Source organism: Acinetobacter sp. SM34 (assembly GCF_022012365.1).
Taxonomy (GTDB): domain Bacteria; phylum Pseudomonadota; class Gammaproteobacteria; order Pseudomonadales; family Moraxellaceae; genus Acinetobacter.
The window spans coordinates 1-57,671 of record NZ_JAKLTP010000010.1 but is presented as its reverse complement, the minus strand read 5'-3'; the positions used below and the strand labels follow the sequence as shown (position 1 = coordinate 57,671).

Here is a 57,671-nt window from a genome sequence, read left to right as displayed (position 1 = left end):
CAAATTAAATTAATCGTTGCTTGCTGAATTTAGAGGGCTTCAAAAGCTTTAACCATTTCTGTAATGCTGAGACGTTGCCTATCTTGCTCTCGAATTGGATAAGGACTGTTTACCACCTGTTCAAGCTGTTTTGCTAAGGCAGAAAGATTATTTAAAGGTACTAATCCCTGGAGCAGCTCACCAGAGGACAGCTGAAACTCTACGCCTTCACAACAATTATAGGCGACTACAGGTGTGCCCAATATTAATGCTTCTGGAATAATCAGCGGTGAACCTTCTGTTCTGGAAGATAAAATTAAACTACGGCTTTGCTGAATAAATTGATTGGGCTGGTTTTGCCAACCTAAAAAATCAACGCGATTTTCAAGCTTTAACTCTTGAGCTAAAAGCTTTAATTCTTCCAGCATTGGGCCATCGCCAACAATTGCCATACGCCCATTCAGATTGGCTTGTGCAAATGCACGCAGCGCAACATCCGGTTGTTTTTCTTCAGACAAGCGCCCTACAAAAATGCTGTCCCATTTTTTTTCAATCGCAGTGTGTGGATCGATATTTTGCGTTAACCGTTCAACATCAATTCCATTATGAATTACTTTAACTGTGGCATTTTTGACATGCTTATTCAGTAAATTAGCAATGTCCTGATTAACCACGACCAGTTGTTTGTCCTGGAAAAGAAAGTTACATGCCCGCTTGCACTGGATGAATTTTTTCAGCGCTTCTAGATATTTAAAGAAGCCGAGGTTTTTCTTCATGACTAAACCTAAAGAATCACCATGTACCCAGTACCAAACATTGCCAGATAAAATAGGCGATAGCCAAAAGGCATGCGAATGCCCGGCAATAATCGTATCCGGATTCAGGTCAATTATGATCTGCTTTAGTTCATTTTGCTGATCTAGGCTGACACGTTTAAGCTTATTTTTTTTAATACTCCCTTGTAAAAACTCAGGGGTGATGTTGAATTTAATAACATCAAGGTCAGCGGGGTAGTGAGTGCGAATATGGGTTCCGTCTAACAGTAAAACTGTAACTTGATGACCATTATTTTTTAACCCCAACGCAGTATCAATACAAATCTGTTCTGCGCCGCCGCCATACAGGTGATCCTGAATAAAAAGGTATTTTTTCATGATTTTAGTCCTGCTTATGCTGGGAATTTAATGTTTGTAAAACATTTTTATTTTCAGCGATAAATGCAGACAAGCGAATAATTTTCTTAAATAAGAATAATGAGATAATGCGGGAAAAAACATCATTCTTAATTTTTCGGTAGTTCTTTTTAAAGCGGTTTGGCTTTTTCATGAAAATTTGCCGGTCTGGAGCAATGTTACTTTGCATATCATCATTATGTTCAAAACAATAATAAAATGGTGCCGTAGTTGAACCCTTGAGCAGGTAAGTCCAGTCATCTAAATAAGATAATTTTCTAATTTGCTTTTCAATGAATTTTTGCGCTGTAGCAGGGGTAATTGAGTAAGCAAACGCGCCTGTATATAAGTCTTTGGGACCAGACATATTGAAATACAAACCATCTTCACTGCTATAGCCGCGGATTCTGCGACGTGAAGGCTCAGTATGGCCGCTTAAAAATGCAAATTCTGGATTGGTCTGAATAAGTGATTTCAACTTTTCATTAATGTGATTAAGGTTCACCATCACATCATCTTCAAGAATGATGACACGGTCATAGGCAGCATAATCACCTTGAGAAAGTCTTTGCCAAATTTTCATATGGCTTAAGTAGCATCCAAACTCACTTGGACCTAAAGCGTGTTCACACTGACCTGCAAATTTTCGGCTTAAATCCAGAAAAACAATATATTCAGGCGGCAGTTTTTTACCATAGACCGCATCAAAAAACTGAAAATCTACTTGAATATCGGGAGTTGCTTGTTTTAAGGCCGTAATCTGTTGAGTAATATTTTGTTGTCTTTCAATGCTGTCTTTAAGGGTGATGCATAAAATTAAGATTTTTGCCATATTGATATTCAAATATAAATTGTTGCTAGCGCTATTCTATATTTTTTAGTCGTTAAATTAAACCAATAATAAAATATATAACATATTGATTTTATTTGTTGATTTTATTGAGTAAGTCTTGAGAAGAACAAGGTTTTATTTGGCGAAAGTATTTCGCTTGAGTAGAGTTAATAATGAAAATTAACAGGATTATTCGTATAAAAAAATTATAAAAAGTAATAAAATGACCAGCCAAACTTCACAAAGTTATGATGATCATAAAGTGTCAGGATGAGAAACGAATGAAATATTTAATTACTGGCGGAGCAGGTTTTATTGGCTCAGCAGTTATTCGCTATATTATCAATCATACTCAAGATGAAGTTTTAAATATTGATAAACTTACTTATGCAGGCAATTTAGAGTCTTTAATAGAAGTAGAAAATAATACGCGCTATTCATTTCAACAAATCGACATTTGTGATACAGCAGCATTAGAACAAGCCATTGCAAGCTTTCAGCCAGATATCGTCATGCATTTAGCGGCAGAATCACACGTAGACCGTTCAATTGATGGTCCTGCTGCATTTATTCAAACCAATATTGTGGGTACCTATACCTTACTCGAAGTGATACGCAAATATTGGATGGCTTTAGATTCGGACAAAAAAGCAGATTTCCGTTTTCATCATATTTCTACAGATGAAGTTTATGGAGACTTGGAAGGAACAACCGATCTATTTACAGAAACCACACCTTACGCACCAAGTTCTCCGTATTCTGCGAGCAAGGCAAGCTCTGATCATCTGGTTCGTGCCTGGTATCGAACCTATGGTTTACCTACGATTGTGACCAATTGCTCGAATAATTATGGTCCTTACCATTTCCCGGAAAAACTGATTCCGCTGGTCATTTTGAATGCCCTAGAAGGTAAAGCATTGCCTGTGTATGGCAATGGTCAGCAAATTCGGGACTGGCTCTACGTGGAAGATCATGCCCGTGCTTTATATAAAGTCGCTTCAACAGGCAAGATTGGTGAAACTTATAACATTGGCGGTCATAACGAAAAGCAAAATATTGAAGTGGTGAAAACCATTTGTTCATTACTGGATGAATTAAGACCACGAGCAGATCAAACGACTTACGCATCTTTAATTACTTATGTGACAGATCGTCCTGGGCATGATTTGCGTTACGCGATTGATGCTGCAAAAATTGCCAATGAGCTTCACTGGAAGCCAGAGGAAACCTTTGAAACAGGTATCCGTAAAACAGTTGAATGGTATTTAAATAATTTACAGTGGTGCCGTCGAGTTCAAGATGGTAGCTATCAACGTGAAAGATTAGGTGTGCAATCATAATGTCTATAACTACAAAAGGGATTATTCTCGCTGGCGGTTCAGGTACGCGTTTATATCCTATTACCAAGGGTGTATCGAAACAGCTTCTGCCAATTTATGATAAACCGATGATCTATTATCCACTTTCTGTTCTTATGTTGGCGGGAATACAGGATGTATTAATCATTACCACACCAGAAGATAAAGGCAGTTTTGAGCGTTTATTGGGCGATGGTTCACAATTTGGTATTCGTCTGCAATATGCAGTTCAGCCAAGCCCGGATGGTTTGGCACAAGCATTTATTATTGGTGAAGATTTTATTGGCGACAGCAATATTTGCCTGGTCCTTGGCGATAATATTTTTTATGGTCAAGGTTTTACGCCAATGTTGAGACAGGCGGTTGCACGTGGTCAAGGGGCAACTGTCTTTGGTTATCAGGTGAAAGATCCTGAGCGTTTTGGCGTGGTTGAGTTTGATGAACAGCGACGTGCCGTATCTCTAGAAGAGAAGCCGAAGCATCCCAAATCTAATTTTGCCGTAACGGGACTATATTTTTATGACAATGATGTCATTCAAATTGCCAAGCAGGTTAAACCTTCAGATCGGGGTGAGCTGGAAATTACCACAGTGAACCAAATGTATTTAGAGCGTGGCGATTTAAATGTTGAATTGCTGGGCCGTGGTTTTGCCTGGCTGGATACCGGTACGCATAGCAGTTTGCTTGAAGCCGCTCAATTTGTAGAAACTTTGGAAAAACGCCAAGGTTATAAAGTGGCATGTTTGGAAGAAATTGCATTTAATCAAGGCTGGTTAAGCAAAGAACAGGTTTTAGAAATTGGCCAAAGCATGAGTAAAAATGATTATGGTCAGTATTTAATTTCTTTGGTAGAACATGGAGCTGGCCATGAATTTAATTGAGTGGGTTGAATTGCCAGATCTGGGAGATCAGAGAGGCTCTCTGGTAGTCGTTGAGTCAAATAAAAATATCCCTTTCGAAGTAAAAAGGCTCTATTACATTTTTGACACTCAGTCGGATGTTCCTCGTGGCTTTCATGCGCATAAAGAACTTCATCAAATTGCTTTCTGCTTAAAAGGAAAGTGCAAAATGGTGATGGATAATGGTAAACACAAAGAGGAAGTATGGCTGGAAGGTGCCAATAAAGGACTACGAATTCCTCCTCTTGTCTGGCATGAAATGCATGACTTTTCAGAGGATTGTTTATTATTGGTTTTGGCCAGTGATTATTATGATGAGTCTGATTATATTCGCAGTTATGATGATTTCTTAAAAGAAGTCCATAGACCTTTTATTCATCCCTTAGCGGATGTAAAGACCCAAAATATTGGCTTGGATACACGCATTTGGCAATATAGCGTGATTCTAGCGCAAGCTGAAATTGGGTCAAATTGTAATATTTGTGCACACACCCTGATTGAAAATGATGTGGTAATTGGCGATAACGTTACCGTGAAATCAGGTGTATTTATTTGGGATGGCATTACCATTGAAGATGATGCCTTTATTGGTCCATGTGTGACTTTTACCAATGATAAGCATCCGCGTTCAAAACAATATCCTGAAGAGTTTTTAAGAACTGTGGTAGAAACAGGTGCGAGTATTGGGGCAAATGCCACAATTTTGCCTGGCATAAAAATTGGCAAAAATGCAATGGTGGGTGCAGGAGCCGTAGTCACCAAGGATGTGCCTGAAAATGCAATTGTTATAGGTAATCCGGCAACCATTAAGGGTTTTGTTGAAAAATGATAAAACCGCTTACTTCACTTAGGTTTTTTTTTGCATTATTTGTTTTATTTAGTCATCTTTCACTTTTAAAAGGTTATGAACATTATAAGCAGATTTTTGAGAGTATTTTTACTGAAGGGTTTCTAGGGGTCAGTTTCTTTTTTATTTTAAGCGGTTTTATTTTGGCCTATAACTATGAACATAAATTTATAGACAAAAAAATTACTAAAAAGGAATTTTTTGTTGCCCGAATCGCAAAAATTTATCCCATGCATTTTGTAACCATGCTGGCAGCTTTGATTTTAGGCAGTCTGATAGGTGGAAGTGGCAAATATGTTGCACAAAATGTGCTATTGATACAAAGCTTTTTCCCGAGCGAGAAAATTTTCTTCTCATTGAATGCGCCCTCATGGAGTATTTCAGATGAAATGTTCTTCTATTTATTGTTCCCATTTATCCTGTTGCTAAGACAAAAAGCAAAACTTGTAATATTAGTGTCTTTGTTTGTACTCATATTGGCGATGAATATGGTTCTGTCTGATGAGCAAAAGCATTACTGGCTTTATATTTCGCCACTGTTCAGATTTTCAGATTTCCTTTTGGGAATGATGCTGTTTCATGTGTATTTGAAATTGAAAGAACTGTTCAAAGTTAAGGCTTGGTCATCAAAATATATTGAATTTGCTTCATTGACACTTTTTGCTGTCTTTTTTGGATTGCATCAATTTGCTGATATTGGCTTAAGATATTCAGTATATTACTGGATACCTATGGTTTTGATCATACTTTCCTTTGCTCTGTCCAGCGAGGAGAAACAGCCTACCTACCTGAATAGATTCCTATCCAATAAGCACATGGTTTGGCTAGGCGAGATCAGTTTCTGTTTCTATTTAATTCACTTGCTGGTTATCCGGACGGCTGAATATGCAGTCATGCAGTACGCTGTAAAACTGGATGGTTTATTGCTATCGCTGATCATTATTCTTATTACCATTTTACTGAGTGCAGCGGCATTCAAATATATTGAAAAACCTTTAAATAGAAAGTTGAAAGAGCGGTTTTTATGATTCCTTTTTTAGATTTAAAAACGATAAACCAACAGTATAGAGCGGAGTTGATAGAGGCATGTACTCGTGTGCTTGATTCTGGCTGGTATATTGGTGGTCAAGAACTGGAAAAATTTGAACAGCATTTTGCTCAGTATTGCGGCGCTGAATTTGCTATTGGCGTTGCCAATGGTTTGGACGCATTAATTTTAACACTGCGTGCCTGGAAAGAGCTGGGTAAACTGCAAGATGGCGATGAGGTGATTGTTCCTGCCAATACCTATATTGCAAGTATATTGGCAATTACTGCAAACAACTTAACTCCTGTGCTGGTTGAACCGGATGAGCAAAGTCTCAACATTTCTCCAACGGCTATTCAGGCTGCAATTACAGCGAAAACCAAAGTCATCTTGCCTGTACATTTATATGGTCAATTGGCGGATATGCCAAAAATCATGCAAATAGCTCAGCAGCATCATTTATTGGTGCTGGAAGACTCCGCGCAAGCACATGGTGCCGAAATTGATGGGAAGAAAGCAGGGAATTGGGGCGATGCTTCAGGATTCAGTTTTTATCCGGGAAAAAACCTGGGTGCATTGGGTGATGCCGGGGCTATTACCACTAATGATTCTGAACTTGCACAGACTTTAAAAGCTTTGCGTAATTATGGTTCACACGAAAAATATAAAAATTTATTCTCTGGAGTGAATAGCCGTTTAGATGAAATTCAGGCAGCAATACTGGATGTCAAACTCAAATATCTAGATCAAGAAATGGAAAAACGACGTCAAATTGCATCAATATATCTAAATCAAATAAAAAATCCATATATCGTATTGCCGCTTACTCAGGTTGATGCCAGTGCTAATCTGCAACACGTATGGCATTTATTTGTCATTCAATCTGAATATAGAGAGGAACTACAAAACTATCTCAAAGATAACGCTGTACAAACTCTGATTCATTATCCAATTCCACCACATAAGCAACAGGCTTATAAAGAGTGGAATGAATTAAGCTTCCCTTTAACTGAGCGTATTCATGCGCAAGTTTTAAGTTTGCCTATGGGGCCAACGCAAACTGAAGAAGAAACTCAAAAGGTCATTGAATTATGTAATGCTTTTGTACCGGAAGGGAGTGCTTAAATGCAGCCTTTAGTTTCGATCGTTATCCCTTGCTATAATCATGAAAATTATATTGAAGACAGTATCCAAAGCGTTATAGACCAGACTTACCCTCGTATTGAACTCATTATTATTGATGATGGTTCTAAGGATCTATCCGTTGAAAAAATACAGGCAATGCTTCCTGCCTGTGAACAGCGTTTTGAGCGTGTTTATTTTAATACACGCCCGAATAAAGGATTATGTGCGACTTTGAATGAAGCATTGACGCATTGTCAGGGCAAGTATCTCAGTATTATTGCTTCTGATGACATGATGTTGCTGAATAAAACGCAGTTGCAAGTTGATTATTTAGAGCAGCATCCTGAAGTGACAGGTGTGTTTGCAGGTATTGAATTAATTGATTCTAATAATAGGGTTGTAGATCGAAGAGTATCGACTCGTACTGAATATAGTTTTGATGATATTTTATTAAATCTGCATGATTTGCCCACTTTAACTCAAATGTTTCATTTAAAAGACATTGTTGAGGTTGGTGGATATGATGAAAGCATTAAAGTCGAAGACTGGTATATGTTGCTCAAGTTAACCAAGCAACAGAAAATCTTAAAATATATACCTGAAGTGGTTTGTCAGTACCGAATTCATGATGAGAGTTTTTCACAGAATGGATTACAAATGGCGGTAGAAATGATGAAAGTCATTCAGCCATATCGTCAAGAAAAAAGTTTTTTGGATGCCGAATTCAAGATTAACCGTTCAATCTTAAAGTATTATTACAAGAAAAAAGGTGCTTTTGTTTATTATCCAGTTAAATATGCAGTGTATTTAAAATACTGGTTCAATAGAATATTTGCTTAAATTTAAGGCTGCCTATAACGGGCATAGTCACACTAGTCCAATGAGGTATTTGTGGGGCTATGCCGGATGTCCTTGGGTTAGATGATTTGATTATTCCTTATCCGGATTACCCTTCAATACCATATAAATCAAGCCAACAAAAATAAGTAAGGCCCCACCTAAACTACTTACACAAAAATAAAGAATGCGTTCATTGGTATCCATGTTAAATAAGCCATTGGCCAAAATGTAACGCATGAAAAGCCATTGTGCGATAGAGAACACAATCAACATGATGCCACGATTACGAACAGCAGGACGCATAGCCATAGCTTGCTTAACTCAATAATGGAAAAACAGGGCTATTATGCCATTAGCAAGCATCAATCTCAATTCATTCCATTTGAGTGTTCTGCTGACCTAATTCAAGATGTGAAGGGAAATCCAGGTTTAAACGCTATAGGGGTTAACGTTTCCATAACAATTTCTAAAACGTTTATAAGACCAAATATACTGCTCTGGCATTTTTGTAATCATGAGTTCCATTTCCTGGTTTAAGCATTCCACACTTTTTTGCAGATCTTTTGATAAAATCTCATTTGATAGTGGAACACATTGAACAGTAAAACTGGAAGTATCAGGATTTCTTATACAGCTTAAACCAATTACATTACACTGAGTTTTATATGCCAATTTAGAAACAATGGTGGTGGATAAGGTATTTTGCTGAAAAAAATGAGCATAAATTCCTCCCGAAGGTTTAGGCAAATGATCGGGAAGAATGACGGTAAGCCCACCTTGCTTTAAGTGTTTGAAGATAGCACGTACACCAGTTTCATCGGCTGGCACCAATACTGCATTGGTCTTTTGACGCGATTCTAAAATATAGCGGTTAATGCCTTTTATCTTATTCGGCTTATACATAATCATTGGCTGAGTATGAGTGCAGAGCCAGGCATTTAAGAGTTCCCAGTTACCAAAATGTGGTACAACGACAATAACGCCTTTTTGATTGCTCAAAGCTTCTGTTAAATAGTTTGCGCCATGAATTTTATTTAAAAGTTTTAAACTGTATTGAGGTGACATACCCCAGCATTTAATGCATTCTACATAACTTAAGCATTGGCTTCGAATACTGTCATGGAGCAGTTTTGATCTTTGTGCCGCTGTCAATTCTGGATAAGCAAGCTTTAAATTAATACAAGTTATGCGTTTAAAGGATGAATTTCTTATACACAGTAACCATGTTGCAAAGCAGGCCAGATTTTGCAACATGCGTAAAGGTAGCAAGGCTAAAACTTTTAGAATGAAATACATGATTTGTTAGAATAGACTCTTAAGATATGAGGCTGGATTAGAATTTTGGCAAGAGTCTAAAAGTCTAAGATAGAACTGATCAAAAAAGAAGAGAGTCTTAAGAACAAAATATAAGCAATTAAATCAATGTAATATTGTACACATGGGTTTGATTCTTAAATAGGATAGCATATAGTGTTTAAGAAACTATTATCAAAAATCATCAAAATTTTAATCATTGTGTATTCTATTTTTGAAGCAATAAAAAAACCCTGCATAAAGCAGGGTTTTTATTGCTAGCTAAAGAAGAATTAAGCTTCTGCTTTAGTTTCAGCTTTAGGTTTTTCGCGTAAACGAATACCCAAATCACGCAATTGGTTACCTTCAACTGGAGCAGGTGCTTGAGTAAGCGGACATTCAGCAGTCTTGGTTTTTGGGAATGCAATCACGTCACGAATTGAAGATGAACCAGTCATCAACATTACAAGACGGTCAAGACCGAATGCCAAACCACCGTGCGGAGGCGCACCAAATTTCAAGGCATTTAACAAGAAGCTGAATTTCTCTTCTGCCTCTTCTTCACCAATGCCTAAAGCTTCAAAGATGGCTTTTTGCATTTCAAGGTTGAAGATACGTAGAGAACCACCACCAATTTCAGTACCGTTCAATACCATGTCGTAAGCAACAGAAAGCGCAGCACCTGGGTTGTTTTTCACTTCTTCAACGCTTGATTTAGGCAGTGTGAATGGGTGATGCACAGAAGTCCATTTGCCATCATCAGTTTCTTCGAACATAGGGAAGTCAACAACCCAAAGTGGAGCCCACTCGCAAGTTGCCAATTTCATGTCGTGACCGACTTTGATACGTAAAGCACCCATTGCATCATTTACAACTTTTGCTTTGTCCGCACCAAAGAAGACGATGTCGCCATTTTCAGCACCAACACGTTTCAACAAATCAAGCACGATTGGCTCGATGAATTTAACGATTGGAGATTGAAGACCTTCAATCCCTTTTTCAAGTTCATTGACTTTAATGTAAGCCAAGCCTTTCGCGCCATAGATGCCCACGAATTTCGTGTATTCATCAATTTGGCTGCGTGGAAGTGCACCAGCACCCGGAACGCGAAGCGCAACGATACGACCTTTAGGGTCTTTAGCAGGGCCTGCGAATACTTTGAACTCAACGTCTTGCATCATGTCTGCAACGTCAACAAGTTTCAAAGGAATACGCATATCCGGTTTGTCAGATGCATAGTCACGCATTGCATCTGCATAAGTCATACGCGGGAATTTATCGAATTCAACGTTTAGAAGTTCTTTGAACATCTTAACTGTTAAACGTTCCATTAAATCCATGATGTCATCGTCACTCATGAACGATGTTTCAACGTCGATTTGGGTGAATTCAGGCTGACGGTCAGCACGTAAGTCTTCATCACGGAAACATTTAGCGATTTGGTAGTAACGATCAATACCGCCAACCATCAACAACTGTTTGAACAACTGTGGAGATTGTGGAAGTGCGTAGAAACTACCGTTAGAAACACGACTTGGAACTAGATAGTCACGCGCACCTTCAGGCGTTGCACGCGTCAAGATAGGAGTTTCAACGTCTAAGAAACCATTTTCTTCGAAGTAGTTACGAATCAGGTTGGTTAATTTAGAACGGAAACGTAGGCGATCTAACATTTCTGGACGACGGATGTCCAAGAAACGGTATTTCAAACGTACTTCTTCAGAAATATTTGTGTTTTCGTCATTCAATGGGAATGGCGGAGTTTCAGAAGCAGCAAGAACTTCGATCTCTTTACCAAGAACTTCGATTTGACCGCTAGTGATATTCGCGTTTTCAGTACCTGCATAACGACGACGTACACGGCCTGTAATTTTTAATACGAATTCTGAACGTGATTTGTCCGCAGTTGCGAATGCTTCAGGAGTATCTGGATCGATAACCACTTGAACTAGACCGTCACGGTCGCGCATGTCAAGGAAGATTACACCACCGTGGTCACGGCGACGGTGTACCCAACCGCATAATGTTACGGTTTGGTCAATTTGAGCTTCGGTTAAAGAACCGCAGTAATGAGTTCGCATCATAGCGTTAGAAATCCAACTATATGGGTTAAGGAAAGCACATACGTAAACAGCGTACTGCTTTTATTCGAATGTTGAATTATGCCTCTTTGAAGCATAGGTCACAAGAACTACTACTAAAAACACCATGATTTTGACTTGGGAGCGATTAAAGTATCGGTTCGAGAATTATCCCAGGCGATGATCTCTGTCAAAAAATAAAAATAGAATGCAGCCTAATGTGAATGTTATTAACGCAGTTTGGCTAAATTCATTGATGGCTCGACCAGTAAAATAATAGAGATCCGATTGCCAAACTTCTGATGGAATATACCGTGCATAATCCCAAACCGAAATATTGCCCATTATCAAAGAGAGGCTGACTAAACCGATTGCAAAGGTTTTAATCTTACGGCTGATTTTAAAATGTTGCTGATACTTCTTATAATAGTGCAGATTCATCCAAGCTAAAAATGGCAAAGCCAAGGCAGATGTCCCGATTTGTAATACCCGATGCATCGGGTAGGTCTGTCCGAGTAAATTGACCGATTGTGCTAAAAAATCCCGAAAGGCAAACGTACGAAAATCAATATGCGTCAGTCCATCCCAAATCAGATGTGTCGCTGTACCGATGATTAATGCAACACAAACAGTGATGATAAATTTAATCACTGATCCAAAACTATGTAGATTTAAATCGTGTTGAATACCCACAAAACGATACATTGCAGGGCGATAAATCCCATACCACAAGGCGCAAAATCCGAGTCCAATCCATAAGTTGGGATGAATCAGAGACGTCCAAAGGTGTGTCACATTGGATTGTTCTTGGGTAAATAAACGATAGAGGTCTGGTACCATACAACCAATCGCAAGCGCTGCAACGGGAAGCATATGTCCAGTAAGTTTGGAAATAGGAGGGGCAAGTACCGCGTGAGATAAGGTAAAAGGCATCTAAAATTATTTAAGAATCAATCGTTATGGAATAAAACTTGAAATAGTTTAACTCAAGCATCAGAAATGAAATGTTTTTTATTGCAAAAAAAATGAAATGTTATAATATAACGTAATTCAAAAATCGCAGCTTTGAGCCAGTTCCATGTTTTTCCATAAGAATTTAATTACCCTGTCTATTTTTGCCGTCATCGCACCTGCTGTTTTTGCCGATGAAAGCCCTCAAAGCCAACAATTAGAAACAATCAAATTGCAGGCACATCCTTTAGTCCAGTCGGCTGCAGATTTTGCAGTGGCCGATCAGTTGATTGATCACAAAAAGCTTGCTGAAGGTGGCACGACCATTGGTGATGCTTTGGCTGGTGAGCTTGGGGTGACTTCGAACCAATATGGTTCAGGTTCAAGCCGTCCGGTGATTCGCGGACAGGATGGCGCGCGGGTCAAAATCTTGCAACATGCCTCTGAAACAGCAGATGTATCCACGCTTTCACCAGACCATGCAGTAACCGTGGATCCTGTTTTAGCGAAACAGGTCGAGATTATTCGTGGACCATCAACTTTACTCTATAGCGCAGGGACAGTGGGTGGACTGGTTAATGTGACAGATAATAAGATTCCCACCCAAATACCGGAAAAGGGTTATCAAGGACAGCTGGGCTTACGTTATAACAGTGGTAGTGATGAAAAACTGGCCAGTGCAGGGGCGACCGTTGCTTTAACTGATCAAGTGGCATTACGTGTTGAAGGGTCAAAACGGGATGCCAACAGTTATATTGCGCCAGATTATGTTCATGAGGGTGAAAAAGAACGTCGTGTAGGCAATACCTTTGCTGAAGGTGAGACAGTCAATCTTGGATTGTCCTGGATTCATGACCGGGGCTTTAGCGGGATTTCATATAGCAACCGTCAGGACCAGTATGGTTTACCGGGCCATAGCCATGAATATGAAGATTGTGCGGTATCAGGGAATTCATTAATTGGTTGTGGCCAGCAGCCAGGACATACGCATGAGGAAGAACATGCTGCTGGACCGTGGGTCAATCTAAAAACAGAGCGCTATGATTTTCGCACTGAATTAAGTGATCCTTTTGCCGGTTTTCAAAAACTTCGTGCTCATGCCAGCTACACGGACTACAAGCATGATGAAATTGAAGAAGACAATATTGCCACGACTTTCAAGAGTCAAGGCTATGATGCACGTTTAGAACTGCTGCATCATCCTATTGCCAACTGGGAAGGGGTAATCGGTGGGCAGTATAATCAGCAAAAGCTTGATATTGATGGTGAAGAAGCTTTACTGGATCCGACCAAAACCCAAAAGTGGAGTCTGTTTGCCTTAGAGCATAAACAGTTTGATGATGTACATGTTGAACTTGGCGCACGTCTAGATCAGCAAAAAATTGAGATTGATTCCAATAAAAAAGATTTTGATGATTATGGTTTTTCTTACTCGGGCGCCGTGAACTGGGAATTTGCACCGAGCTATAAATTGTCTCTGGTCGGCTCTCATCAAGAGCGTCTGCCTCTGGCGCAAGAACTGTATGCCAATGGTAAGCATTTCGCGACCAACACTTATGAACGGGGTAATGAAAATTTAAGCGCAGAAAAATCCAATAATCTGGAACTTGGTCTGCATTATGAGCAGGATAAGTTTGATTACCATGTGCATGTCTATCACAACTGGTTTGATAACTATATTTATGCCCAGACCTTGGATAACTATAAAGATTTCCGTCTGGTTGAATATACCCAGGACAAGGCCAAGTTCTATGGCGCTGAAGCAGAAGCTTCTTATGCTTTAACCGACACTTATAAACTGGGTGTATTTGGCGATTATGTACGTGGCAAAATTGAGGGAGAAAATGCACCGCGTGTTCCAGCAGGCCGCCTCGGTACAAAAGTAGATGCAAGTTTTGATGATCACTGGTCAGGTTTGGCTGAGTATTACCATGTTTTTAATCAGGACAAGATTGCCAGCTATGAGTCTGAAACAGATGGCTATAACATGCTGAATCTGGGACTGTCTTATGCTGGTCAATTGAAAGATCGCAATGATTACCGTGTCTATTTCAAAGCCAATAACCTGCTGGATGAACAGGTCTATTCGCATGCATCGTTCCTGTCCAATATTCCGCAAGTGGGGCGTAATTTTACCCTCGGTTTAGAATTGGGTTTTTAATCTGGAGCTGGGCAGGACATGCCAGTTGAAACAGGCATCACAGAAATCCTCTTGATAAATCAAGCAATAAAACCTAGTCTGATGCCATTGGACTAGGTTTTTTGTTATGCGTATTTTTCAACGAATTCATCAGCAATTGAATTGGTCACGCCGTCGTTATGTCAGCGTAATTGTCAGTTTACTAGCTTTGGGATATCTCTCATCGGCCATTTATCATACCTATAAACCCTTGCCTGAAGGCCTGGATTTTACCGGTAAGTTGCGGCATGCCGAGGTGAAATTTATTGCAGACCAAACCTATCTGGATGCGAGTGGAAAACAGCAGCAAAATCATCATATTTTTAATGAAATGTTAAAAATGATTGATGAAGCACAAAGTACGATTGTACTGGACATGTTTTTATTCAATAGCGAAGTCGGGGAATCCACACTACCCCACCGGGCACTGGCGCAACAACTCACCGATGCCTTGATTTTAAAACGCGGTGTGCAGCCAAATATTGAAATTAAGGTGATTACCGACCCGATTAATTCTGTCTATGGTGGTATTGCACCCAAGCATTATCGTCAGTTGCGTAATGCAGGTATTGACGTGATTGAAACGGATTTAAGACCGCTACATGCATCCAATCCATTGTGGTCTGGTTTCTGGTATATCTGTTGTCAGGATGCCGGCAATAATCCTGAAAAAGGCTGGTTAAGCAATCCGTTTGGGAAGGAAAAAATTACCCTGCGCAGTTATTTTAATCTGTTTAATTTTAGGGCCAATCACCGTAAAACTCTGGTGGTGGATACGGCTCAGGGCTGGAAAGCTTTGGTGACTTCAGCCAATCCGCATGATGGCAGTTCCCGCCATTCCAATGTTGCCTTGCTGGTAACGGGCAATACAGCCATTGATGTATTGAAGACCGAGCAGGCTGTGGGCCGGATGTCCAAAGGCGATATTCCGATGGTGATTGTAGGTGAATTTGAAGCTGAAAAATCTTTGCCGCAAGTTCAGGTACTGACTGAAAAGGCGATTTATGATGAAACGATTAAACTGATTGAAACCGCCAAACCCAAAGAGCAGATTGATCTGGCGATGTTCTACTTGTCAGAACGGTATATTGTTAAAGCCTTGATTGCTGCACATGAACGTGGGGTTAAAGTCCGAGTACTGCTGGATCCGAATAAGGATGCGTTTGGGCGGAAAAAAAATGGCATTCCCAACCGGCAAGTCGCCTCTGAATTGAATGATGTGGGTGTGCCTGTACGTTGGTGCAATACCCAAGGTGAACAATGCCATAGCAAGATGATTATTAAATCAAATGCTCAGCAGTCTGAACTAATTTTAGGTTCTGCCAATTTCACTGCACGGAATATCAAAAACTATAATCTGGAAACCAATTTACGCGTGGTTGGTTCATCACAGGCAGTAGTGTTTAGCGATGCTCAAGCTTATTTTGATACTGCCTGGTCGAATCTGGATGGTAAAAATATGAGTGTCGATTACGGTCAATATGCAGATGAATCGACATTGAAATATGGAATTTACCGTTTTATGGAGTGGAGCGGATTGTCTACCTTCTAATACTCCTCCCTTTGATAAAGGGTGAGAAACATTGTTTCGCAAGGGAGGGATTTCTACTTTGCTTTGCTGAGTAGTGCTTGTAATGGATAAATAAAATCTTCCTAAGTCCCTCTTTTTCAAAGAGAGACTTTCCTCCCTTTTTTAAAGGGAGGTCAGGAGGGATTCAAGCGCGTTCTTAATTCTTAGGTTCAGGATTCGGTGGAACGAGTTTATCCAAATCGGCATCTTTCATTTTATCCAGTTCTTTTAAATCCGTTTTAATTTTCCACTGGTTTTCATCTTCAACCGGCTGAGGTAAACGTGCTTCTAACCAGTCACAAACGACATCGGGTGGAAAATCTGGATGGTTGCATTGAATCACCCAAGCCAAAAATTCTTTGGCTTCACCATTCATATAAGGTGGCGGAGATACGGGTAAAAACTGTGTCGGTAAACGTTCATTCTTGGAAATGTAATTCAATACATGACCCAGTTCCTGTACGGTTTGCCATGCCAGAGGATGTTCAACATTGATTTGAAATTTAAACCACCATGCATGTTGACCATCTGAACCATAAGCATTAATTAAAGATTCTTGAATACTTGGAACCTTGCAAAAGAATTGATGTAGGCGGTCAAAACTTAAATCAGACACTTTGTTTGATCCCATAATAAAAAACAGTATTTTAGCATATTCATAATTTGAGCCGAGATGTGTCTCAAGAGAAAATCAGCGAAATATTTAATTTACAAAACTTTGCATTTGCTGTTTTTTTATTCATTTTTTATCCTAAACTAGGAATTAAAATAAGTTTTATATCGTATGTTTGGTGGCTCTTATGAAATTAGCAGTTCTTTGTGCTTTGAGTGGCATGGTGCTCTTGGGAGCTTCTGCAACAACGCAGGCGGAAAATCGCTGGTCAAATTATCGCGGGGTAGATACCACTCGCTACCAACCTCGTCCTTATTATCCACAAAACAGTTATCCTCAAAATAACTATCCTCATCAGCAGCAACATTATCCACAGCACTATCCGAATGATCCGCAGCATCCACCGCATCATCAGAATTATCCGACCATTCAGAATGGCATCAGTATTCAATATCAGGCGCCAACCACCATTACACAAAATTCTCAAAGCTATAGCTGGGTGAATGGCGATCCGAGAACGGCCCGCATTGAAAGTTCAAGCACGACCTTTATCAGTGATTGGCAACGTTTGGGTTTACCTGCACCACCGAATGGCACTTATTGGATTTTTGAAAATGGGCGTTATATGTTAGTGCCGAATCGCTGAAAATCCCCCTTTATCAAGGGGAACTTTTTAATAAGGAGTTTCTAAGCCAGCTCGTCATCTTGTGGTCGTGGGGTCTTACCTTCAGGCAGGGGCTTTTCTGAATGTTTGTCACGAATTACAGAAGGAAAAGTCCAGGAAGCATATCGGACAATTAAAATAGCAAAAGCCAGAATCAGGATTGAACCGGTAATAATGATCAAATCCATATCCGCCTTATGGTCGTGTTGGATATCTGAGATCAATAAGCGAGTGAGTGCTGTAATGGCGATATAAATCAGAAAGCGAACCGGCATGTGGTTGGTCTTAAAATAGATTCCGACCATTGCACCCAGTTCTAGATAAATAAACAATAAGAGAATGTCATCAATCGTGGCGAATTGATTTACCGCCAAAATTTCAAATACGGTATGTCCGGCAGACCAGATCACCATACAGCCAATAATAAATAGCGCAATATAGTGAAAGCCTTCTACTGCAATATTGCCAAAACGGTCGAGGAGGGCTTCTATCTTTTCTACTTTAGAATCACGGTTTGTCATCTCTACCTCCTATACTTATCAATTGATATTTCACTAAATAACAAGCAAATTTCATGCACATATCAACCACTAAACAAAAAACATAATTTTTTTTGTATTTTTTTTATGCGAAATTCATGTAATGTAGAGAGTGTTGTTTTAAATCTTAGGGAAAAAGAAAATGATAGAAAAAATTCAAACAAAAATTAATGAATTGCAAGCTGGAAAAAAACTCATATTGGGTTCAGGGATTGAAATTAGCCATATGCAAAATATTGTCGATCTATGTGAATCATTGGCGACTACAGGTGTGATTAAAATTGTAAAGATTAATCATCCAGAGCAAAGCGGTAAAAAAACCGCAGATTCAATTATTATTGAAAAAGTTTAAGCCCTTCTGGGATTATAAAAAACGCCTGCAATTGCAGGCGTTTTTTTATCGCTTATTTTTGTTCAGGATTAAGCCTGGCTAGTAAAGTAGTCTTCAGAGAAGTTCATGACCACTTCAGAACCTGCTTTGATTTTCGCAATGCGTACTGCAAGTTCAGGCAAAATGCGTTGTACGAAGTAAAGTGCAAGTGAAACTTTATTGCTGTAGAAATCACCTTCTTTCGCACTTGCAGCTTTGGCAATTTTCGCAAACATATAAGAGAAGCTGAGCAAGCCGACTGCATGTAGATAGTCAACCGCCGCTGCATTCGGGAAGTCGATGCTTTCTTTTGCAGCTTCAATAATGTACTGCGTTACCGATTGAATTTCTGCTGCTGCATCTAAAGTGGCATCTTTGATGAAGTTTAGGTCAGCATCAAGGTCGTTGGCAAAGTCACGGATTTCTTGAATATATTCTTCAATAAATGCGCCGCCACATTTAATGGTTTTACGACCGATTAAATCCTGAGACTGAACGCCGTTGGTACCTTCGTAGATTTGTGAGATACGCAGGTCACGGATACATTGCTCCATACCCCATTCACGGATAAAGCCATGACCACCAAACACCATTTGCGCATCTAAAGTTGCGTTAAATGCTGTGTCAGTCAGGTAAGCTTTTGCGATTGGTGTTAATAGGGCAACGCGGTCATTGGCTTTCTTCACTGCTTCTGCATCGATCGAGAATTTGGTGATGTCGAGCTGTTGGCCTACATATACTGCAAAGGCACGAGATGCTTCGTTGTTGGCACGTGCATTAAGCAACATGCGACGTACATCGCCATGGACAAGAATGCTGTCAGCAGGTTTTTCTGGAGATTTCACACCTGCTGCACTACGACCTTGTAGGCGGTCAGTCGCGTACTGTGCAGCGTTCTGGTAAGCAAACTCAGAAGCACCTAAGCCTTGGATACCCATAGACAGACGTTCGTAGTTCATCATTACGAACATCGCAGCCAAACCTTCATTTTCTTTACCAACCAGGTAACCTTTGGCGCCGTCAAAGTTCATCACGCAAGTTGCAGATGCCTTGATCCCCATCTTGTGTTCAATCGAACCCGGGCCTGCTGAATTGCGCTCACCCAAAGAACCATCGGCATTCACAATGAATTTCGGCACAATGAATAGTGAAATACCACGTGAACCGGCAGGTGCATCCGGAGTTTTTGCCAATACCAAGTGAATGATGTTTTCCGCTAAGTCGTGGTCACCGCCAGTAATAAAGATTTTGGTACCAGTAATGTTGTAAGTACCGTCTTCGTTACGTTCAGCTTTGGTTTTAATAATCCCTAGGTCAGTCCCTGCATGCGGTTCGGTTAAGCACATGGTACCTGACCATTCGCCAGAGTAAATTTTAGGAAGATAGGTTTCTTTTTGTTCTTGAGATGCATAGCTGTTCAATGCCATGCCAGCACCGACTGAAAGAAGCGGGTAGAGCATGAATGAGGGGTTAGTAGCGAACAGCATTTCATCAGACAGTACAGTCAGCATTTTAGGCATTTCCTGACCGCCCCATTCCGCGTCAGCACCTAAGCCAATCCAGCCACCTTCAGCATATTGCTTGAATGCTTGTTTAAAGCCTGCAGGGGTAGTCACATTGCCATTTTCAATTTTAGCGCCTTCTTCATCACCTGTACGGTTCAATGGAAGGGTCACGTTTTGCGCAAATTTCGCCATTTCCTCAAGAATAGCTTCCGCAGTCGCAGCATCAATATGAGCAAGGTTTTCATTGGCTTGCCAGAATTGTTCTGCATTAAAAACATCATTAAGGATGAATTTCATATCCGCAAGAGGCGCATTATAGATTGGCATAGTGAGTCACCTGTTTATTGTTTGAGTCAGTTCGGTTTGATCAGTCTAATAGATGAAAATTCATGTTGTTAGACGACTAAAGGTTAATTTTTTGTTGATTTGATAAAGAAAAAGGACTGCCAAAACCATGACCGTCCTTTTTCTCACATCAGTTTAAAATGTCATGCACTTAGAATGCGAAGTGTTCAGCATCTAAAGACAACAATGGCTCTACACCACCTGCGATCACGTCAACGTGTGAGCGAACGCGTGGAAGAATTTTCTTGAAGTAGAAACGGGCAGTGGTCACTTTCGCGTTGTAGAAATCTACATCAGTTGTGCCAGCCGCTAATGTTTCTTGAGCAACAAGTGCCATACGAGCCCATAAATAAGCAAGCGTTACATAACCCGAGAAGTATAGGTAGTCAACCGCAGCTGCACCAACTTCATCCGGATTTTGCATTGCACGCACACCAATCTGCATGGTCAAATCACCCCACTCTTTGTTAAGAGCGGCAAGCGGTTCAACAAATTCTTTCATTGCAGCATTGTCTTTGTTTGCTTCAGCAAATTTATGGATGATCTTGGTGAAGTCTTTCAACATTGCACCTTGAGTACCCAAAACTTTACGGCCTAATAAATCCAGTGCCTGGATTTCAGTAGTACCTTCGTACAAGCAGGCAATACGGGTATCACGAACAATTTGTTCCATGCCGTGTTCAGAGATGAAACCATGACCACCGAACACTTGAACCCCGTGTTTTGCAGATTCAGAACCAGTTTCAGTCAAGAAGGCTTTGGCAATTGGAGTCAATAAAGACAGCATGTTGTCTGCAGATTTACGTTCTTCTTCAGTTGTACCGTGTTCAACTACATCAGCGTATTGAGCCAATAAGTACACCAGCGCACGACCAGCTTCTGCATATGATTTTTGAGTTAAAAGCATATTACGTACAGCAGGGTGAACAATAATCGGATCGGCTTCTTTTTCTGGCGCTTTAACACCTGAAAGTGAACGCATTGCCAAACGGTCTTTGGCATAGGCAAGTGCACCCTGGAAAGATGCTTCAGAAGCTGAAAGGCCTTGTACAGCAGTACCGATACGTGCAGTGTTCATGAAAGTGAACATGCAGTTCAGACCACGGTTTTCAGGGCCAATCAGGAAACCTTTTGCGTTATCGAAGTTGATGACACAGGTTGCATTACCGTGAATACCCATTTTGTGTTCAATTGAACCACAACGTACAGCATTGCGTTCGCCCACTGAACCATCTTCGTTCAGGTTGAACTTAGGCACGATGAATAGTGAAATCCCTTTAGTACCTTTAGGTGCACCAGGAAGACGAGCAAGTACGATGTGAACAATGTTCTCAGCCATGTCGTGTTCACCAGCAGAGATAAAGATTTTCTCGCCAGAGATTGCATAGCTACCGTCAGCATTTGGTTCAGCTTTGGTACGGATGATACCCAAGTCAGAACCTGCATGAGATTCAGTCAAGCACATGGTACCTGTCCAAACACCTGAAACCAGATTTGGCAGGTAAGCATCTTTTTGTTCTTGAGAACCGTGGTGTTCTAAAGTACGGACTGCACCGTGAGAAAGACCAGGGTACATACCCCACGCCCAGTTCGCAGTACCGACCATTTCAGAAATAGTGATACCTAAAGAGTTAGGCAAGCCTTGACCGCCATATTGCTCTTCAGCAGAAAGAGAAGGGAAACCAAGTTCGATATATTTTTGGTACGCTTCTTTAAAACCAGTCGGAGTTGTAACAACACCGTCGTTCCAAGTACAACCTTCACGGTCACCAACTTGGTTAAGAGGAGAAAGTTCGTTTTCACAGAAGTCTGCAGCAGCTTCCAGATATTGGTCAACCAACTCACGGCTTACGCTTTCCTGGAATGCAGGTAATTTTCCGTAATGTTCTTCTGCATTTAAAAGTTCATGCAGAACGAATTGCATATCACGTAAGGGCGCTTTGTATTGTGGCATATCGTTTTCCTCAATACTGGTTTGTACCAGCGTTAATAATTCTAAATAAACATTGGAACGTATCTTCAATGACACGTATTTCTATGGCTCAATCGTGCAACATCTTCTTAGTTGGTACAAGCTTTAGGGGCTTTTTCTTGGTGACTGTAAAGTCAAAGATTTCTTACTTGAAATTGCTAAGTATCTTGAGTGTAAATGCTTTTATGGTTTTGTTAGTGGCATAAATAGTCAAATTGTTCACTTTTTGACAGGCAAGAAAAAAGGCGCAGAGTTGCGCCTTTTTTAATTTTGGGTAAATTTTATGATGCCGGTTTTGCAGTTGCGGGAGCCATCGGGGCTTTAGGCTGAAAGCGGACTTCACATTTACCATTGATGGTATGTGTGCCCATTTTGACTTGAACAGCCTTACCGTTGGGCTGACCTTGGCAAGCCTTTAACATGGCTTGCTGATGTGCCTGATGTTGAGCCAGGCGCTGATCAAATTGCCTGGTCAGTTCTGCGCGTTTGGCATCAGTAAGCGGTTCTGCCGATTGCATTGGCATGCCTTTCATGTGCATACCCTTCATTTCACCGCGCATTCGCTGATGCTCACCTTGCATATGCATACTTTCCATCTCACCATGCATGCCCATCATCTCTTTATGCATGCGCTTCATCTCTTGACGGTCCGCTTTAAAGCCCATGCTACAGGTACCATCAATGGTTTTTTCACCGGCTTTAATTTGTACTGCAGCACCGACCGCTTTACCGTCACAGGCTTTCTGGAACTGCTGCATCATTTGTCGACGTTCAGCACGTGACTGCTGGAACTGTTCATGCTGTTCGGGTGTCATTTTACGATCGTGTTGGCCATGATGCTGTTTCATCATTGGCTTGTGGTCGCTATCTGGAACCGTATTGGCTGATTGGCAAGCGCTCAAAGCACTCACGCTTAGCACGCTGGCAGCAATTAAAGCCATTTTTTTCATGGAATTCATTGTTGTTATCTCCAAGAGAAATACAGTAAATTTTATCAGTTAAAGATTAAATAATAATGATGAAGAAACAATGGAGAGTTTTTTGAGATCGGGTTGGTTACAATAACAAGTTGAGAACAAATATTGAGACTTCACTTTTGAAAATTCGCCGTGTTCCGATTGCCTTACGCCTGTTTTTGACGGTATTACTCACCACTTTGGTGATTACGACCGTCAGCCTAGGGGTATTGCACTGGACCATGCAAAAGAATTTCACCCGCTATGTGGCGGATGTCGAAATGCAGAAGCTGGATCACGTGATCAGCAATCTGGCCGGAGTATATTCAGTCTATCATGACTGGGGCAATGCCATTCAGGCTCAAATCCTGCAAATTGAAGGAACTGCTGCGCCCGATGATTATGACAGGTTGTCACGTTGGTGGTTACGTCGTCAATATGATATTGCCTTGCAGCAGCGTTATTTTCAGGAAAATACCTTGCTCAGTGTTACACCGAGCTTAAATCAGGCGGAACACAGCAAACCAGTCCTGGATGCGGAAGAACTCCGTATGATGAAGCTAAATTTACCTTCTGAATATCAGCCCTTTGAAGGACTCAAGTTTCCTTTAAGTGCCAATCAGAATGTATTCCGTCCAGACCGAAAAACTGATGCGCGACCAACAGATCCAGTATCTAATCCAAACAAAAAAAAGCAGTTTATTTCCATGCCTGACCGTCTGGGACTCAGTTCGCGTTTGTCCTTGTATGATGCCAATAAACAGTTTGTGGTGGGTGAGCCTTCAGACAGTCCAGTGTCGTATCGTCCGATTATGGTGAACGACAAAGTGGTGGGTTATTTGGGATTGAAGCCGGTACTGGATCAGGATGATGCCATAAGTATCAATTTCTTTAGTAATCAAAAACGCTATTTACTATTGGTTTATGGCTTAACTTTTCTGACCAGTTTAATTGCGGCTTTATTGTTGGCTACTTATTTCAAAAAGCCGATTCAGCGTTTGCTGCAAGGTACCCGTGAACTGACCAAAGGCAATTTTCAGCATCAGGTGACCGTTAACCGAAATGATGAACTTGGTGATTTATCCACAGAATTGAACCATCTTGCGGTGATTCTGGATCAACATGAACAATCACGCCGTCAGTGGGTGGCAGATACTTCACATGAATTAAAAACACCACTTGCAGTGCTGCAAGCACAAATTGAAGCCATGCAGGACGGGATTCGAAAACCGACACCGGAACATTTTGCATCAATGCTGCGTCAGGTGACCAGTCTGAAAAAATTGACTCAGGATTTGGCTGATCTGGCTCAGGCAGAAGCCCAACAATTGAAATGCTATATAGCAGAAGTAAACCCGTGGAATGTGGTATTACAAGAAGTTGAAAACTTCAAACCTAAATTTGCACAGGCCGATTTATCTGTTTCAGTGCAAGGTGAAGGTGCGAATTTACAATTAGATATAGATCGTTTTAAACAAATTATGGTCAACTTACTCGGCAACAGTATTCGTTATACCGAAGCAGGCGGAGAAGTTCGTGTGCATACTGAACAGTCTGAAACGGAGTGGAGCGTGATTGTTGATGACAGTCCGCTTGGGCTAAGTGATGAACAGTTGTCACGTCTAGGTGAGCGTTTCTATCGTGTTGATGATTCACGGACACGCAGTACCGGGGGAACAGGCTTAGGTCTGGCATTATCTGGTAAGATTGCCCAGGCATTGGGCGGGAAATTGAGTTTTGAGCACTCTCCATTAGGTGGTTTGCGTTGCAAACTGACTTTTCCAAAACAGTTAAACAAATAAAGGGATAACATTCATGAAACATGTCATGCTGGTTGAAGATGAAGTTGAACTTGCACAGTTGGTGCGGGACTATTTGGAAGCTGCAGGTTTTGAAGTCAGCATGTTTCATGATGGTCAGGAAGCATATGACAGCTTTCTGCAACGCAAACCCAGTTTGATGATTTTGGACCTGATGGTTCCACGTATGGATGGTTTGACCATTTGCCGTAAAGTGCGTGAACAGTCTGATTTGCCGATTATTATGGTGACTGCGCGTACTGAAGAAATTGACCGGGTATTGGGCTTGAACATGGGTGCAGATGACTACATTTGTAAGCCTTTTAGCCCCAAAGAGCTGGTCGCGCGTGTACAAGCAGTGTTGCGTCGTTTAGACCGTCAAGTCGAGCCGGAACAAAACAGCCTGTTCCGTATGGATAAGGCACAGCAACGCATTTGGTATCAACAAAAAACCTTGAACCTGACCCCGACTGAATTCCGTTTATTAGAGTTATTCCTGGAACATGTAGGACAGGTGTATTCACGTGCGCAATTGCTGGATCATATTAACCCGGACAGTTTTGATGTGGCAGACCGGGTGATTGATAGTCATATTAAAAACCTGCGCCGTAAAATTTCTGATGCGGCTGAAACCGGTAACCGTCATGAGTGGATTCAGGCGGTGTATGGTGTGGGCTATCGTTTTGAATATCCTGAGGATTGAATAAATAAATATTTTTTTAGCATTGTAAAGCTCCTTTAAAATGATTATTTTTTAGGGGCTTTTTTTATTTATAATTTTTAGAGGGTAGGGGTAAAATGATTTTAAAAAAAACATTACTAGTACTAAGTTGCTCTGTGTTTTTAGTGGCTTGTGGTGGAGGTGGAGGTGGGTCTTCTTCATCTGATGGAACAGATAGTGGACAGGTAACGACACCTGCTTTAGATTTAGAAAAAGCAAAACAACTTGTCAAAACGACCAATGCTATTGTTTCTTATTATGATGGTTTTCAAAATATTGCTGATCAATATAAAGTCCCTGCACAAGTCATAAATGACACATCTTCAGATTTGAGCCGTGCAACGAATTTATTGTTATTAATTGCAGAGGTTGTTAGTCAGGATGCGCAGGGGCAGACCAAAACTTATACAGCACAACAAATCCAGGATTTAATTAATCAGGATGATGCGTATAATTTAAAATTTAAGAGCAATCATTTAAGCGCTAAGGTGGTTGGTGATTCCATTACCATTTCAGGTGATGCCAGTGTCCAATATTGGCAAGCGTTTAATTGGGATAAAGTTACAGCGGACAATGCATGGAATAATACAAATTGGTATAATGATCCTGCATACTCAATTTATGGTGATGATGCTGAAGTTACGGTATCGAATTTGGTCTTAGAAGCGCCGTTTATTGATACCGCTCGCACAACTTATAATTATAAGATTCAGAATAATGGAAAAATTTCTACCAAGAATCTTAAAAATCAAACTGCGAGTTTTAGTTTCACTGCCGATAGTACAGCATCTATGGTTTATGCTACCGCAGATACAATGGAAAATCGTAAAGATATTCCGAATCAAGCAACAATGAGTTTAAAAGGACTTTTGTTTGAAAGTGCAGATGTGAAAGCCAATTTAGCAGAAGTTTCTTTAATTGCACGCAAAGCTATATTTAATAATGGTGTTGGAATTCAAGAACAATTGATTCCATCTGAATTAGTGCTGAAAGGTCTTGTAAGTTATCAGCAGGAATCCTTGAATTTAGAAGCCAAATTTAATTTGAATAATGATTTATCTAAAACTATTGATGTTAGTGCTGGACAGGAAACATCGACTAATTTCATCAATGCGAATTTAAATGTCAAATTAAGTGGTAACTTAAAAGGTGCCAATGCAGTACCTACACCATTTAGCATTGATATTGCCGCAAAACGTGCTGAATTTACCAAAGGTACAGCGACTGTTGCCGTTGTCGTTGATAAAAATGCATTGGATATTGAGTTAACTGCAAAAGACTTAGATCAAGACCATCAAATTATTGCGGGTGTGATTAAGCATAAAAATGGAGCATCCATCAGTATTGCAGATGTACAGAATTTTACCTCAGCGAATATTATGGTTGCAGGAAAAAGTTACGGCACACTCACTAAAAATTCATCTGGGCAATATGTGGTGAAATTTAGTGATGACACAATAACTTATATCGCTCCTTAATCTAAAACTTAACTTTGAGAAGAAGGCAGCATTTGCTGTCTTCTTTTATATCTAATGAAAAAATATTTATTCATATTGGCTGTAAGTTTGCCATACTCTGCTTATGCGGAAAAAACGATTCAATACAGTATAAATGCAGATATTTATAGTGAGCCTGTTAGTGTACATGCCTTTTTAAATGGTTGGGAAACCCCTGATTTTAAAAAAGGCAATAATGCCTTTGCGCATGGGAAAATGAAATTAGAAACCAAACAGGATAATTGGACTGTAGGTTGGGTTTGGGCTTATGACTATCAGATTCATTTTAGTGATGATATGGTAAAGCTATATTATCAAATTGAAAATGATCAGTTAATTGATGCAAATAAACATAATCAATTGGAATTAGAAGCTCAGCATGTCGAAACAGTGGGAACTCGTTTTGCCTATGATTGGAAAGTTCATCCTGATTGGACAATTGTGACAGGGGCAACGGCGCTTATCGGCCGTCATTATGTGGATGGTAACTTTCAAGCAACAGGCCAAACAACCAGTATGACTGAGTTGATGGATAGAGTAGCTTGGTTAAATGGTTCATTGGATTATAGTTATGACCATCCTGCATTAAAAGAAGAGGAATTAGGCTGGGATGGAAGAACTAATAAAGGTTATGGCTATGCCCTAGATTTTGGTTTAAATGGACAAATCAAAAGAGATTGGAATATTACTCTTCAGGTCGATGATTTATTCAGTTACTTATATTGGGATAATGCTCCATTTACACGCTACAATCTTTATTACGATCAAAATCAGCGTCCTCGAATAGATTTAAGTGGACAATTAAGTAAGAGTAAACAGTATCGTCAAAAACTGCCTGTGAAATTAAGTTCGGAAATTAGCTATGAGGCTCAAACTAAGCCTTGGAGTGCAAGCATCAGTAGTTTTTCAAATGAATATATAACATTAGCTCAACTCAATGCCTTTTGGAAAACGGAACAATTAAAATATGGACTGCATATAGAGCCACAAACACATGCTTGGGGGTTATCAATACAGCATAAAAATTTTGGTGCTAAATATATGACTGACGATTTAGAGAGCAATCAGGCACATCGTTTTAGTGCCTCTTTATATGCCCAATATCACTGGTAAAACCTTTCAATATTAAAATGTCCTAACAAAAAAACGGAGCATATCGCTCCGTTTTCTTGTTAGGAAGAACAGCTCACCATCACTTCCGGAACATCACTCGGCAAGGGGCCTAAATCCTCAAGCTGCTCTAAATCAGGTTGTTTAAGATAAGGCTGACTCAACAACTTAAACAACCGATCAACTTCAGAAAAATCATCCCGTTCTGCCAGTTCAATCGCTTTCTGCGCCATATGGTTGCGCAGAATATATTGTGGATTGGCTTTGGTCATTTCAGCATCCAGTGCATCGGTGTCCTGATTTGCCCGAATACTTTCATATTGAGCCAGAAAGCTTTCAAACTGGCGTCGGTCCAGACAGTCATCTTTAATCGTCTCAAACTGTTTGTTCCGAAGTCGAATAAAGCTTTCGGTGTAGTCCAGTTGCTCCGTTTGTAAAATTCGTAAGAATGCCATGCCGCAATCAAAACTGTCTTTATGGAAACTTGGCAGTCCCATTTTCTGACACAGACCAAGGGTGTAATGTTCCAAGAAGGTCGGCTCAAAATGTTCTAAACATTGTGCCAAATCTTCTTTGAACTGTTCTTTTTCAGCAGGATCTTTTTTTAGCCGAATCAGGTTATTCAGCCACATCCATAAATTCCAGTGCCCAATACTTGGCTGCTGCTGGTAGGTGTAACGACCTTGGTAATCCGAGTGGTTATTGATCCAGTTCGGACGGAAACGTTCCATAAATCCATAAGGACCAAAGTCAAGTGTAGAACCGGTGATATTCAGGTTGTCGGTATTCATGACTCCATGGGCAAAACCCACCAGCTGCCATTTGGCAATCATCACCGCAGTACGTTGGATGACTTTAGTTGCGAAAGCCAAAACAGGCTGTTCAGCTTCCAGACATTCTGGATAATGCCATTCCATACATTTCTGTACAAAGTCTTCTAAAAGCTCGGGCTGATACTGGTTAATCCATTCAAAATGGCCGAAGCGGATATGACAGTCTGAAGTACGCAGCATCATCGCACCAGGTTCCAGTTTTTCCCGTTGTATGCCTTGGGTCGAAGAAGTAAAACCAACTGCATTACTGGAAGCAATCCCTAAAGCATTCAGAGCATGACCGGCCAGATATTCGCGAATCACTGAGCGTAATACGGCACGTCCATCACCCATACGCGAGTAGGGGGTTGAACCGGCACCTTTTAAATGCAAGTCGATGGTTCGATTGTTCTTATCCAGAATTTGCCCGATCAGCAAGCCGCGACCATCCCCCAGTTGTCCTGCCCATTGTCCAAACTGATGTCCTGCGTAGACCATGGCAAGTGGTTCAAACTCGGCAAAGGTTTTTTGTCCACTACAGATTTCCATCCATTGGGCTTTATCTGCATCCGACCACTGTAATTCATCAGCCAGTGCTGAATTGAAATGACCAGCTTTTGCTCCTTTTAACGGAACAGGCATTTGATGATGAAAAAGCTGGGGATTGAGCGAGGGGTAACGCGGATTAAATTGCATGGTAACAATCTATAAAAATCGGGGGAGACCAGATCACTATAGCAAATTTAAACGGCTAAAATGAATAAAGCCCCAATAATGGGGCTTTATATTGACTCCGGTCTTATTCAGACACAGGGTTCTTTTTAATATTGCGCATTAAAATTTTCAAGCTATTACGATGATGAGCAAGGCGCTGTTCCACCAGTTGGAAATCCACTTTTAATTTGTTATCCATCTGATGAATTTTTTCAGCTACCGAAGCTTTTTTCACCTGAATCTCTTGTTCTTTCAGTTTGGCCCAGTCATTTAGGGTTTGGGTAAATGCTTCATATTCCTGAGCAATACGAAGTTTAGCCGTAGCCATATCTTCATTAACGTTGTGACCATAAACTGCCAAATCTTGTTCAGCATATTTAAAACGCATCGCCAGTTCCGCTTTTTTGATATTAAAGCTTGGAATACGGCGCAAGTTTTTGGCTAAACCGAGTTTTGAGCAGGACCAGATCAACCATTTGGTTGGGTCATATTGCCACCATTTCACTCCATTACGGTAGTCATACTGGAAGATGTGGTGGTAGTTATGATAACCCTCACCCCAAGTGGCAATAGCTAAAATGAAATTGTCGCGAGCCGTGTTTTCGTCAGTATAGGGACGTTTGCCCCACATGTGACAAAGTGAGTTAATAAAGAAGGTCACGTGATGGCTAAGGATTAGACGCAGTAAACCGCCTAATAACAATACGCCCCACATATCCCCCACAGCCCAGCCTACAGTCGTAAGAATGACGGCATGTACAGCAATCACGAGTGGAATATAGTATTTGTCCTGAAACATCACCACTTTGTCATTTAACAAATCGGGTGCATTTTTATAGTTTTTTTCTGCTGCCGGATAGTTGCGTAGCATCCATCCCATATGCGCATACCAAAAGCCGTTATTAATTGAATAGGGATCTTGATCGACATCATCTACATGGCGGTGATGGGTACGGTGACCTGAAGCCCAGAACAAAATACTGTTCTGAACAGCAAAAGTACCCATAATCATTAAAATAATTTTTAATGGAAGAGTCGCTTCATAAGCACGGTGTGCCCATAAGCGGTGGTAACCCGCAGTAATCCCTAAACTACTCACACCGAGTAGTACAAATAAGCTGATCCATGCGCCTAAGCTAAAATCATGATGATAAGCATATAAAGGGATAGCGATTACAGCCACAATTGGTAAAAAAACCAATGCAAACACTGCAATCCAGTTAATTGGGGCTTTGGGTAAGGGAGCATTCATCTCCAACAGCACTCCTAGAACCGTATAAGGGTAAGGTATAAATGAATTCTTAATTCAATACAGTTTATAAGGATTAAGACGTGTCATCTTAACATGAGCACATAAATCTTCACTAGCATTATTCTACAGGTGTATTGTACTAAACAGTAACAGAATACGGGGAAGGGTTGATTGATTTTATCGAAGGTCAAAGCAGCTTCCGTGAACAGCAGCGATGTGAGTCATTTTTGAATAAATAAATAGCGGATTGGGTCACAAAAATGGAGATAGAAACTTTTGTTAAAGTTGTTCGAGCATCATTTTGGGAAAGTCGGTAATTAATCCGTCTATTCCCAAACTTTGCAGATGCTTGGCACGCTCAACATCATTGACGGTCCAAACACTGATTTTTAAATGGGCTTGCTGGGTGGCCTGAATCATCTCATCGCTTGCCAGCTGGTTCATCCAGCCAATTTGGCAGCAACTCAGTTCTAAAGCCTGTTCAATGGCTTGGTGTTTGATGTCATCTTCAATCAGTAAGCCGCGTTTGAAGATGGAGTACTGCTGTTTTAAGGCCTGATGAATTTTTAAATCAAAACTGGTGATGACCGCCGTTTGTTCAAAACCGTGTAACTGTTTTTGTAATTCTAAAACCAGTTTTTCAGCGTCGAACATCGTTGCAACTGCTTTGACTTCAACTTCAATATGCTCAAAGTCATGAATAATGCTCAGGGTCTGGCAAAGGGTCGGGGTAAGCTGCTTTTCCCAGTCCATCCAGATATGGGCCTGGTTATAGGCGTCAAGCTGCTGGCTGTTTAATTCGTAAAGTTTTTGATCGGCACCCGTAGTTCTTAGGAAATTGTCATCGTGCATGATGATCAGCTCATTGTCTTTGAGCTGACGGACATCAAATTCGACTGCACGGATGCCCAAGTCATGAATATATTGAAAGCCACCGAGTGTGTTTTCAGGGGCCTCACCACGTGCACCACGATGTCCGATGATTCGCATTCAATATTCTCGATATATTTTCTTTTAAACACAGATATTACAGCGGAGTCTTACCGTTTGTAATAGTAAGGAAGGAGCTCATATGTTACTTTTCTTTTGGGAAAAGTAACCAAAACCATTGTCATCCGCAAAACTCGACAACTACCATCTTTTATTATAATCATCGCAGAAACAATTATTTTTTTAATGGAGTCTTGCCTCAAACACTTGCGGATGACATTTCCGCGTATCAGATTTAGCTCTAAGTCTTATTTTTGAATATTAATTTATCTTTAAATCGTCTCATTAATATTTTTTTGCCAAAGTACCTCACTGCCACCTTCAGCACGTTGCAGGGTACGAGATGCCACAAATAGCCAGTCGGAAAGGCGGTTGAGGAGTTGCAGTGAAGGAGCTTGAATATTCTGATCTCGAGTATGCACCGACATTAAGCTGCGTTCAGCACGGCGGCATACTGAACGTGCTTGATGTGCATAGCTACATGAAAGTGTGCCTGCAGGTAAAATGAAGTCTTTCAGCATGGGTAGTGCTTCATTCATTTGGTCAATTTCTTTTTCCAGAAATTCAATTGCAACCGGTAAAACCATGTTGTAGTTGGGAATACAGACTTCACCGCCCAGATCAAAGAGCCAGTGTTGAATCAGGCTAAGCGATTTATCCCAAGGGGCTTTGTCTTCAATTGAACTGATGGCAATTTGCGCACGCAAAATCCCAATGCAAGAGTTGAGTTCATCCACATCACCTAAGGCCACAATACGCAAGTCGTCTTTGGCGACACGTGAACCATCACCAAGACCAGTGGTGCCTGAGTCGCCTGTACGGGTGTAAATTTTACTTAAACGGTGGCCCATGTTTATCTATCCATGCATATATATAAGAAAAGGTATAAGAGGAATAAATAAAATTATCCCTCGGAAAATAAGTTGGCTTTTAGATCAATATTTTACAGTTAATCCAACCGAGGCCAATCGTCCACCATTTACATAATGCACGCCATAGCCGTTGTAGGAGGTTTTGTATTTCACATCACCAATATTTTCAATGTTGGTAAAAGCTTTTAGATGAGGGTTAATATTCCAATAAGCATTTAAATCAGTTGTGACATAACCAGGCGTTGAATTAAGTGTTGTATCAGGCCAGTCGGCAAAATCTTTTGATCTGGATTTGGCAGAAACAGAAGTGCTGATCCCAAATTGTTCATCCTGCCAGCCCGCAGTTAGGGTTGCACTTTGACGCGGACGACGGGTTAAATCGGTATTGTCTTCAGCATTTTTGGCTTGCACATAGGCATAACCTAGATTAAGGAAAAGCTCATTTTGCTGCCAGTTGAGGCTAACTTCACCACCGGTAAACTTGGCTTTATCTACATTATTGAGTTGGTTTGTATAAACGATCAGATCATCTACTTCATTACGATACAGGGACAATCCCAGACTCAGCTGGTCATTAATATGTTGATCAACACCAAGCTCATAAGAAATACTTTTCTCCGGATTTAAATTCGGATTGGCTCCCCATGCGATGGCATATAAGTCGTTATTGGTTGGAGCACGAAATGCCGTTCCAATGTTGCTATAAATGCTGGTAGCAGGGAAAAGTTGATAACGCGCAGCAATTTGTCCTACGGTGTGTGTACCAAAGTTTTCATAATCCTCGAGGCGAATACCAACTTGAGTATTGAGATTATCTGTCTGATATTGATGCTGAGCATAGTAACCGGTTGAATGGATATCTTGTTTGTAAAGGACATCTTCACCGGGATAATAAATGCCTTCCCATTCATAGCCTTCACCTATGGCATAAATGTTACTTTTTATATTTTGATGCGATATACCCACAAGAAGGTTTTGTGCAGGAGCAAATTGCCATTTGCTAAAAAGTTCTGCTTCTTGTGTCGTGTTATACACATAATCAGGTTTATTATTTTGAATAAGATTATCTTTAAATTGTGAGAGGCGGGCATTGACTGAGAGTGTATCTGTAAAATTGACACGACCTTTGAGATTTAATATTTCATTTTCAAAATTTTGTGAAAGTAAGTTGCCATAATTATCATAAGCAACACCACCTTGATTGGTGCTGTAGTCAATTGATGTTGCAAAGCGTTCTTTATCTATACCAAATTTTGCACTGTAACCTTTTTGATCATAGTCCGCTTTTTTACTATTCGCTGCATTCGTTAGAGCAGTGCCATCGGTTTCTAAACGTTGAGCACGAATCTGTGCATAAAAATCATTTTCTTTGGCATCTGCACCTAAAACCGCCTTATAAGTATGATTTTCTCCAACTTCTGTAGTTACAAAGGCTGCATTCTTTTCAGGTGTTTTTGTTACCATTTGTACCACGCCACCAATGGCATCTGTGCCATAAAGTACAGATGCAGGGCCTTTGAGTATTTCGATTTGTTTAATATCAGTGGTATCTAAAAATGATAATGGAGGCATGCCTGCAGATGCGCCATTTAAACGAACGCCATCACGTAAAACTAATGTATGGGTTGAGTTCGTGCCACGAGTAAAAATAGAGGCTAATTGTCCGAAACCACCACTTTGTACCATGTTGATAGAAGCATCACTCATCAGTAAATGAGGTAATTCACGAATGGGTGATTGCTCTAAAATTTGCGGTTCAATGACGGAAATGCGAGCTGGAACATGCTCAATGTTTTCTTCAGAACGTGTCGCTGTAAAAACCAATGTTTTTAAAGTAGAGGGTAAGGCAGATGTAAAATCATTATTTGATTGCGCATAAGTGTTTGTAACACCCATAGCGAATGCAATTGCACCGACCAAAGATGTGCGGTGAAAGCGTAGAGACATGGCTTAAGCTCCTAGCATTCACCCCACCGTGAATGTTTGAGAGAAAGAACGTAACAGCAAGGTTCCGGACTGTTATACACAGGGGATTAAAACTATGTGTAAGCACCGTTGCGGGGGCAGCGTGTTTTTCAACTTCCCTCACTGTCACAACTATTCAGAAGTATAAAGAGAGCTAAACCACTAAACAATAAAGAGGTCTTGGATTAAAGACAAAAGGTGTTAAAAGAACGAAATATATCCATAAAGGGAAATTGAATGACAATTCAATATCCTATTTCGTGGATTGACTGCTAAAAGCAGATTTCAGCTTGACTTAGACCAGTTCAGAAACTAATCTGCGACCGCTTCAGGTGCTTCCATAGAGAAGTGAAACTGGGAAGTTAGTTAAATTTATGAATTTAAAGCTAACACTGCCCCCGCAACGGTGAATAGTTATGTGCATATAACTTAAGTCCGGAGACCGGCCTGCTGCAAACCTAATTTAATGCGGTGGGCGTTATAACTGGGATTGCATGGCTTTTCTTATTATTAAAGCTGTGCTTACCCCACATCCGCCTCTGCATTATTCATATATTTAATTCGCACGGGCGGTGCGGTGGGGAAAAGATTCATGCATCTCATCCATAAAACCATTCTTGGTTCTTTCTTTGTTTTATCTCCACTTTCTTTAGCTATGGCTGCGGAGAAAGAAGTTTCATTACCAACGATTAATACTGTTGCTAACTTGGTGGAGCAAGAAAATAGTAAAACACTTGCAGCGGTTACAGTGATTGATCGTGAAGAAATTGAGCGTAAGCAATTTAATTCTCTTCAAGACTTACTTAGAACAATACCAGGCGTAACTTATAGTAATACTGGCGGTTTAGGTAAAGTAACCAGTATTTCTATTCGGGGCACAAGTAATCGACATGCACTGGTTTTGGTTGATGGCCAAAAAGTAGGTTCCGCGACTTTGGGTGAAACTGCTTTCGAACATTTTCCAATTGATCAGATTGAACGTGTTGAAGTTGTACGTGGTCCTCGCTCAAGCATTTATGGTTCAGAAGCCATTGGTGGTGTAATCCAGATTTATACCCGTAAAGGTACACAAAATGGTGTAAAACCCTTTGCAGCACTGACTTATGGTTCTCATGAAACCTATCAAGGTAATGTGGGTTTAAATATTCGACAAAATGATACTTGGGCAACATTAAATGTTGCTGGAACGAAAACCCAAGGTTTTGATGCGACGAATATTACAGAAGCAAATGATTTAGACCGTGATGGTTATGAAAATAAATCAGCTTCACTGCGTTTGGGACATAAATTTAATGACCAATTTGCAGTAGATGCCAGTATTTTACGTGTTGATGCAACGAATGAGTACGACAGTAAAGATGATTGGGGATTTGGTCCATTTACCGATGCAGAAAATGTGCACAGTAAAATTGAACAAAATGTATATAGCGTTGGTGCCACTTATAAACCTTTTGATCTATGGACTACGCAACTCAAATTGGGCCGTTCTGAAGATAAACTGAATAGCCGCGATGCAAATCCATCGGTGATTAATACACAACGTGATAGTTTATCTTGGTTAAATACTTTGCATATCAATCCTAATAATAACCTGATGTTAGGATTTGACTATCTGCAAGATGAAGTTTCGGGTACACAGGCATATGCAGTAAAAGAACGTGATAATAAGGGCTATTTTGCTCAATACCTGGGTTCATTTGGCGCATTTGATGTACAGGGTGCTATCCGCCAAGATGACAATGAGCAATTTGGTGACCACACAACGGGTAGTGCAACTTTAGGCTATCGTTTTAATGAAGCAGTGCAAACTTATGTAAGTTATGGCACAGCATTTAAAGCCCCAACATTTAATGATTTGTACTGGCCGGGAAGTGAAAATCCTACTTTGGTTCCAGAAGAGTCAGACAACTATGAACTTGGTTTTAAAGGACAAGTCAAAAATATTAATTGGGAGCTAAATGGCTTCTATAATGAAATTGAAAATATGATTGTTTGGGCACCTAATGCATTAGGACGTTGGATTCCAAGTAATGTAGATGATGCCAAAATCAAAGGGGTTGAATTATCTTTAACCCAACAGTTAAATAATTTTCTTTGGAATGTGAACTACACTTACCAAGAACCTGAAAATGAGACAGTAGCGAATAAAGGAAAACAACTTTTATTAAAGCCTAAGCAAATTTTTAATGTTTCAGCTGACTATACGATTGATAAGTGGACTGTGGGTGCTTCTGTACACGCAGAGGATAAGCGTTTTGCTAATGCTGAAAACACTGTTTATTTAGGTTCTTTTGCAACAGCGGATGCTCGTGTTACCTATCAAGCAACACCAGAGTTTTCTATTCAAGCAAAACTTGCCAATATGTTTGATAAAGAATATTCAACTAACTACAGTAACAGTACCTTATTTAATCAAGACGGTCGTACTGCTTGGGTAACGCTTCGTTATGCCATGAAGTAATATTGATTTGATGAAAAAGCCCTTATTTAAATAAGGGTTTTTTGTTTTATAAGGTTTCTGTGGAAAGCCTGCTGAATTTGCACGCAACTCAGCAAAATTGCATTACAATGATTCGCCCCCATCTTTATAGAATGACTATAGATTGGCAAAGTTTAGATTAAAAAATTAGAGCGAATTGTATGCGAACCCGTGCCAAAATTTGCGGAATAACACGAATAGAAGATATACATTCTGCTGTGAATGCAGGGGCTGATGCGATTGGATTTGTATTCTATGCACCCAGCCCAAGAAGTGTGACCATTGAGCAAGCTCAAGAATTAGCAAAGCATGTCCCTGCTTATGTACAAATCGTGGGTTTATTCGTGAATGCAACAGCCGATGAAATTGCTCAAGTGCTTGAGGTTGTACCCTTGGATATGCTGCAGTTTCATGGTGATGAAACTGCAGAGCAATGTCAGCAGATTGCAGCACAAACCAAACGCCGTTGGTATAAAGCCATTCAGGTTAAACCTGAGTTAGATGTCATCAATACTATAAAAAGCTACCAAAATGTAGGGGCAAGCGCAGTATTATTGGATGCTTGGCATCCTGAGCTTAAAGGCGGAACAGGGCATAGCTTTGACTGGTCACAGTTCCCCAAACTGGATATTCCTTTACTTTTGGCAGGCGGCTTAAAACCTGACAATGTTGAAGACGCTATAAAGACGACCAATGCTTATGCAGTGGATGTCAGCGGAGGCGTAGAGTCCGCAAAAGGTATTAAAGACCAACAACTCATTGAACAGTTTATGCAAGGAGTCCATCGTGGATCAGCAAAATACTAGCCAGAAAAGTCAGGCAATTGACTATACCCAATTTCCCGATGCACGCGGGCATTTCGGTATTCATGGCGGACGTTTTGTGTCAGAAACGCTCATGGCAGCATTAGAAGACTTAGAAAAACTTTATTTCCGAATGAAGGATGATCCTAAGTTTCTGGCAGAATTCGACCGTGATTTAGCCTACTATGTAGGTCGTCCTAGTCCTTTATATTATGCTGAGCGATGGTCTAAAGAGTTGGGGGGAGCGCAGATTTACTTAAAACGTGAAGACTTGAACCATACTGGCTCACATAAAATCAACAACACCATTGGTCAGGCACTGCTTGCAAAACTTTCTGGTAAAAAACGCATTATTGCAGAAACCGGTGCCGGTCAGCACGGTGTAGCCACTGCAACCATCGCAGCACGTCTGGGTCTTGAATGTGTGGTGTTCATGGGCGCGGAAGACGTGAAACGTCAAGCCATGAACGTCTATCGTATGCGTCTGTTGGGTGCAACTGTTGTGCCAGTCGAAAGCGGTTCAAAAACATTGAAAGATGCTATGAACGAAGCCATGCGTGACTGGGTCACTAACGTTGATTCAACCTATTATGTGATTGGTACGGTTGCAGGTCCACATCCATACCCGCAACTGGTTCGCGATTTCCAGTCGATTATTGGCCGTGAAGCGCGCCGTCAAATTCAGGAACAGGCAGGTCGTTTACCGGATGCCTTAGTAGCTTGTGTCGGTGGTGGTTCAAATGCGATGGGCTTGTTCTATCCATTCTTGAATGATTCAGATGTGAAAATGTATGGTGTTGAAGCCGCAGGTTATGGCATTGAAACCGGTAAACACTCTGCGCCATTGAATGCGGGTCATGTGGGTGTATTACACGGTAACCGTACCTACTTGATGTCTGATGACCAAGGCCAGATTATTGAAACGCATTCAATTTCTGCCGGTCTGGATTATCCAGGTGTTGGTCCTGAACACAGTTTCTTGAAAGATATGCACCGTGTTGAATATGTACCAATCAAGGACACAGAAGCATTGCAAGGTTTCCGTGATTTAACCCAAATTGAAGGGATTATTCCTGCGCTTGAAAGTTCACATGCAATGGCTTATGTCACTAAACTTGCTCCAACGATGGACAAGGATCAAATCATTATTGCGACAGTTTCAGGTCGTGGTGATAAAGACTTGATGACTGTTGCTCGTATTGATGGCGTGGAAATGGTTGAGATGTAACTTCTTCTAAAAAGCCTCTCCCTTTGGGATGAGAAGCATAGCTTCGCAAGGGGGAGGGAGATTTAGAAATCGTGTTGAGTAAACTCAGCACGATTTTTTTATTGCTTAAATTCGCTTCAACTTTGTGGTTATGAATATATCTACATTTTGACAGAGTCTTATTGTTTATCATTCAAATGTAAGGAGCTCGTAATGTTACTTTGGATAAGCCCAAAGTAACCAAAGGCTTTTTGTTAAACTGACGGCACCTCCTTGTGCCGCAGTTTAACGGGCGACATCCCTGTCGCCAGCGCGTATCATATTGAAGATAAATATTTACCGTCCTGAGTTTCTATTTTTAAAGAGAAATTCCCCTCCTTAGAAAAAGGAGGGGCTAGGGGAGGATTCTAAAAGGAGTAAGCAATGCCCAGCCTATTTATCGTCATGCTTGGTGGTCGTCATGCACGTGCCAATACAGAAGTCCATGATGTCGTGTTAGCCGTAGGCGATTCATTGCAAGAGGTCTATCCTCAACTTAAAAATGCATGGTTTGGTGAGCAAAAAGGCTTGCACATCGATGCCTGGGCACAAATCAATGGCGTGGAATTTGAAGGTATTCAATATCAAATTCACTTTAGCAATGCTCAGCCGAATTCATCTGAACAAAAGCTGTTTTTAATTAACTTGGGTGGTTACGATGCCCGTGAGTTTGGCGAGTTACACCGTTATATTCTGGTCGTGGCACAAAATGCCATGCTGGCTAAGCAACGCGGTAAAGCCTACTTTGCACAGCATTGGCAAAAACAGCATACCGATCGCATATTAGATGTGGATGATTGTATTGCGATTGATCAGGTGCATGGTCGTTATGTGCAACTGATTGATGGTGAATTCAGCGCTAACCGCTGGGGAAATACCTATTTAATGTTATCGGAGCACTAATTCATATCTATCTGATTAATAAATTGTATTTATTAGATATTAAGCTTTCTTAAATACTATACATTTTTGTATATTTTAGATAAAAGATGCTTTTGATACTTTTAAGTTCTATTTATATGGGCATAATAAGATTAAGGAATTGTTATCTCTTGGCTAGATGGAATTTGATAAATGGATTTGATTCAATCAAATGGACAACCAAATTATGGACGTTTTAGTTCTCTCCCAAAAACCATCGATTTGAATCAATATCAGTACAAGACACCTTATGGTGATGTCTTAACGGGTTGGCGCAAGCGATTAAAATATAAGAAGTTTAAATTCTGTTCAATTCAGCATCAACACTACACCATAGGTTTGGCCATTGCCGATATTGCCTGGGCAGGGCATGGTTTTTTTTATATTTATAATCATCAAAACCATGAAGTTTTAGAGTGGAATGCCATTAACCTGCTATCACGCAATACCGTGGTGGATGAGCAGCCGCTTTATAACCAGAGCTTTTTTTCTAATTCCCCTTTCCAAATTGATATCCAGCATGCCAATGGCGTGCGCTATATCCATGTCACCAAATATGGGGAAATCAGGCTGAGTGCACGAATCTTCTGTGCCGGTACCGACCCGCTCAGCATGTGCAGCCCGACCGGGATCAATGGCTGGACTTATACCCAGAAGCTAACCACCTTGGCGTGTGAAGGTTTTTTTATCAATAAACAGGGTGAAACCATACAGTTTAATGAAAGAACTTTTGCATCGCTGGATGATACCTGCGGTTTTCTGCGTCCAGAAACGGCATGGTTCTGGTTGTCGAGTAATTTTTGGGATCAACACAATAACCGGATTGGCTTAAATCTGGCTTCTGGAGTCAATGAAAGTTTTGGCAATGAGAACTGCTTGTGGATCAATGGTGTGCTATATCCTGTAAGCGATGTTCTGTTCCAGCATCAGGATGAAGGACACTGGAAGATTCGCTCACTGGATAACAAGCTGAATCTGGATGTAAAAACCGGTTGGCGCCGTTACGAAAATCTGAATTTAAGACTGGTCGGTAGTCAGTTTAGTCAGTGGCAGGCCAAAATCAGTGGCACTATTCAGCAGGATGATCAGGAAATTGTCTTGGTCAATGAATACGGTTTGCTGGAACAGCACTATGCAAAGTGGTAAGCGCCAAATTGTAAGCCTAGAATAAAAAAAGCCTGCAAAATGCAGGCTTTTTTTATTCTTGTGCCGCCTGCCAAAAGGCTTCGCCGGCTTGAATCGGATCACCCGTTTGTTGCAGGGTTTTGACCCAGACATCATATTGGGCGATCACCGGATGCTGGCTGGGGTGGAAGTCCTTTTTAAACCAATCCCTGTATGGCTTGCCCATTCTGGTGAGTACGCCTTGTTTACCAAAAAACCACGGCAAACCTTTGAAATTCATTTGCAAGCGTTGTAACGGCGTAAAGCCATCATGCTTTAACATCACATTGGCACGATAAATAGTAAAGCCGAACATCAATACGGTTGTCCATGCCAGTACAAATTTACGTGTGCTTTCAGGTACATTGCCGACCTGCTTCATCACATCAAAAGCGACATCACGGTGTTCCATTTCTTCAATTGCATGCCAGGCAAAAAGTGCCCGCACATAAGGATGAGCACTGCGTAATGTCTCTTTATTGCCAAAAAAGGTTTCTGCCATTAGAGCGGTCAAATGCTCAGCCGCAGCGGTCATGGCAATATTGTATTGTGGTGAGCGTTTTTCCAGTTCAAATTTAAAAATCTTATTTAAACGCTGAATAAATTGATCGACCGGCATACCTTGTTCTTTCATGACCTGATTCATCTTGTCATGCGCTATGCCGTGTTGTGCTTCCTGACGGATAAAGTCTGCTACACGCTGCTTTAAATCCGGATTGGTAATCTGGTCGCGGAACAGCCTTACAGATTGAATGAAATAGCGTTCACCATCGGGAAAAGTCAGGCTTAAGGCATCGAACATGCGGGTAATAAACGGATCACCTGCAAACCAGAAGCGCGGCACTTCATTTAGCTTGAAATCAAGATTGCTACGTACTACAGGAGTAATCTGTGGTTGGACAATGGCATTCATGTTGTTTTACTTCAATTGCCTTGGATAATTGCAGTATGTCGTGCTTTTTCATTTTTGTTTTGACAGTACTTGCCATTTTTTATACATTTTACGCCAAGGTGAAAATATAATATGTCAAATTATAAGTGAGTCGCCATGCAAGAATTACACATCCCAAATGGTTATTTTCAGCTCTGGAATATGTATCTGATAGACCAGGGACTTGACTTTCACACGCTTGAATTTTTAGCACCTTATCGGGATGATCTGGAGCACGTGCTGCAATTACCGATCGATACCCAGTCGCCCTTTTCTTTTTTTTACAGCATTTTGCAATTAACCCGTGAGCAGCTGGATTGCCCGCAGTTGATTATTGAAATGGCCAAGCGAATTCGTCCTGAACATTTCGGCGTACTCGGTTATATGGCCACCCGAAGTAACAGTGTGGCTGAAGCATTGCAGTACATAATGCGTTTCAGCCGTCTGGTGATTGATGGTGCCGATGCAACCCCATTGCAGATGCATCAGCAGGGCAATGAGATCTGGCTGAGCTGGCCGTTTTTAGATGAAAAATATGCCTTGTTAAATGAAATGACCATGGCTGCCATGGTGCATTTGGCCAAGCAAATCTTTCCGGATCAACCACAATTTTTAAATATCCAGATGGCACATCGACCGCAAATGGCACAGTATCATTATCAAAAATTTTATGGTTGTGATGTGTTGTTTGATCAGCCACGTTATGCCTATGTCATGGGGGTGGATAGCCTAACCCTGAAGTCGGTACTGGCTGATCCGTCACTGATGCAGCTATTGCTGAAGCAGGCGGAGGAGGCTATTGCACTCAAGCCACATTATGAAAGTGTATCACAGCAAATTCATACTGCTGTGGCCGAGTATTTAAGACTGCACGCAGCAGCCCCAAAAATTGATCAGATTGCAGATGAATTGCATGTTTCTACACGCACGCTGCAACGCCAATTGCAGCAGCTTGAAAGTTCATTTAAGGCTGTGCTGGAAGCGGAACGAATGAAACGCTGTGAACAGTTGTTGCAACACAATACCAGCCTGACTGAAATTGCCATGCGCCTGGGATATTCAGACCAGTCGGCTTTGGCACGTGCTTATAAGGCCTATAGCGGTCAAACCTTATTACAGCGAAAACAGCAACTGAAAGCCCAATCTGAACCATAAAAATGGCTCATTCAGGCTGTTTTTTAATTCAATGCAAGCGCTAAAGCATCCACTTCAGCTTGCGGCTTTGGAGTCTTATAAAATAAAACCTACTGAGTAAAGTACAGGTTTTGCTATTGCATAAAACTTTAAATATAAAGGCTAACTTGATTATTTTTATCAACTTTTTACACATAAAAATAAGTTTATCTGAATGATAGATATTTGTTTACATAGCAAAATTAGGCATCTTTGATCATTGAGAAAAAAGCGTAAATATCAGTAAATGGTGTTCTCGGATTGTTCTGAAAAATGAGATGGTGAGTCGAATGTAGCGCGAAATGCTCAGGCTCTATTCAATGAGTAAAAAATAGCGTTACAATGCGTTGTCTTGTATTTCTACAAAGCCAACTCCTCAGTTTTTTAATAATTCAAGGAAAGTACAACCCTATGTCACGTTTAGCCACTCGTTTTGGACAGCTTAAATCTCAGCAGCGTAAAGCGCTCGTTTCTTATGTGATGGCTGGTGACCCTCATCCACAGGTAACCGTTCCATTGTTACATCAAATGGTTGAGGCTGGGGTGGATGTGATTGAACTTGGCCTACCATTTTCAGACCCTATGGCAGATGGTCCCGTGATTGCCCTTGCTGCAGAACGCGCATTGGCAGGCGGCACCAATACCCTGGACGCTTTGAACATGGTGAAAGAGTTCCGCCAAAAAGATACAGAAACACCAGTCGTGCTGATGGGTTATTTAAACCCGGTAGAAGTGATCGGTTACGAAAAGTTTGTATCGTATGCGAATGAATGTGGTGTGGATGGTGTACTGCTGGTGGATTTACCGCCTGAAGAAGCCAAAGATTTAGATGATGTGTTGAAAAAATTCGACATGGATCAAATTTTCTTGCTGGCGCCTACATCGACCGATGAGCGTATTCAGCATGTGGCAAATCAGGCCAGTGGTTTTATCTACTATGTATCCTTGAAAGGGGTAACAGGTGCTGCAACTTTAGATGTTGCTGAAGCAGCAGCCCGTATCCAGAAAATTAAAGCTGTGACTGACGTTCCTGTGGGTGTCGGTTTTGGTATTAGCGATGCTGCCTCGGCAAAAGCCATGGGTGTAGCTGCTGATGCTGTGATTGTTGGTAGTGCTTTTGTGAAACAGTTTGCGAACTTAGCGCCAGAACAAGCCGTTGTCGAAACGGTCAATAAAGTCAAGGAGCTTCGAGCTGCGCTCGATGAGTTAGTATGAATCAAGAAGTGAAACCAGGAAAAATTCTTAGCCCAGCGACGCCGTGGACGGAACGTCATGTTCCGGGTATTCACACGCCTGATGAGCAAACCTCACTCAAAGCAACATTTACCGAGCCTACGATTGAGTGTCCTGAATGTCACGCATTGGTTACCCGTACCGCGATGTCATTTAACGCCTATGTTTGCCCACAATGCGATGAACATTTGCGCATGAAAGCACGCGACCGTCTGAACTGGTTCTTCGATCAGGTTCAAAATGAATTGGGTCAAGAGTTTACTGCGAAAGATCCACTTAAGTTCGTGGACAGTAAGGCATACCCAGACCGTATGTCTGAAGCGCAAAAGAAAACCGGTGAAACTGAAGCATTGGTGGTGATACAAGGTTTACTTAAGGATATTCCTTTAATTGCCTGTGCATTTGAATTCGACTTTATGGGCGGTTCAATGGGGACAGTGGTTGGTGATCGTTTCGTGCAAGCCGCTGAACGTGCCATTAAAGAGAAACAGCCTTTAGTCTGTTTTGCTGCCTCAGGTGGTGCACGTATGCAGGAAGGCATGTTGTCATTGATGCAAATGGCACGTACTTCAGCTGCAATCCAACGCATGAAAGATGCAGGTTTACCGTATTTGGTGGTGCTGACTCATCCTGTTTATGGTGGTGTAACCGCGTCACTGGCAATGCTCGGTGATGTGCATATCGCTGAACCTAAAGCCATGATTGGTTTTGCGGGTAAACGTGTAATTGAGCAAACCGTACGTGAAAAACTGGAAGAACCGTTCCAGCGCGCAGAATATTTGCTTGATCATGGTGTAATCGATCAAATTGTTCACCGTCACGCATTACGTGATACTGTATATCGTATTATCGCGAAACTGATGAATTTGTCTTGAACACAGCACCACTTGCAACAGACTCTTTAAATACATGGCTCGATTATTGGAGCCATGTTCACGTTACGGGTATTGATTTAGGTCTGGAACGGGTTATTCCTGTTGCTGAAAAGCTCGGGGTAATTCGTCCGCAGGCAAAAGTTCTGACCGTAGCGGGAACCAATGGTAAGGGCTCAACCACTACCACTTTGGCTGCTATTTTAAATGCGCAAGGCTATAAAGTGGGATTATATCAATCACCGCATATTTACCGTTTTAATGAACGGGTGAAACTGGCCGGGATTGAAGTGGATGACCAGACTTTGGTAGATGCGTTTGTGCAGGTGGATCAGGCACGTCGTGACTGTGATCTCTCGCTTTCCTTCTTTGAAGCTACCACACTGGCGGCTTTTGTTATTTTTAAAGCCCAGCAATGTGATGTCTGGGTATTGGAAGTCGGACTCGGTGGTCGCCTTGATGTAGTCAATGTGATTGATCCCGATGTGGCGGTCATTACCAACATCGGGCTGGATCATACAGACTGGCTGGGCAATAGCATTGAAAAGATTGCCTTTGAAAAAGCCGGGATTATTCGCCCGAATATCCCCGTAATTTTTGGCGGTTCGCAAGAGCTTCCACAAGCCATACAAAACAAGGTTGATGAATCTCAGGCGCAATTATTTGCCGTTAATCGCGATTATTTCTATCAATATTGCGATGATGGTCAAGCCTGGATGTTTGCTTCTTCAGGCACGACTTTAAAACTTCCTCTAGGTGCTTTGGCACTGGAAAATATATCTACCGCCGTTGCCGCGATTTTGGTCAGTGGTCTAAAAGTGACTCAAGCTGCCATTGCACAAGGCATTCAAAATGCAAAATTGCCAGGCCGCTTTGAAATACGCCAGATTCAGGATAAAACCGTTATTTTTGATGCCGGACATAATCCCCATGGCGTAGAATTTTTGTTAAATCAGTTGCGAAAATTTTTAGAATACAATAAACAGTACACAGAAGTGATCAGTGTTTTTTCCATGTTGGCGGATAAAGATATCAGTTCTGTCGTAGATTTGTTGAAAGGTACTGTTTTAAGATGGAAAATTGCACCATTAACCGTTCCACGAGCAGCTGCAGTCGAGCAGATTGATGAAGCGTTACTGGGTGAAACAGTACAGCACTTCAATAGTGTTCAATTGGCTTTTGAATCAGCGCTAAATGAAACAAAAAATAATCAGTTGATCTTGGTATGTGGTTCATTTCATACCTTAGAAGCGGTATGGGAGTATTTGGAAGAATGTCAATGAATAGCAACCAACGCTGGATGGGAGGCGTTGTTTTATTAGGTGGTGGTGTTTTATTGGCAGCATTGCTTCTCAAGGGTAAACAAGAAATATATCAGAACGAACTCAGAACCCCGAATTTAGCCGCTCAAGTTGAGCAAAAAAAGCCGGCAGCAGAAGGGGAAGTGGTTCAGCTGCAACCTTTAACGGTTGACGTGGAAACAGAAAAACGTTTACTTGAAGAACAACGCCGGGCACGTGAAAAAGCCGTGGCAGAACAAGAAGCGCGCGCAGCTGAATTTTTGGCGATGCAGCAGCAGGCTGAAGCTGATGCGGCACGTAAAGCAGCTGAAGAATACGCCGCTTTAAATGCACGTCGTACTGGAGCACAGCAGAGTTCGGACAATATTCCTCCTGAACTGGTGGAAGATGAAAAAGCCAAACAAAAGCGTCTGGAAGATGAAAAGCTGCTCGCTGCAAAAAAGTTACAACAGCAGACAGCTCAACAACAACGAACTGATGCTGATAAAAAAATAACTGAAGACAAACGTAAAGCCCAACTCGAAGCTGAAAAACAGTTGGCTGCAAAACAGGCAGCAGTGAAAAAAGCAGCTGAAGACAAGGCAAAGCAAGAGGCTGAGTTAAAACGCAAAGCAGCTGAAGACGAAAAACAGTTGGCTGCAAAGAAAGCGTTAGAAGCCAAGAAAAAAGAACAAGCCCAACTTGAAACAGAAGCGAAGAGAAAAGCTGAAGCAGAAAAAGCTCGTGACTTGTTGGAACATGGCGATAAACAGTGGATGGTGCAAGTGGCCTTGGCTGCCAATGAAGCCAATGCCGATGCACTGGCCTCTAAGCTGCGTGCTAAAGGCTATAAGGTGACCAAGAGTCCAACTTCAAAAGGGGTTCGAATTATGGTTGGACCAGCTAAAGACCGTGATGTTGCTGATGCTGCCCGCAAGAAAATTACCAGTGATGCAAGCCTGGGAATGAAGTCGGCATGGGTGATTGACTGGGTTCCGCTAGATAAACGCTAAATCTGGCTTGAAGTGAAATTAAGATGGATTCAACAATTGCTGTTGAATCCATCTTACATTTTCAGGGCTAAATATTTTTTCAATATGTATCCAGACCGGATGAAATCCATAACCGCCATGTTTCATTTCATTCATGGCATCCTCAATCGACCAGTTTTCAAAAATAATCCGATACATGGCAATACTTGCACCGGTGCGGTCTGAGCCATGATAGCAATGAATCAAAACTCGATGGTTTGTGGCTTTGGCCTGCTGAATCTGTTGCATCACCTGCAATAGATCTTCCCGGCTCATTGCCCAGGTGTAAATGGGTATATGAACCAATTTAAAATCTGTAGATGGCAGGACCGCGACATCCTTATTTCTGGATCTTAAATTAATGATCACATCAATATCATGGGCTTTTAATTGCGGAATCAGTTCAGCCGAGGGTTGTTCACTGCGAAATACATGATTACTGATTTGATAAAAATTATGCTGAGGATTGATGGCTTGCCCCCAATGCTGCGACCGATGTTCCATGGGTACAGGGGGCGATGTCATACATCCCACTAAGCTTGAGCAACTCAGGACAAGGACGAAAGCAGTTCTTTTTATCATGTTTGATAACGCTCCAGCTCTACAGGATCATGGGCACAAATAATCTCGATATTTTTTTCATTTTGTGCAAGTTGCTGGATTTTGTGCAAGTTGTCTACGCGCATGTGATTATCTTCGGCAAAAAAACGTTCCAGTTTATCCAGAGTAGGAAGTCGATTTTTAGGATCAAGCTGCAAGTGGGAATAGTAGGCATCACCACAGAAAAACAGCCAACCATCATGCTGTTTAATGGCAACACCACAATGACCTTGGCTATGGCCTAGTAATGGAATCATTAAAATTTCATCCTGAAATAAGCGAAATCCCTGCACTTGATGCAGGTTAAACCATGCTTCACCTTGATTGGGTTCTATAAAATTCCAGTATCGGTGCTGCTTAAATTGCTGGGTTTTATAACGCGCTTTATTTTTTAAGGGGAAAAAACTTTGAGTGGCATTAAATTCACTGGAAAGTACATGTACGGTGGCATGTGGGAAATCGGAAATACCGCCTGCATGATCAAAATCCAGATGTGAGATTAGAATATGTTTTACATCTTTAGGATTGAAACCTAAGCGTTGAATCTGGGCAATGGCGGTCAACTCTAAATTCTTTTCAATACGCCCCAGCCTGGAAACCATACGACCTAAGCGGGCTTGGGTGTGAAGATAATCTTGTATACCCAGGCCGGTATCTACCAGTACTAAACCTTGATCGGTTTCAAGCAGTAGGCAATGACAAACTATTTTGGCATGTAAACCTTTTTGCCCAAACAGAGGGCCGCAAATCGGACACATGGTGCCGCAGTGCAAATGATGAATGTTATAGATCACAATATTTATTCTTAAGATGATTAGGCGTATTTATAAACTGGCTGTGAAACAAACATCAACTTGATTTTGTAATTCAACTGCTTAGAAAAATAAGAAAGCCTGTCATCAGACAGGCTTGAACAAGATCAGGATTGGCTCGTCATAGTCATCCTGTATTTGCAGCATAGTTGTAATACAGTCTAGCACCTACTTGTGGCATATATTCTTCAGAATAGTGTAGTACTCTTTTTAAGAAACTACGCGCTGCGCTTACTTTGCGTAAAAATAAAAGCAGCGCTTTAGTTTTTTAACTCGAAGCATAGCTTCTCGTCTTGCGTTTAAAAACGTTTCATTTCGACGGCTACGCGCTTCGCTTGTCTTGCGCAAAAATAAAAGCAGTACTTTTATTTTTGCTCAGGCTGTGGCGTTAAGCGTAAATAAGGGGTTACTGCCTTATAGCCTTTAGGGAAGCGTTGCTTGATTTCTTCCTCATCTTTTAATGATGGAACAATGACGACGTCTTCACCTTGTTGCCAGTTGGCGGGTGTAGCCACTTTATGGTTATCCGTCAGTTGCAGTGAATCGACCACACGTAAAATTTCATTGAAGTTACGGCCTGTTGATGCCGGATAAGTAATGATTAAACGTACCTTTTTATTTGGATCAATAATCACCAAAGAACGCACGGTCAGGGTTTCACTGGCATTCGGGTGAATAAAATCGTACAGTGTAGACACCTTACGGTCTTGATCGGCAATGATCGGAAAGTTCACAGAGGTGTTTTGGGTTTCGTTAATGTCGTTAATCCAGCCCTTATGTGATTCGACATCATCTACCGAGAGGGCAATGGCTTTAACATTGCGCTTTGCAAATTCGTCTTTCAGTTTTGCGGTATAGCCCAATTCAGTGGTACATACCGGCGTATAGTCCGCTGGATGGGAAAACAAGATTCCCCAGCTGTCACCCAAAAAGTCGTAGAAATTAATTAAGCCTTCACTGGATTCCTGTTCAAAATTCGGTGCGGTATCGCCTAAACGTAATGTCATTTTTATAGCCTCATTTGCTTTGTTATGTATGTTGATGCGATCTAATATGACGCATTTTTTTTTGCAATGAAAATAGCGTTTTTGTATTTCTTTATGAGTAAATGGAATATACAGGCCGAGATTGATGAGTAAAATCCGGATAAATGATGAATTCTATGACTATATTGGCTGTTTAAAATTTGTTACATTGTTTGTCCTTAGCTGTCACGTGCTAGAACGAGTGAGCAGAATTTTTTTATTGGTTTTGTGCAAACCCCTTGTACTTCAAATTTCTAGCACCATAATAACGACTGAGAAAAAATTTATTCATTCGACAAGCAAGATTTAGAGAGTCTATTCATGTTGGCAAGTCTGATCGGAGGAATCTTCGGTACCAAAAATGAGCGCGAACTCAAACGCATGCGTAAAATCGTAGATAAGATTAATGCGCTCGAGCCGACGATATCTGCACTAAGCGATGCAGACTTATCTGCAAAAACTGAAGAATTCAAACAACGATATAACAAGGGCGAAAGCCTGGATAAATTATTACCTGAAGCATTTGCTGTTTGTCGTGAAGCGGCAAAGCGAATCATGGGAATGCGTCATTACGATGTTCAGTTGATTGGTGGTATTACCCTTCACGAAGGTAAAATTGCAGAAATGCGTACCGGTGAAGGTAAAACCCTGATGGGTACTTTGGCTTGCTATCTGAATGCTATTAGCGGACAGGGTGTACATGTCATCACTGTGAACGATTATTTGGCACAGCGTGATGCGGAATTAAACCGTCCCTTATTCGAATTCTTGGGTCTGAGCATTGGTATTATTTATTCCATGCAAGATCCAACAGAGAAAGCTGAAGCCTACCGTGCCGATATTACTTACGGTACCAACAACGAATTTGGTTTCGATTATCTGCGTGACAACATGGTTTTTTCTCAAGCCGAGAAAAAACAACGTGGCCTAACCTATGCCATTATTGATGAGGTCGATTCGATCCTGATTGATGAGGCACGTACACCATTGATCATTTCTGGTCAAAGTGATGACTCTTCACAATTGTATGCAGCAATCAATAGCATCCCGCCAAAACTTCGTGCGCAAAAAGAAGAAAAAGTGCCGGATGGCGGTCATTTCTGGATTGATGAAAAGCAACGTCAGGTTGAAATGACTGAAGTTGGTTATGAAACCGTAGAAGATCAATTGATTGAGATGGGTTTGCTGGCTGCAGGTGAGAGCTTGTATTCACCATCTAACTTGAACCTGGTTCATCATGTTTCGGCTGCTATTCGTGCACACTATCTTTATCAACGTAATGTTCAGTACATCATTCATGATGGCGAAGTGATTATTGTTGATGAAAACACCGGTCGTACCATGCCAGGTCGTCGCTGGTCCGAAGGTTTGCACCAAGCAGTTGAAGCGAAAGAAGGTCTGGAAATTCAGCCTGAAAACCAGACTTTGGCAACCACGACTTTCCAGAACTATTTCCGTCTTTACAAAAAGCTTTCTGGTATGACTGGTACAGCCGATACCGAAGCTGCGGAAATGAAAGAGATTTATGGTTTGGATGTAGTACTTATTCCAACCCACCGACCAATGATCCGTAAAGATGAAAACGATCTTATTTATTTAAACCGTAATGGTAAATATAACGCCATCATTCAAGAAATTCAGCGGGTGCATGAAGACGGTGTTGCACCGATCCTGATTGGTACGGCAACGATTGAAGCTTCTGAAATTCTTTCTGAAAAATTGAAAGAAGCGGGTATTACGCATGAAGTACTAAATGCGAAGCAGCATGAGCGTGAAGCAGACATTATTGCTCAAGCAGGCTCACCGCGCGCCGTGACCATTGCAACTAACATGGCAGGTCGTGGTACCGATATTTTGCTAGGTGGTAACTGGAAAGCCAAACTGGCTCACATTGAAAACCCAACGCCTGAAGATGAAGCACGCTTAAGGGCTGAATGGGAACAAAACCATGAAATGGTATTGGCTTCTGGCGGCTTGCATATCATTGGTTCAGAGCGTCATGAGTCGCGCCGTATCGATAACCAGCTGCGTGGTCGTGCCGGTCGTCAGGGTGACCCGGGTGTTTCACGTTTCTATTTGTCACTTGAAGATGACTTGATGCGTATTTTTGCCGGCGACCGCGTTGTGGGCATGATGCGGGCAATGGGCTTGCAGGAAGATGAAGCCATTGAACACAAAATGGTGTCGCGTTCGATTGAAAATGCACAACGTAAAGTAGAAGCACGTAACTTCGATATTCGTAAGAATTTGTTGAAATACGATGATGTGAATAACGAACAACGTAAGATCATTTATTCACAACGTGATGAAGTGCTGGCTGAAAGTACGCTACAAGATTACATTGAAGAAATGCATCACGAAGTGATTAAAGGTGTAATTGAAAATTATATTCCGCCGGAATCCATTCATGACCAATGGGATATCGATGGTCTGGAACGTGCATTGCGTGAGGATTTAGGTATTGATTTACCGGTCAATCAATGGCTGGAACAAGACCGTCGTTTAGATGAAGAAGCTCTGGTAGAACGTATTTCTGATGAAATCGTACAACGCTATCGCACTCGCCGTGAACAGATGGGTGATGAGTCAGCAGCCATGCTGGAACGTCATTTCATGTTAAGTGCTTTGGATCGCCATTGGAAAGATCATTTGGCTGCCATGGATTACTTGCGTCAGGGCATTCACTTGCGTGGTTATGCACAAAAGAACCCTGAACAGGAATACAAGAAAGAAGCCTTTAATCTGTTTGTAAATATGCTTGCCGTGATCAAGTCAGATGTGATTACAGATCTTTCACGTGTTCATGTTCCTACAGCTGAAGAACTGGCTGAAATGGAAGCACAAAAGCAGGCTCAAGCTGAAGCCATGCAATTGAATCTTTCTCATGCTGAGTTTGATAATTTGTTAGCCGGCGATTTAAGCGGTACTGAAATTGTTGAAGTGGAGTCTGGCTTTAATCCAGCAGGGCAAATATTTGAGCCGCCTACAAGCCGTAATGCATCTTGCCCATGTGGTTCAGGTTTAAAATACAAGCAATGTCACGGTAAAATTTAATTTTATCTAAAACATGCAGCCACTTTATCTATTTCTTTTCCTTTGGATTTGAATAGATAAAGTGGTTTTTTTATTGCAGCAAAATATAGGGTTTATTTTTGCAAGATGTGAATATGTTTGCAGAGAGCTGAATTAAGTGGTATTTAGTGCATATTGATGAACATTGAGAAGCGGAAAAGACAATGAAAAAAGTATTACAACCATTGATGATTTTAGCTTTAGCTATTCCAGGTTTGGCTTTTGCAAATGAGCCAGCAAAAAACACAGCGGCAAATGCTGTTAAAGATGACAACACTACGGTTATGAGTCCACGTACCGGAATTCGCTATACCTTTGCTAATCCGCAGCAACGTCCAGTGGTGTTAAAAACTGCAGCCATCACACCGGCAAATGCAGCGAATGCAAACCGCATTGTGGCTTCAAATCCGGCTTTATCTGCTGCAAGTCAGGAAAAAGCCAAACAGGCGCTATTGTCGGAATCGATTCAGTTGGCATCCAACTAAATCGAATGTATTGCTAAAACCAGTCTACGGACTGGTTTTTTTGGGCCTGAAAATAGCAAACTGATAAAAAATAAATCAAACAAAGTGTTCTGCTCGATTTTTTACTGAATTTCTACTAAGCTGTCTTTTTATCACGAACTTATTTGGAAGTTTAAAAATGGCGGTGGGCGACTTAACAATGCCACAGATGCATGTGGTTAAAGGTGTAAAAATTGGTTCAGCTGAAGCTTATGTGCGTTATCAGAACCGACGTGACCTCGTTATTTTTGAATTTGCTGAAGGTTCAAACGTTGCCGGTGTATTTACCCAAAATGCATTCTGTGCAGCACCGGTACATGTGTGTAAAGCTCATTTGCAAATCACTAATCCACGCTATCTAGTCATTAATACCGGTAATGCCAATGCAGGTACCGGGAAAATCGGTATGGTAAATGCGCAGGCGACGTGTGTAAAACTGGCTGAACTGGCGGGTGTATTGACCAGCGAAATTTTACCTTTTTCTACCGGGGTCATTGGCGAGCAATTGCCTATTGAACGTCTGGTCAATGGTTTGCAGCCTGCACTGGATTCATTAAAAGAAGATGCTTGGCTGGATGCAGCAAAAGGCATCATGACGACGGATACGCTGCCTAAAGGGGCGTCAGAACAGTTTGAGATGGATGGCGTGGCTTATACCATGACCGGTATTTCCAAAGGTGCCGGCATGATTCGTCCCAATATGGCCACTATGCTCAGCTATGTCGCGACCGATGCACCGATCAGTCGTGAACTGGTGCAGCAGTTATTAAAAACCACTGTAAATGTATCATTTAACCGTATTACGATAGATGGTGATACCTCAACCAATGACTCATGTATTTTTGTCGCTACTGGACAGGCAGGTGGTAAAGAAATTACTTCAACTGATGATTCACGTTACACCATTGTTCTAGATGTGTTGACACGTGTCATGAAACGTTTGGCACAACTAATTGTACGTGATGGTGAAGGTGCAACCAAATTCATTACCGTTGCGGTTGAAGGTGGTGCAGATACCCAGGAATGTTGCGATATTGCCTATAGTATTGCTCATTCACCATTGGTGAAGACTGCAATTTTCGCCTCAGATCCGAACTGGGGGCGTATCCTTGCAGCAATTGGTTATGCGGGCGTTAAAAATTTAGACGTTGAAAAAATTCAGGTTTGGTTGGATGATGTACAGATCTGCAAAGATGGTGGTGCAGCAGCGGACTATACGGAAGAAGCTGGCGCGCGCGTGATGTCTCAGGCTGAGTTGACCATTCGGGTTGATTTGGGACGAGGACAGGCGAAAGATACCGTCTATACCTGTGATCTGTCTTATGACTATGTCAAGATCAATGCAGATTACCGTTCTTAAGTTGAGTTGAATGAAAAAAGCCTCCGTAGTGAGGCTTTTTTATAAGGTAAAGTTTTTAATGACTGGTCAAAAAGCATAATGCTATTCTGACTGGTAAGTGGGTTGAATGACTTGTGAGAAGCAAGTTTAAAGGATAGAGAACACGTTATGAGTAATGCGACCAATTTAATTGCCAATGAGGCTAAATCGATTGTGCAGGCGCATTTAGATCGATTGGGTGAACCTAAAGATATTCATTTAAGTGATGAGGTCAAACAGGAAAAATTTGCACAAATTCTGGCAGAACTCAAAAAACGTGATGCTGTCCTTGTCGCCCACTACTATTGCGATCCTGAAGTACAGGAGATTGCAGAGCTATCTGGCGGCTGTGTTTCTGACTCATTAGAAATGGCACGCTTTGGTCGTGACCATCCTGCTTCAACTTTGGTGGTTGCTGGGGTGAAGTTTATGGGAGAAACAGCAAAAATACTTTCTCCTGAAAAAACCGTGCTTATGCCAACCCTGGAAGCGACCTGTTCTTTAGATTTGGGCTGTCCGGTAGATGAGTTTACTGCATTTTGCGATGCGCACCCTGATCATACCGTGGTGGTCTATGCTAATACCTCCGCTGCAGTCAAGGCGCGTGCAGACTGGGTGGTGACATCAAGCTGTGCAGTCGAGATTATTGAACATCTCGATAGCCTAGGTGAAAAGATTATTTGGGCACCCGACCAGCATCTGGGACGTTACATCCAAAAGAAAACCGGTGCAGACATGTTGCTTTGGGATGGAGCTTGTATTGTGCATGAAGAATTTCGTGCACGTGGTATTGCCAATATGAAAGCACTCTATCCAGATGCAGCTGTTTTGGTTCATCCGGAATCACCTGAGTCGGTGGTGGATATTGCTGATGCGGTGGGAAGTACCTCGCAACTGATTAAAGCTGCACAAACACTGCCAAATGAGCGTTTGATTGTGGCAACCGACCGTGGCATCTTCTACAAGATGCAACAAGCTGTGCCAAACAAGATTTTGATTGAAGCACCAACGGCAGGTGAGGGGGCAACGTGTCGTTCATGTGCTCATTGTCCATGGATGGCCATGAACGAATTAGATGGAATTTTAGAGGTTTTACAAAAGGGTGATCAAGAAATACACGTTGATCCTACTCTTGCTGACCGCGCTAAATTGCCACTTGATCGTATGTTGAGCTTTAGTGCTGGTCTAAAACGTTAATTTTGATCAAAAATTACCTAAAATGCTTGATAAATAAGCGGTTGAAGTGATTTTTTAGGTTTTTTTGAATATAGGTGTTGACGTCTCTATGCGTCACGCCTAAAATGCACCCCGTACCGCACGATGTGCGATACACTAAAAGCTGAGATGAATCGGAGTATGGCGCAGCTTGGTAGCGCATCTGGTTTGGGACCAGAGGGTCGTAGGTTCGAATCCTACTGCTCCGACCAATTCTTCAAGGCGAGTATCGCATGATATTTTTATCATCGGTCATGCGCCTGTAGCTCAGTTGGATAGAGCATCCGCCTTCTAAGCGGATGGTCACAGGTTCGAATCCTGTCAGGCGCACCATTTGGTAGTCTGGTATTATAGAGCCAAAATGTTGTAACGGTGGATGTAGCTCAGTTGGTAGAGCCCCGGATTGTGATTCCGGTTGTCGTGGGTTCGAATCCCATCATTCACCCCAATTTCGGAGTATGGCGCAGCTTGGTAGCGCATCTGGTTTGGGACCAGAGGGTCGTAGGTTCGAATCCTACTGCTCCGACCATTTTAAGTTTAAACTTAAAAATAAATGATCCGCTTAAATGCGGTTTTTTTATGCCTGAAATTTAATAATAACATTCAACATTCAACATTCAACATTCAACATTCAACATTCAACATTCAACATTCAACATTCAACATTCAACATTCAACATTCAACATTCAACATTCAACATTCAACATTCAACATTCAACATGGCTTGAATCGTATTTATTAATCCTGCTCTCGATATTCAAATAATTTAATGAGCTCTCTTGAAATATAAAACTTGAAAATAAGCCAAAGAATTAAAATTTTGCTTAAAAGGAGTATTAAAAATTAGCAAATCGCATTATTACTGGAAAAGGTGGGTTTCATTTCTAGCTTAATTCTTTTCTCTATCTCTCCTATCTTTTGTTTATACCTTATAAATTTTTAAGTCGATAGGAATGCTGATCGTTCTAATAACTCCAGTGCAGTTGATGTGAGAAAATAAAAAAGATAAAAAATCAGAGAGGTAAAATGGATTGAAAAGACGTTATTTATAAATTTAAATCAAAATTGTTGTTAATTTAAACTT

48 protein-coding genes, 4 tRNA genes and 1 riboswitch are annotated in these 57,671 nt (G+C 41.3%); of the genes, 32 read left to right on the top strand and 20 right to left on the bottom strand.

The features are described from left to right. Positions 1-29: 29 nt before the first annotated feature. Both LZZ98_RS09800 and LZZ98_RS09795 read right to left on the bottom strand, forming a co-directional pair. Complete coding sequence (locus LZZ98_RS09800; RefSeq protein WP_237787687.1) at positions 30-1,133, bottom strand: glycosyltransferase; 1,104 nt, start codon at positions 1,131-1,133, stop codon at positions 30-32. A 4-nt stretch (positions 1,134-1,137) separates the two neighbouring features. Beyond that, positions 1,138-1,983 (bottom strand): glycosyltransferase family 25 protein, encoded by an 846-nt coding sequence (locus tag LZZ98_RS09795; protein ID WP_237787686.1) that lies wholly within the window; start codon positions 1,981-1,983, stop codon positions 1,138-1,140. 281 nt (positions 1,984-2,264) lie between these two features. Between LZZ98_RS09795 and rfbB the strand changes: the two genes are divergently transcribed. From rfbB to LZZ98_RS09765, 6 genes are read left to right on the top strand one after another with little or no spacing between them, the layout of a single operon-like run. Further along, positions 2,265-3,323, top strand: coding sequence for a dTDP-glucose 4,6-dehydratase (gene rfbB, locus LZZ98_RS09790; RefSeq protein ID WP_237787685.1), 1,059 nt, complete (start codon positions 2,265-2,267; stop codon positions 3,321-3,323). Then, positions 3,323-4,222: a glucose-1-phosphate thymidylyltransferase RfbA gene (rfbA, locus tag LZZ98_RS09785; RefSeq protein WP_237787684.1), complete on the top strand. Its 900-nt coding sequence runs from the start codon at positions 3,323-3,325 to the stop codon at positions 4,220-4,222. Before rfbB ends, rfbA begins: the two co-directional genes overlap by 1 nt. Then, a complete protein-coding gene (locus tag LZZ98_RS09780; RefSeq protein WP_237787683.1) occupies positions 4,209-5,069 on the top strand; it encodes a WxcM-like domain-containing protein in 861 nt (286 codons plus the stop codon). Before rfbA ends, LZZ98_RS09780 begins: the two co-directional genes overlap by 14 nt. Next, a complete protein-coding gene (locus LZZ98_RS09775) occupies positions 5,066-6,115 on the top strand; it encodes an acyltransferase family protein (RefSeq protein ID WP_237787682.1) in 1,050 nt (349 codons plus the stop codon). The genes LZZ98_RS09780 and LZZ98_RS09775 overlap by 4 nt, the downstream gene beginning before the upstream one ends. Next, positions 6,112-7,239, top strand: a complete 1,128-nt coding sequence (locus tag LZZ98_RS09770) for a DegT/DnrJ/EryC1/StrS family aminotransferase (RefSeq protein ID WP_237787681.1) — start codon at positions 6,112-6,114, stop codon at positions 7,237-7,239. The genes LZZ98_RS09775 and LZZ98_RS09770 overlap by 4 nt, the downstream gene beginning before the upstream one ends. Then, positions 7,240-8,079, top strand: a complete 840-nt coding sequence (locus tag LZZ98_RS09765) for a glycosyltransferase (RefSeq protein ID WP_237787680.1) — start codon at positions 7,240-7,242, stop codon at positions 8,077-8,079. A gap of 90 nt (positions 8,080-8,169) precedes the next feature. On the opposite strand, the gene LZZ98_RS09760 is transcribed toward LZZ98_RS09765, so the two are convergent. The 4 genes from LZZ98_RS09760 to LZZ98_RS09745 form a co-directional block, all read right to left on the bottom strand. Next, the gene (locus tag LZZ98_RS09760; RefSeq protein WP_086175468.1) at positions 8,170-8,388 is read right to left on the bottom strand and encodes a hypothetical protein; all 219 of its coding nucleotides are present in this window, start codon (positions 8,386-8,388) and stop codon (positions 8,170-8,172) included. Between the two features lie 120 nt (positions 8,389-8,508). Beyond that, entirely contained in the window at positions 8,509-9,375 is an 867-nt protein-coding gene (locus tag LZZ98_RS09755; RefSeq protein ID WP_237787679.1) for a lysophospholipid acyltransferase family protein, read from the bottom strand. A 290-nt stretch (positions 9,376-9,665) separates the two neighbouring features. Further along, a complete protein-coding gene (gene aspS / locus LZZ98_RS09750; protein ID WP_237787678.1) occupies positions 9,666-11,456 on the bottom strand; it encodes an aspartate--tRNA ligase in 1,791 nt (596 codons plus the stop codon). Positions 11,457-11,621: 165 nt separating this feature from the next. Continuing rightward, a complete protein-coding gene (locus LZZ98_RS09745; RefSeq protein WP_237787677.1) occupies positions 11,622-12,386 on the bottom strand; it encodes a DUF4184 family protein in 765 nt (254 codons plus the stop codon). 145 nt (positions 12,387-12,531) lie between these two features. Here LZZ98_RS09745 and znuD point away from each other — a divergent pair, with 145 nt between their 5' ends. Beyond that, positions 12,532-14,565, top strand: a complete 2,034-nt coding sequence (gene znuD / locus LZZ98_RS09740) for a zinc piracy TonB-dependent receptor ZnuD (protein WP_237787676.1) — start codon at positions 12,532-12,534, stop codon at positions 14,563-14,565. Positions 14,566-14,671: 106 nt separating this feature from the next. Then, entirely contained in the window at positions 14,672-16,135 is a 1,464-nt protein-coding gene (locus LZZ98_RS09735) for a phospholipase D family protein (protein ID WP_237787675.1), read from the top strand. Positions 16,136-16,310: 175 nt separating this feature from the next. On the opposite strand, the gene LZZ98_RS09730 is transcribed toward LZZ98_RS09735, so the two are convergent. Further along, positions 16,311-16,769 (bottom strand): hypothetical protein, encoded by a 459-nt coding sequence (locus tag LZZ98_RS09730; RefSeq protein ID WP_086175494.1) that lies wholly within the window; start codon positions 16,767-16,769, stop codon positions 16,311-16,313. Between the two features lie 184 nt (positions 16,770-16,953). Between LZZ98_RS09730 and LZZ98_RS09725 the strand changes: the two genes are divergently transcribed. Next, positions 16,954-17,412: an RcnB family protein gene (locus tag LZZ98_RS09725; protein ID WP_237787674.1), complete on the top strand. Its 459-nt coding sequence runs from the start codon at positions 16,954-16,956 to the stop codon at positions 17,410-17,412. A gap of 41 nt (positions 17,413-17,453) precedes the next feature. Here LZZ98_RS09725 and LZZ98_RS09720 read toward each other — a convergent pair whose 3' ends face one another. Next, a complete protein-coding gene (locus LZZ98_RS09720) occupies positions 17,454-17,951 on the bottom strand; it encodes a phosphate-starvation-inducible protein PsiE (RefSeq protein WP_237787673.1) in 498 nt (165 codons plus the stop codon). Between the two features lie 160 nt (positions 17,952-18,111). Between LZZ98_RS09720 and LZZ98_RS09715 the strand changes: the two genes are divergently transcribed. Beyond that, positions 18,112-18,321 carry a hypothetical protein gene (locus tag LZZ98_RS09715; RefSeq protein ID WP_086175460.1) on the top strand — a complete coding sequence of 70 codons (210 nt, stop codon included), beginning with the start codon at positions 18,112-18,114 and terminating at the stop codon, positions 18,319-18,321. Between the two features lie 68 nt (positions 18,322-18,389). Here the strand turns inward: LZZ98_RS09715 and LZZ98_RS09710 are convergent, their stop codons facing one another. The 3 genes from LZZ98_RS09710 to LZZ98_RS09700 form a co-directional block, all read right to left on the bottom strand. After that, positions 18,390-20,171, bottom strand: a complete 1,782-nt coding sequence (locus LZZ98_RS09710) for an acyl-CoA dehydrogenase C-terminal domain-containing protein (protein WP_237787672.1) — start codon at positions 20,169-20,171, stop codon at positions 18,390-18,392. Between the two features lie 169 nt (positions 20,172-20,340). Further along, the gene (locus tag LZZ98_RS09705) at positions 20,341-22,143 is read right to left on the bottom strand and encodes an acyl-CoA dehydrogenase C-terminal domain-containing protein (protein WP_237787750.1); all 1,803 of its coding nucleotides are present in this window, start codon (positions 22,141-22,143) and stop codon (positions 20,341-20,343) included. Positions 22,144-22,442: 299 nt separating this feature from the next. Continuing rightward, complete coding sequence (locus LZZ98_RS09700) at positions 22,443-23,120, bottom strand: hypothetical protein (RefSeq protein WP_237787671.1); 678 nt, start codon at positions 23,118-23,120, stop codon at positions 22,443-22,445. Between the two features lie 137 nt (positions 23,121-23,257). Between LZZ98_RS09700 and baeS the strand changes: the two genes are divergently transcribed. The 4 genes from baeS to LZZ98_RS09680 all read left to right on the top strand — a co-directional run bounded on the left by baeS (position 23,258) and on the right by LZZ98_RS09680 (position 28,246). Continuing rightward, positions 23,258-24,919 carry a sensor histidine kinase efflux regulator BaeS gene (baeS, locus tag LZZ98_RS09695; protein WP_237787670.1) on the top strand — a complete coding sequence of 554 codons (1,662 nt, stop codon included), beginning with the start codon at positions 23,258-23,260 and terminating at the stop codon, positions 24,917-24,919. Positions 24,920-24,932: 13 nt separating this feature from the next. Then, entirely contained in the window at positions 24,933-25,619 is a 687-nt protein-coding gene (locus LZZ98_RS09690; protein ID WP_086175456.1) for a response regulator, read from the top strand. Between the two features lie 95 nt (positions 25,620-25,714). Further along, entirely contained in the window at positions 25,715-27,115 is a 1,401-nt protein-coding gene (locus LZZ98_RS09685; protein ID WP_237787669.1) for a hypothetical protein, read from the top strand. A 54-nt stretch (positions 27,116-27,169) separates the two neighbouring features. Further along, positions 27,170-28,246, top strand: a complete 1,077-nt coding sequence (locus tag LZZ98_RS09680) for a hypothetical protein (protein ID WP_237787668.1) — start codon at positions 27,170-27,172, stop codon at positions 28,244-28,246. 59 nt (positions 28,247-28,305) lie between these two features. Here the strand turns inward: LZZ98_RS09680 and LZZ98_RS09675 are convergent, their stop codons facing one another. The 5 genes from LZZ98_RS09675 to LZZ98_RS09655 all read right to left on the bottom strand — a co-directional run bounded on the left by LZZ98_RS09675 (position 28,306) and on the right by LZZ98_RS09655 (position 34,830). Further along, the gene (locus tag LZZ98_RS09675) at positions 28,306-29,751 is read right to left on the bottom strand and encodes a protein adenylyltransferase SelO (RefSeq protein ID WP_237787667.1); all 1,446 of its coding nucleotides are present in this window, start codon (positions 29,749-29,751) and stop codon (positions 28,306-28,308) included. 103 nt (positions 29,752-29,854) lie between these two features. Then, the gene (locus LZZ98_RS09670; protein ID WP_237787666.1) at positions 29,855-31,021 is read right to left on the bottom strand and encodes an acyl-CoA desaturase; all 1,167 of its coding nucleotides are present in this window, start codon (positions 31,019-31,021) and stop codon (positions 29,855-29,857) included. 279 nt (positions 31,022-31,300) lie between these two features. Then, positions 31,301-32,011: a glycerophosphodiester phosphodiesterase gene (locus LZZ98_RS09665; RefSeq protein ID WP_237787665.1), complete on the bottom strand. Its 711-nt coding sequence runs from the start codon at positions 32,009-32,011 to the stop codon at positions 31,301-31,303. 272 nt (positions 32,012-32,283) lie between these two features. Beyond that, the gene (locus LZZ98_RS09660; RefSeq protein ID WP_237787664.1) at positions 32,284-32,862 is read right to left on the bottom strand and encodes a cob(I)yrinic acid a,c-diamide adenosyltransferase; all 579 of its coding nucleotides are present in this window, start codon (positions 32,860-32,862) and stop codon (positions 32,284-32,286) included. Positions 32,863-32,946: 84 nt separating this feature from the next. After that, positions 32,947-34,830, bottom strand: a complete 1,884-nt coding sequence (locus LZZ98_RS09655) for a TonB-dependent receptor plug domain-containing protein (RefSeq protein ID WP_237787663.1) — start codon at positions 34,828-34,830, stop codon at positions 32,947-32,949. 331 nt (positions 34,831-35,161) lie between these two features. Next, a riboswitch (cobalamin riboswitch) is annotated at positions 35,162-35,313 on the top strand. Between the two features lie 127 nt (positions 35,314-35,440). On the opposite strand from LZZ98_RS09655, the gene LZZ98_RS09650 reads away from it, so the two are divergent. The 5 genes from LZZ98_RS09650 (at position 35,441) to LZZ98_RS09630 (ending at position 41,443) form a co-directional block, all read left to right on the top strand. Beyond that, on the top strand, positions 35,441-37,309 hold the full coding sequence (locus LZZ98_RS09650) for a TonB-dependent receptor domain-containing protein (protein ID WP_237787662.1): 1,869 nt from the start codon (positions 35,441-35,443) through the stop codon (positions 37,307-37,309). A 179-nt stretch (positions 37,310-37,488) separates the two neighbouring features. Beyond that, on the top strand, positions 37,489-38,133 hold the full coding sequence (locus tag LZZ98_RS09645; protein ID WP_237787661.1) for a phosphoribosylanthranilate isomerase: 645 nt from the start codon (positions 37,489-37,491) through the stop codon (positions 38,131-38,133). Beyond that, positions 38,114-39,358 carry a tryptophan synthase subunit beta gene (trpB, locus tag LZZ98_RS09640; protein WP_237787660.1) on the top strand — a complete coding sequence of 415 codons (1,245 nt, stop codon included), beginning with the start codon at positions 38,114-38,116 and terminating at the stop codon, positions 39,356-39,358. The genes LZZ98_RS09645 and trpB overlap by 20 nt, the downstream gene beginning before the upstream one ends. A gap of 402 nt (positions 39,359-39,760) precedes the next feature. Then, positions 39,761-40,279 carry a DUF1543 domain-containing protein gene (locus LZZ98_RS09635; protein WP_237787659.1) on the top strand — a complete coding sequence of 173 codons (519 nt, stop codon included), beginning with the start codon at positions 39,761-39,763 and terminating at the stop codon, positions 40,277-40,279. A gap of 171 nt (positions 40,280-40,450) precedes the next feature. Beyond that, positions 40,451-41,443 carry a DUF2804 domain-containing protein gene (locus tag LZZ98_RS09630; protein WP_086175445.1) on the top strand — a complete coding sequence of 331 codons (993 nt, stop codon included), beginning with the start codon at positions 40,451-40,453 and terminating at the stop codon, positions 41,441-41,443. 52 nt (positions 41,444-41,495) lie between these two features. Here the strand turns inward: LZZ98_RS09630 and LZZ98_RS09625 are convergent, their stop codons facing one another. Then, on the bottom strand, positions 41,496-42,374 hold the full coding sequence (locus LZZ98_RS09625) for a metal-dependent hydrolase (protein WP_237787658.1): 879 nt from the start codon (positions 42,372-42,374) through the stop codon (positions 41,496-41,498). 135 nt (positions 42,375-42,509) lie between these two features. On the opposite strand from LZZ98_RS09625, the gene LZZ98_RS09620 reads away from it, so the two are divergent. From LZZ98_RS09620 to LZZ98_RS09600, 5 genes are all read left to right on the top strand, one after another. Beyond that, entirely contained in the window at positions 42,510-43,547 is a 1,038-nt protein-coding gene (locus LZZ98_RS09620) for an AraC family transcriptional regulator (protein WP_237787657.1), read from the top strand. A 429-nt stretch (positions 43,548-43,976) separates the two neighbouring features. Continuing rightward, complete coding sequence (trpA, locus tag LZZ98_RS09615) at positions 43,977-44,780, top strand: tryptophan synthase subunit alpha (protein WP_086175442.1); 804 nt, start codon at positions 43,977-43,979, stop codon at positions 44,778-44,780. Next, the gene (gene accD / locus LZZ98_RS09610; RefSeq protein ID WP_237787656.1) at positions 44,777-45,673 is read left to right on the top strand and encodes an acetyl-CoA carboxylase, carboxyltransferase subunit beta; all 897 of its coding nucleotides are present in this window, start codon (positions 44,777-44,779) and stop codon (positions 45,671-45,673) included. Before trpA ends, accD begins: the two co-directional genes overlap by 4 nt. Continuing rightward, complete coding sequence (gene folC / locus LZZ98_RS09605; protein ID WP_237787655.1) at positions 45,670-46,953, top strand: bifunctional tetrahydrofolate synthase/dihydrofolate synthase; 1,284 nt, start codon at positions 45,670-45,672, stop codon at positions 46,951-46,953. The genes accD and folC overlap by 4 nt, the downstream gene beginning before the upstream one ends. Then, complete coding sequence (locus LZZ98_RS09600; RefSeq protein WP_442862707.1) at positions 46,944-47,963, top strand: SPOR domain-containing protein; 1,020 nt, start codon at positions 46,944-46,946, stop codon at positions 47,961-47,963. Before folC ends, LZZ98_RS09600 begins: the two co-directional genes overlap by 10 nt. A gap of 18 nt (positions 47,964-47,981) precedes the next feature. Here the strand turns inward: LZZ98_RS09600 and LZZ98_RS09595 are convergent, their stop codons facing one another. From LZZ98_RS09595 to LZZ98_RS09585, 3 genes are all read right to left on the bottom strand, one after another. After that, positions 47,982-48,563: a dual specificity protein phosphatase family protein gene (locus LZZ98_RS09595; protein ID WP_237787653.1), complete on the bottom strand. Its 582-nt coding sequence runs from the start codon at positions 48,561-48,563 to the stop codon at positions 47,982-47,984. Further along, the gene (locus tag LZZ98_RS09590) at positions 48,560-49,375 is read right to left on the bottom strand and encodes an MBL fold metallo-hydrolase (protein WP_237787652.1); all 816 of its coding nucleotides are present in this window, start codon (positions 49,373-49,375) and stop codon (positions 48,560-48,562) included. Before LZZ98_RS09590 ends, LZZ98_RS09595 begins: the two co-directional genes overlap by 4 nt. A 383-nt stretch (positions 49,376-49,758) precedes the next feature. Next, positions 49,759-50,400, bottom strand: a complete 642-nt coding sequence (locus LZZ98_RS09585) for a peroxiredoxin (RefSeq protein ID WP_237787651.1) — start codon at positions 50,398-50,400, stop codon at positions 49,759-49,761. Positions 50,401-50,739: 339 nt separating this feature from the next. On the opposite strand from LZZ98_RS09585, the gene secA reads away from it, so the two are divergent. The 8 genes from secA (at position 50,740) to LZZ98_RS09545 (ending at position 57,115) form a co-directional block, all read left to right on the top strand. Continuing rightward, positions 50,740-53,472, top strand: a complete 2,733-nt coding sequence (gene secA, locus LZZ98_RS09580) for a preprotein translocase subunit SecA (protein ID WP_237787650.1) — start codon at positions 50,740-50,742, stop codon at positions 53,470-53,472. A gap of 182 nt (positions 53,473-53,654) precedes the next feature. Beyond that, complete coding sequence (locus LZZ98_RS09575) at positions 53,655-53,975, top strand: hypothetical protein (protein WP_237787649.1); 321 nt, start codon at positions 53,655-53,657, stop codon at positions 53,973-53,975. A gap of 157 nt (positions 53,976-54,132) precedes the next feature. After that, complete coding sequence (gene argJ / locus LZZ98_RS09570; protein WP_237787648.1) at positions 54,133-55,353, top strand: bifunctional glutamate N-acetyltransferase/amino-acid acetyltransferase ArgJ; 1,221 nt, start codon at positions 54,133-54,135, stop codon at positions 55,351-55,353. Between the two features lie 147 nt (positions 55,354-55,500). Continuing rightward, the gene (nadA, locus tag LZZ98_RS09565; protein ID WP_237787647.1) at positions 55,501-56,568 is read left to right on the top strand and encodes a quinolinate synthase NadA; all 1,068 of its coding nucleotides are present in this window, start codon (positions 55,501-55,503) and stop codon (positions 56,566-56,568) included. A gap of 153 nt (positions 56,569-56,721) precedes the next feature. Next, positions 56,722-56,798 (top strand) — tRNA-Pro (locus LZZ98_RS09560). Positions 56,799-56,842: 44 nt separating this feature from the next. Then, positions 56,843-56,919: transfer RNA gene (locus LZZ98_RS09555), tRNA-Arg, on the top strand. Between the two features lie 39 nt (positions 56,920-56,958). Then, a tRNA-His gene (locus tag LZZ98_RS09550) sits at positions 56,959-57,034 on the top strand. 4 nt (positions 57,035-57,038) lie between these two features. Next, a tRNA-Pro gene (locus LZZ98_RS09545) sits at positions 57,039-57,115 on the top strand. Positions 57,116-57,671: the final 556 nt, after the last annotated feature.

What these genes read in the sequence shown, in the direction of transcription:
- LZZ98_RS09800 (WP_237787687.1), bottom strand. Translation starts at nt 1,133, where the DNA reads ATGAAAAAATACCTTTTTATTCAGGATCACCTGTATGGCGGCGGCGCA.
- LZZ98_RS09795 (WP_237787686.1), bottom strand. Translation starts at nt 1,983, where the DNA reads ATGGCAAAAATCTTAATTTTATGCATCACCCTTAAAGACAGCATTGAA.
- rfbB (WP_237787685.1), top strand. Translation starts at nt 2,265, where the DNA reads ATGAAATATTTAATTACTGGCGGAGCAGGTTTTATTGGCTCAGCAGTT.
- rfbA (WP_237787684.1), top strand. Translation starts at nt 3,323, where the DNA reads ATGTCTATAACTACAAAAGGGATTATTCTCGCTGGCGGTTCAGGTACG.
- LZZ98_RS09780 (WP_237787683.1), top strand. Translation starts at nt 4,209, where the DNA reads ATGAATTTAATTGAGTGGGTTGAATTGCCAGATCTGGGAGATCAGAGA.
- LZZ98_RS09775 (WP_237787682.1), top strand. Translation starts at nt 5,066, where the DNA reads ATGATAAAACCGCTTACTTCACTTAGGTTTTTTTTTGCATTATTTGTT.
- LZZ98_RS09770 (WP_237787681.1), top strand. Translation starts at nt 6,112, where the DNA reads ATGATTCCTTTTTTAGATTTAAAAACGATAAACCAACAGTATAGAGCG.
- LZZ98_RS09765 (WP_237787680.1), top strand. Translation starts at nt 7,240, where the DNA reads ATGCAGCCTTTAGTTTCGATCGTTATCCCTTGCTATAATCATGAAAAT.
- LZZ98_RS09760 (WP_086175468.1), bottom strand. Translation starts at nt 8,388, where the DNA reads ATGGCTATGCGTCCTGCTGTTCGTAATCGTGGCATCATGTTGATTGTG.
- LZZ98_RS09755 (WP_237787679.1), bottom strand. Translation starts at nt 9,375, where the DNA reads ATGTATTTCATTCTAAAAGTTTTAGCCTTGCTACCTTTACGCATGTTG.
- aspS (WP_237787678.1), bottom strand. Translation starts at nt 11,456, where the DNA reads ATGATGCGAACTCATTACTGCGGTTCTTTAACCGAAGCTCAAATTGAC.
- LZZ98_RS09745 (WP_237787677.1), bottom strand. Translation starts at nt 12,386, where the DNA reads ATGCCTTTTACCTTATCTCACGCGGTACTTGCCCCTCCTATTTCCAAA.
- znuD (WP_237787676.1), top strand. Translation starts at nt 12,532, where the DNA reads ATGTTTTTCCATAAGAATTTAATTACCCTGTCTATTTTTGCCGTCATC.
- LZZ98_RS09735 (WP_237787675.1), top strand. Translation starts at nt 14,672, where the DNA reads ATGCGTATTTTTCAACGAATTCATCAGCAATTGAATTGGTCACGCCGT.
- LZZ98_RS09725 (WP_237787674.1), top strand. Translation starts at nt 16,954, where the DNA reads ATGAAATTAGCAGTTCTTTGTGCTTTGAGTGGCATGGTGCTCTTGGGA.
- LZZ98_RS09720 (WP_237787673.1), bottom strand. Translation starts at nt 17,951, where the DNA reads ATGACAAACCGTGATTCTAAAGTAGAAAAGATAGAAGCCCTCCTCGAC.
- LZZ98_RS09715 (WP_086175460.1), top strand. Translation starts at nt 18,112, where the DNA reads ATGATAGAAAAAATTCAAACAAAAATTAATGAATTGCAAGCTGGAAAA.
- LZZ98_RS09710 (WP_237787672.1), bottom strand. Translation starts at nt 20,171, where the DNA reads ATGCCAATCTATAATGCGCCTCTTGCGGATATGAAATTCATCCTTAAT.
- LZZ98_RS09705 (WP_237787750.1), bottom strand. Translation starts at nt 22,143, where the DNA reads ATGCCACAATACAAAGCGCCCTTACGTGATATGCAATTCGTTCTGCAT.
- LZZ98_RS09700 (WP_237787671.1), bottom strand. Translation starts at nt 23,120, where the DNA reads ATGAATTCCATGAAAAAAATGGCTTTAATTGCTGCCAGCGTGCTAAGC.
- LZZ98_RS09690 (WP_086175456.1), top strand. Translation starts at nt 24,933, where the DNA reads ATGAAACATGTCATGCTGGTTGAAGATGAAGTTGAACTTGCACAGTTG.
- LZZ98_RS09685 (WP_237787669.1), top strand. Translation starts at nt 25,715, where the DNA reads ATGATTTTAAAAAAAACATTACTAGTACTAAGTTGCTCTGTGTTTTTA.
- LZZ98_RS09680 (WP_237787668.1), top strand. Translation starts at nt 27,170, where the DNA reads ATGAAAAAATATTTATTCATATTGGCTGTAAGTTTGCCATACTCTGCT.
- LZZ98_RS09675 (WP_237787667.1), bottom strand. Translation starts at nt 29,751, where the DNA reads ATGCAATTTAATCCGCGTTACCCCTCGCTCAATCCCCAGCTTTTTCAT.
- LZZ98_RS09670 (WP_237787666.1), bottom strand. Translation starts at nt 31,021, where the DNA reads ATGAATGCTCCCTTACCCAAAGCCCCAATTAACTGGATTGCAGTGTTT.
- LZZ98_RS09665 (WP_237787665.1), bottom strand. Translation starts at nt 32,011, where the DNA reads ATGCGAATCATCGGACATCGTGGTGCACGTGGTGAGGCCCCTGAAAAC.
- LZZ98_RS09660 (WP_237787664.1), bottom strand. Translation starts at nt 32,862, where the DNA reads ATGGGCCACCGTTTAAGTAAAATTTACACCCGTACAGGCGACTCAGGC.
- LZZ98_RS09655 (WP_237787663.1), bottom strand. Translation starts at nt 34,830, where the DNA reads ATGTCTCTACGCTTTCACCGCACATCTTTGGTCGGTGCAATTGCATTC.
- LZZ98_RS09650 (WP_237787662.1), top strand. Translation starts at nt 35,441, where the DNA reads ATGCATCTCATCCATAAAACCATTCTTGGTTCTTTCTTTGTTTTATCT.
- LZZ98_RS09645 (WP_237787661.1), top strand. Translation starts at nt 37,489, where the DNA reads ATGCGAACCCGTGCCAAAATTTGCGGAATAACACGAATAGAAGATATA.
- LZZ98_RS09635 (WP_237787659.1), top strand. Translation starts at nt 39,761, where the DNA reads ATGCCCAGCCTATTTATCGTCATGCTTGGTGGTCGTCATGCACGTGCC.
- LZZ98_RS09630 (WP_086175445.1), top strand. Translation starts at nt 40,451, where the DNA reads ATGGATTTGATTCAATCAAATGGACAACCAAATTATGGACGTTTTAGT.
- LZZ98_RS09625 (WP_237787658.1), bottom strand. Translation starts at nt 42,374, where the DNA reads ATGAATGCCATTGTCCAACCACAGATTACTCCTGTAGTACGTAGCAAT.
- LZZ98_RS09620 (WP_237787657.1), top strand. Translation starts at nt 42,510, where the DNA reads ATGCAAGAATTACACATCCCAAATGGTTATTTTCAGCTCTGGAATATG.
- trpA (WP_086175442.1), top strand. Translation starts at nt 43,977, where the DNA reads ATGTCACGTTTAGCCACTCGTTTTGGACAGCTTAAATCTCAGCAGCGT.
- accD (WP_237787656.1), top strand. Translation starts at nt 44,777, where the DNA reads ATGAATCAAGAAGTGAAACCAGGAAAAATTCTTAGCCCAGCGACGCCG.
- LZZ98_RS09600 (WP_442862707.1), top strand. Translation starts at nt 46,944, where the DNA reads ATGTCAATGAATAGCAACCAACGCTGGATGGGAGGCGTTGTTTTATTA.
- LZZ98_RS09595 (WP_237787653.1), bottom strand. Translation starts at nt 48,563, where the DNA reads ATGATAAAAAGAACTGCTTTCGTCCTTGTCCTGAGTTGCTCAAGCTTA.
- LZZ98_RS09585 (WP_237787651.1), bottom strand. Translation starts at nt 50,400, where the DNA reads ATGACATTACGTTTAGGCGATACCGCACCGAATTTTGAACAGGAATCC.
- secA (WP_237787650.1), top strand. Translation starts at nt 50,740, where the DNA reads ATGTTGGCAAGTCTGATCGGAGGAATCTTCGGTACCAAAAATGAGCGC.
- LZZ98_RS09575 (WP_237787649.1), top strand. Translation starts at nt 53,655, where the DNA reads ATGAAAAAAGTATTACAACCATTGATGATTTTAGCTTTAGCTATTCCA.
- argJ (WP_237787648.1), top strand. Translation starts at nt 54,133, where the DNA reads ATGGCGGTGGGCGACTTAACAATGCCACAGATGCATGTGGTTAAAGGT.
- nadA (WP_237787647.1), top strand. Translation starts at nt 55,501, where the DNA reads ATGAGTAATGCGACCAATTTAATTGCCAATGAGGCTAAATCGATTGTG.